54 protein-coding genes and 3 pseudogenes (2 of these 57 cut by a window edge) are annotated in these 56959 nt (G+C 64.6%); 25 read left to right on the top strand and 32 right to left on the bottom strand.

Annotated elements, in window-relative coordinates; genetic code table 11:
- The 6 genes and pseudogenes from N1027_RS06035 to N1027_RS06010 all read left to right on the top strand — a co-directional run.
- A protein-coding gene (locus N1027_RS06035) for an SDR family oxidoreductase (protein WP_259506146.1) crosses the window boundary here: on the top strand, nt 1-59 show its 3' end. 703 nt of this gene lie to the left of the window's left edge; the window shows 59 of its 762 coding nt (coding positions 704-762); its start codon lies beyond the left edge, outside the window; its stop codon occupies nt 57-59.
- Nucleotides 56-664 carry a bifunctional 4-hydroxy-2-oxoglutarate aldolase/2-dehydro-3-deoxy-phosphogluconate aldolase gene (locus N1027_RS06030; protein WP_259506143.1) on the top strand — a complete coding sequence of 203 codons (609 nt, stop codon included), beginning with the start codon at nt 56-58 and terminating at the stop codon, nt 662-664. The genes N1027_RS06035 and N1027_RS06030 overlap by 4 nt, the downstream gene beginning before the upstream one ends.
- On the top strand, nt 661-1611 hold the full coding sequence (locus N1027_RS06025; protein ID WP_259506141.1) for a sugar kinase: 951 nt from the start codon (nt 661-663) through the stop codon (nt 1609-1611). The genes N1027_RS06030 and N1027_RS06025 overlap by 4 nt, the downstream gene beginning before the upstream one ends.
- A 7-nt stretch (nt 1612-1618) precedes the next feature.
- Nucleotides 1619-1861, top strand: a pseudogene (locus N1027_RS06020) (FadR/GntR family transcriptional regulator); the annotation flags it as partial.
- 176 nt (nt 1862-2037) lie between these two features.
- Nucleotides 2038-2247: an FCD domain-containing protein gene (locus N1027_RS06015; protein WP_259506139.1), complete on the top strand. Its 210-nt coding sequence runs from the start codon at nt 2038-2040 to the stop codon at nt 2245-2247.
- Nucleotides 2248-2295: 48 nt separating this feature from the next.
- Complete coding sequence (locus N1027_RS06010) at nt 2296-3270, top strand: Gfo/Idh/MocA family protein (RefSeq protein WP_259506136.1); 975 nt, start codon at nt 2296-2298, stop codon at nt 3268-3270.
- A gap of 496 nt (nt 3271-3766) precedes the next feature.
- Here N1027_RS06010 and N1027_RS06000 read toward each other — a convergent pair whose 3' ends face one another.
- Nucleotides 3767-4945: a mandelate racemase/muconate lactonizing enzyme family protein gene (locus tag N1027_RS06000; RefSeq protein ID WP_259506134.1), complete on the bottom strand. Its 1179-nt coding sequence runs from the start codon at nt 4943-4945 to the stop codon at nt 3767-3769.
- A gap of 202 nt (nt 4946-5147) precedes the next feature.
- Between N1027_RS06000 and N1027_RS05995 the strand changes: the two genes are divergently transcribed.
- From N1027_RS05995 to N1027_RS05985, 3 genes are read left to right on the top strand one after another with little or no spacing between them, the layout of a single operon-like run.
- A complete protein-coding gene (locus N1027_RS05995) occupies nt 5148-6443 on the top strand; it encodes an ABC transporter substrate-binding protein (RefSeq protein ID WP_259506133.1) in 1296 nt (431 codons plus the stop codon).
- A 27-nt stretch (nt 6444-6470) separates the two neighbouring features.
- The gene (locus N1027_RS05990) at nt 6471-7484 is read left to right on the top strand and encodes a carbohydrate ABC transporter permease (protein ID WP_259506132.1); all 1014 of its coding nucleotides are present in this window, start codon (nt 6471-6473) and stop codon (nt 7482-7484) included.
- Nucleotides 7481-8392 carry a carbohydrate ABC transporter permease gene (locus tag N1027_RS05985; protein ID WP_259506131.1) on the top strand — a complete coding sequence of 304 codons (912 nt, stop codon included), beginning with the start codon at nt 7481-7483 and terminating at the stop codon, nt 8390-8392. The genes N1027_RS05990 and N1027_RS05985 overlap by 4 nt, the downstream gene beginning before the upstream one ends.
- 241 nt (nt 8393-8633) lie before the next feature.
- Here N1027_RS05985 and N1027_RS05980 read toward each other — a convergent pair whose 3' ends face one another.
- The 3 genes from N1027_RS05980 to N1027_RS05970 form a co-directional block, all read right to left on the bottom strand.
- Nucleotides 8634-10946, bottom strand: a complete 2313-nt coding sequence (locus N1027_RS05980; protein ID WP_259506129.1) for a glycosyl hydrolase family 95 catalytic domain-containing protein — start codon at nt 10944-10946, stop codon at nt 8634-8636.
- A gap of 524 nt (nt 10947-11470) precedes the next feature.
- Entirely contained in the window at nt 11471-11902 is a 432-nt protein-coding gene (locus N1027_RS05975; protein WP_259506127.1) for a recombinase family protein, read from the bottom strand.
- Nucleotides 11903-12130: 228 nt separating this feature from the next.
- A complete protein-coding gene (locus tag N1027_RS05970) occupies nt 12131-12697 on the bottom strand; it encodes a TetR/AcrR family transcriptional regulator (RefSeq protein WP_259506125.1) in 567 nt (188 codons plus the stop codon).
- A 52-nt stretch (nt 12698-12749) separates the two neighbouring features.
- Here N1027_RS05970 and N1027_RS05965 point away from each other — a divergent pair, with 52 nt between their 5' ends.
- The 3 genes and pseudogenes from N1027_RS05965 (at nt 12750) to N1027_RS05955 (ending at nt 15339) form a co-directional block, all read left to right on the top strand.
- Nucleotides 12750-13595, top strand: a complete 846-nt coding sequence (locus N1027_RS05965; RefSeq protein ID WP_259506123.1) for a patatin-like phospholipase family protein — start codon at nt 12750-12752, stop codon at nt 13593-13595.
- Nucleotides 13592-14566, top strand: a pseudogene (locus tag N1027_RS05960) (amidohydrolase family protein). The gene N1027_RS05965 and the pseudogene N1027_RS05960 overlap by 4 nt, the downstream one beginning before the upstream one ends.
- Nucleotides 14563-15339 carry an amidase family protein gene (locus N1027_RS05955; RefSeq protein WP_259506121.1) on the top strand — a complete coding sequence of 259 codons (777 nt, stop codon included), beginning with the start codon at nt 14563-14565 and terminating at the stop codon, nt 15337-15339. Before N1027_RS05960 ends, N1027_RS05955 begins: the two are co-directional and overlap by 4 nt.
- Nucleotides 15340-16157: 818 nt before the next feature.
- Here N1027_RS05955 and N1027_RS05950 read toward each other — a convergent pair.
- Both N1027_RS05950 and N1027_RS05945 read right to left on the bottom strand, forming a co-directional pair.
- A complete protein-coding gene (locus N1027_RS05950) occupies nt 16158-16661 on the bottom strand; it encodes a hypothetical protein (protein WP_259506120.1) in 504 nt (167 codons plus the stop codon).
- Between the two features lie 191 nt (nt 16662-16852).
- Nucleotides 16853-17704 carry an SAM-dependent methyltransferase gene (locus N1027_RS05945; RefSeq protein ID WP_259506119.1) on the bottom strand — a complete coding sequence of 284 codons (852 nt, stop codon included), beginning with the start codon at nt 17702-17704 and terminating at the stop codon, nt 16853-16855.
- 453 nt (nt 17705-18157) lie between these two features.
- Here N1027_RS05945 and N1027_RS05940 point away from each other — a divergent pair, with 453 nt between their 5' ends.
- Nucleotides 18158-19006, top strand: a complete 849-nt coding sequence (locus N1027_RS05940; RefSeq protein ID WP_259506118.1) for an MBL fold metallo-hydrolase — start codon at nt 18158-18160, stop codon at nt 19004-19006.
- Between the two features lie 48 nt (nt 19007-19054).
- Here N1027_RS05940 and N1027_RS05935 read toward each other — a convergent pair whose 3' ends face one another.
- Together N1027_RS05935 and N1027_RS05930 are read right to left on the bottom strand one after the other, a co-directional pair.
- Nucleotides 19055-19399: an MDR/zinc-dependent alcohol dehydrogenase-like family protein gene (locus N1027_RS05935; RefSeq protein WP_372499715.1), complete on the bottom strand. Its 345-nt coding sequence runs from the start codon at nt 19397-19399 to the stop codon at nt 19055-19057.
- Nucleotides 19400-19667: 268 nt separating this feature from the next.
- The gene (locus tag N1027_RS05930; RefSeq protein ID WP_259506117.1) at nt 19668-20483 is read right to left on the bottom strand and encodes a helix-turn-helix domain-containing protein; all 816 of its coding nucleotides are present in this window, start codon (nt 20481-20483) and stop codon (nt 19668-19670) included.
- A 104-nt stretch (nt 20484-20587) separates the two neighbouring features.
- Between N1027_RS05930 and N1027_RS05925 the strand changes: the two genes are divergently transcribed.
- Entirely contained in the window at nt 20588-20992 is a 405-nt protein-coding gene (locus N1027_RS05925; protein ID WP_259506116.1) for a DUF6157 family protein, read from the top strand.
- 92 nt (nt 20993-21084) lie between these two features.
- Here N1027_RS05925 and N1027_RS05920 read toward each other — a convergent pair whose 3' ends face one another.
- The 3 genes from N1027_RS05920 to N1027_RS05910 form a co-directional block, all read right to left on the bottom strand.
- A complete protein-coding gene (locus tag N1027_RS05920) occupies nt 21085-21474 on the bottom strand; it encodes an ankyrin repeat domain-containing protein (RefSeq protein WP_259506115.1) in 390 nt (129 codons plus the stop codon).
- Between the two features lie 1674 nt (nt 21475-23148).
- On the bottom strand, nt 23149-23517 hold the full coding sequence (locus tag N1027_RS05915) for a VOC family protein (protein WP_259506114.1): 369 nt from the start codon (nt 23515-23517) through the stop codon (nt 23149-23151).
- 421 nt (nt 23518-23938) lie between these two features.
- Nucleotides 23939-24577, bottom strand: a complete 639-nt coding sequence (locus N1027_RS05910) for a TetR/AcrR family transcriptional regulator (RefSeq protein WP_259506113.1) — start codon at nt 24575-24577, stop codon at nt 23939-23941.
- Between the two features lie 49 nt (nt 24578-24626).
- Here N1027_RS05910 and N1027_RS05905 point away from each other — a divergent pair, with 49 nt between their 5' ends.
- On the top strand, nt 24627-25781 hold the full coding sequence (locus tag N1027_RS05905; protein WP_259506111.1) for an epoxide hydrolase family protein: 1155 nt from the start codon (nt 24627-24629) through the stop codon (nt 25779-25781).
- 31 nt (nt 25782-25812) lie between these two features.
- Nucleotides 25813-26019, top strand: a pseudogene (locus N1027_RS20220) (NmrA family NAD(P)-binding protein); the annotation flags it as partial.
- 20 nt (nt 26020-26039) lie between these two features.
- Here N1027_RS20220 and N1027_RS05900 read toward each other — a convergent pair.
- Nucleotides 26040-26273 (bottom strand): histidine ammonia-lyase, encoded by a 234-nt coding sequence (locus N1027_RS05900; RefSeq protein WP_259506108.1) that lies wholly within the window; start codon nt 26271-26273, stop codon nt 26040-26042.
- Nucleotides 26274-26552: 279 nt separating this feature from the next.
- On the opposite strand from N1027_RS05900, the gene N1027_RS05895 reads away from it, so the two are divergent.
- Nucleotides 26553-26951: a VOC family protein gene (locus tag N1027_RS05895; protein WP_259506107.1), complete on the top strand. Its 399-nt coding sequence runs from the start codon at nt 26553-26555 to the stop codon at nt 26949-26951.
- Between the two features lie 535 nt (nt 26952-27486).
- On the opposite strand, the gene N1027_RS05890 is transcribed toward N1027_RS05895, so the two are convergent.
- A complete protein-coding gene (locus N1027_RS05890; protein WP_259506106.1) occupies nt 27487-27831 on the bottom strand; it encodes a hypothetical protein in 345 nt (114 codons plus the stop codon).
- A 382-nt stretch (nt 27832-28213) separates the two neighbouring features.
- Nucleotides 28214-28633 (bottom strand): rhodanese-like domain-containing protein, encoded by a 420-nt coding sequence (locus N1027_RS05885; RefSeq protein WP_259506105.1) that lies wholly within the window; start codon nt 28631-28633, stop codon nt 28214-28216.
- Between the two features lie 93 nt (nt 28634-28726).
- Here N1027_RS05885 and N1027_RS05880 point away from each other — a divergent pair, with 93 nt between their 5' ends.
- Together N1027_RS05880 and N1027_RS05870 are read left to right on the top strand one after the other, a co-directional pair.
- A complete protein-coding gene (locus N1027_RS05880) occupies nt 28727-29185 on the top strand; it encodes an Lrp/AsnC family transcriptional regulator (RefSeq protein ID WP_259506104.1) in 459 nt (152 codons plus the stop codon).
- 581 nt (nt 29186-29766) lie between these two features.
- On the top strand, nt 29767-30255 hold the full coding sequence (locus N1027_RS05870; RefSeq protein WP_259506097.1) for a hypothetical protein: 489 nt from the start codon (nt 29767-29769) through the stop codon (nt 30253-30255).
- 425 nt (nt 30256-30680) lie between these two features.
- On the opposite strand, the gene N1027_RS05865 is transcribed toward N1027_RS05870, so the two are convergent.
- Nucleotides 30681-31145 (bottom strand): MarR family winged helix-turn-helix transcriptional regulator, encoded by a 465-nt coding sequence (locus N1027_RS05865; RefSeq protein ID WP_259506096.1) that lies wholly within the window; start codon nt 31143-31145, stop codon nt 30681-30683.
- 150 nt (nt 31146-31295) lie between these two features.
- On the opposite strand from N1027_RS05865, the gene N1027_RS05860 reads away from it, so the two are divergent.
- Complete coding sequence (locus N1027_RS05860) at nt 31296-32039, top strand: alpha/beta fold hydrolase (RefSeq protein ID WP_259506094.1); 744 nt, start codon at nt 31296-31298, stop codon at nt 32037-32039.
- A 333-nt stretch (nt 32040-32372) separates the two neighbouring features.
- On the opposite strand, the gene N1027_RS05855 is transcribed toward N1027_RS05860, so the two are convergent.
- A complete protein-coding gene (locus N1027_RS05855; RefSeq protein WP_259506090.1) occupies nt 32373-33236 on the bottom strand; it encodes an NmrA/HSCARG family protein in 864 nt (287 codons plus the stop codon).
- 50 nt (nt 33237-33286) lie between these two features.
- On the bottom strand, nt 33287-33895 hold the full coding sequence (locus tag N1027_RS05850) for an NADPH-dependent F420 reductase (protein WP_259506089.1): 609 nt from the start codon (nt 33893-33895) through the stop codon (nt 33287-33289).
- Between the two features lie 101 nt (nt 33896-33996).
- Between N1027_RS05850 and N1027_RS05845 the strand changes: the two genes are divergently transcribed.
- On the top strand, nt 33997-34443 hold the full coding sequence (locus N1027_RS05845; protein ID WP_259506088.1) for a MarR family winged helix-turn-helix transcriptional regulator: 447 nt from the start codon (nt 33997-33999) through the stop codon (nt 34441-34443).
- A 239-nt stretch (nt 34444-34682) separates the two neighbouring features.
- Here the strand turns inward: N1027_RS05845 and N1027_RS05840 are convergent, their stop codons facing one another.
- Nucleotides 34683-35138 carry a MarR family winged helix-turn-helix transcriptional regulator gene (locus N1027_RS05840; RefSeq protein ID WP_259506087.1) on the bottom strand — a complete coding sequence of 152 codons (456 nt, stop codon included), beginning with the start codon at nt 35136-35138 and terminating at the stop codon, nt 34683-34685.
- An 88-nt stretch (nt 35139-35226) separates the two neighbouring features.
- Here N1027_RS05840 and N1027_RS05835 point away from each other — a divergent pair, with 88 nt between their 5' ends.
- From N1027_RS05835 to N1027_RS05825, 3 genes are all read left to right on the top strand, one after another.
- The gene (locus N1027_RS05835; RefSeq protein ID WP_259506086.1) at nt 35227-36642 is read left to right on the top strand and encodes an MFS transporter; all 1416 of its coding nucleotides are present in this window, start codon (nt 35227-35229) and stop codon (nt 36640-36642) included.
- Between the two features lie 18 nt (nt 36643-36660).
- Complete coding sequence (locus N1027_RS05830; protein ID WP_259506085.1) at nt 36661-37227, top strand: YbhB/YbcL family Raf kinase inhibitor-like protein; 567 nt, start codon at nt 36661-36663, stop codon at nt 37225-37227.
- A 440-nt stretch (nt 37228-37667) separates the two neighbouring features.
- Nucleotides 37668-37976 carry a GNAT family protein gene (locus tag N1027_RS05825; protein WP_259506084.1) on the top strand — a complete coding sequence of 103 codons (309 nt, stop codon included), beginning with the start codon at nt 37668-37670 and terminating at the stop codon, nt 37974-37976.
- A 149-nt stretch (nt 37977-38125) separates the two neighbouring features.
- Here the strand turns inward: N1027_RS05825 and N1027_RS05820 are convergent, their stop codons facing one another.
- The 14 genes from N1027_RS05820 to N1027_RS05755 form a co-directional block, all read right to left on the bottom strand.
- The gene (locus N1027_RS05820) at nt 38126-39754 is read right to left on the bottom strand and encodes a GH39 family glycosyl hydrolase (RefSeq protein ID WP_259506083.1); all 1629 of its coding nucleotides are present in this window, start codon (nt 39752-39754) and stop codon (nt 38126-38128) included.
- A 66-nt stretch (nt 39755-39820) separates the two neighbouring features.
- On the bottom strand, nt 39821-41206 hold the full coding sequence (locus N1027_RS05815) for a glycoside hydrolase family 5 protein (RefSeq protein ID WP_259506081.1): 1386 nt from the start codon (nt 41204-41206) through the stop codon (nt 39821-39823).
- Nucleotides 41200-42708 (bottom strand): arabinosylfuranosidase ArfA, encoded by a 1509-nt coding sequence (gene arfA, locus N1027_RS05810; RefSeq protein WP_259506079.1) that lies wholly within the window; start codon nt 42706-42708, stop codon nt 41200-41202. The genes N1027_RS05815 and arfA overlap by 7 nt, the downstream gene beginning before the upstream one ends.
- Entirely contained in the window at nt 42705-46001 is a 3297-nt protein-coding gene (locus tag N1027_RS05805; RefSeq protein WP_259506077.1) for a glycoside hydrolase family 2 TIM barrel-domain containing protein, read from the bottom strand. Before N1027_RS05805 ends, arfA begins: the two co-directional genes overlap by 4 nt.
- Before the next feature lie 51 nt (nt 46002-46052).
- Nucleotides 46053-46466, bottom strand: coding sequence for an RbsD/FucU family protein (locus tag N1027_RS05800; RefSeq protein WP_259506075.1), 414 nt, complete (start codon nt 46464-46466; stop codon nt 46053-46055).
- On the bottom strand, nt 46463-47521 hold the full coding sequence (locus N1027_RS05795; protein ID WP_259506071.1) for an aldo/keto reductase: 1059 nt from the start codon (nt 47519-47521) through the stop codon (nt 46463-46465). Before N1027_RS05795 ends, N1027_RS05800 begins: the two co-directional genes overlap by 4 nt.
- A 48-nt stretch (nt 47522-47569) precedes the next feature.
- Nucleotides 47570-48565, bottom strand: coding sequence for a zinc-binding dehydrogenase (locus N1027_RS05790; RefSeq protein ID WP_259506069.1), 996 nt, complete (start codon nt 48563-48565; stop codon nt 47570-47572).
- Nucleotides 48566-48570: 5 nt separating this feature from the next.
- Complete coding sequence (locus N1027_RS05785; RefSeq protein ID WP_259506068.1) at nt 48571-50121, bottom strand: alpha-L-fucosidase; 1551 nt, start codon at nt 50119-50121, stop codon at nt 48571-48573.
- Between the two features lie 86 nt (nt 50122-50207).
- The gene (locus tag N1027_RS05780) at nt 50208-51758 is read right to left on the bottom strand and encodes an alpha-L-fucosidase (protein WP_259506067.1); all 1551 of its coding nucleotides are present in this window, start codon (nt 51756-51758) and stop codon (nt 50208-50210) included.
- 20 nt (nt 51759-51778) lie between these two features.
- Nucleotides 51779-52648 carry a carbohydrate ABC transporter permease gene (locus N1027_RS05775; protein ID WP_259506066.1) on the bottom strand — a complete coding sequence of 290 codons (870 nt, stop codon included), beginning with the start codon at nt 52646-52648 and terminating at the stop codon, nt 51779-51781.
- Nucleotides 52641-53600: a carbohydrate ABC transporter permease gene (locus N1027_RS05770; RefSeq protein ID WP_259506065.1), complete on the bottom strand. Its 960-nt coding sequence runs from the start codon at nt 53598-53600 to the stop codon at nt 52641-52643. The genes N1027_RS05775 and N1027_RS05770 overlap by 8 nt, the downstream gene beginning before the upstream one ends.
- Nucleotides 53597-54868, bottom strand: a complete 1272-nt coding sequence (locus N1027_RS05765; protein ID WP_259506064.1) for an ABC transporter substrate-binding protein — start codon at nt 54866-54868, stop codon at nt 53597-53599. The genes N1027_RS05770 and N1027_RS05765 overlap by 4 nt, the downstream gene beginning before the upstream one ends.
- Nucleotides 54869-54958: 90 nt before the next feature.
- Nucleotides 54959-55942, bottom strand: a complete 984-nt coding sequence (locus N1027_RS05760) for a Gfo/Idh/MocA family protein (protein ID WP_259506063.1) — start codon at nt 55940-55942, stop codon at nt 54959-54961.
- Nucleotides 55939-56772 carry a sugar phosphate isomerase/epimerase family protein gene (locus N1027_RS05755; protein WP_259506061.1) on the bottom strand — a complete coding sequence of 278 codons (834 nt, stop codon included), beginning with the start codon at nt 56770-56772 and terminating at the stop codon, nt 55939-55941. The genes N1027_RS05760 and N1027_RS05755 overlap by 4 nt, the downstream gene beginning before the upstream one ends.
- A 99-nt stretch (nt 56773-56871) precedes the next feature.
- Between N1027_RS05755 and N1027_RS05750 the strand changes: the two genes are divergently transcribed.
- On the top strand, nt 56872-56959 hold the 5' portion of the coding sequence (locus tag N1027_RS05750) for a LacI family DNA-binding transcriptional regulator (protein ID WP_259506060.1). The gene runs 947 nt beyond the window's last position; the window shows 88 of its 1035 coding nt (coding positions 1-88); it begins with the start codon at nt 56872-56874; its stop codon lies beyond the right edge, outside the window.

Here is a 56959-nt window from a genome sequence, read left to right as displayed (position 1 = left end):
CCGCGGCGTACATCAGCGGGGCAATTCTCCCCGTCGACGGCGGGTGGTTGGGCCGATGAGCATCTCACTCGGCCGCATCCTGCCGATCGTCGTCATCGACTCCGCAGACGACGCCGAGCCGCTGGCAGAGGCCCTGCTCGCCGGCGGTATCCGGCAGGTCGAGGTCACGCTGCGAACTCCCGCTGCGATCGAGGCCGCGCGCCGCATGGCTCGGCATGACGACCTTGTTGTGGGTGTCGGCACTGCCCTGACCACCGATGATGTCTCACGGGCTGCTGACGCAGGTGCGCGGTTCATCGTCAGTCCCGGTCTCATCGAACCGGTGGTCGAAAGGACTTTGGCGCTCGGTCTCGCGTCGATCCCGGGGATCGCGACTGCCACCGAACTGGCGCGTGCTTCCGCATTCGGGCTGGACCTCCTCAAGGTCTTCCCGGCGGAACAACTCGGCGGGGTCGCGATGATCGCAGCACTTGCCGCGGTCTTCCCGGAGGTTCGGTTCATGCCCTCGGGCGGCATCGGACCTACCAATGCTGGTGCGTACCTGAGCCACCCGGCGGTCACAGCGATCGGCGGCAGTTGGATGGCCCCTCGGGAAGCGATCAAGGCCCGTGACTTCCTCTCGATCGCCGACCTCTGTACGGCAGCTGGTGAATTGCTCCGATGACCGGCTACCTCTATACCTTCGGTGAGACGATGGCGCTTTACCGAACCACTGAGTCCGGGGGGCTCGAGACGGTCACCGACGCGAAGCTCGGCATCGGTGGTGCGGACAGCAACGTCGCGATCGGTGCCCGTCGCCTCGGAGTCGATGCCAAGTGGACTGGCCGTGTCGGCGACGACAGCCTAGGCCTTCGCATCGTCCGCGAGCTCCGCGCCGAAGGGGTCGACGTCCACGCAATCGTGGACCGCGAAGCACCAACAGGGCTCATGCTCAAGGAAAAGCGGACCGCCGACAGCACTCGTGTCTACTTCTATCGTCGGGACAGCGCCGGTAGCCGCCTTACCGAGGATGATCTGGATGAAGACCTCATCCGCGGCGCCGCCGTCTTGCACGTCACAGGTATAACGGCCTCATTGTCCCCGACAGCTGAGCGCGCCGTCTTCGCCGCGATCGAGACCGCACGGGCCGCTGGTGTCACAGTGTCCTGCGACGTCAACCATCGCGCTTCGCTGTGGCGCACCGGCGACCCGGGCGGACTCTACCGCCGGATCGCGACCATGACTGATGTCCTCTTCGCCGGCGACGATGAAGCCAGGCTGATCGCGCCCGGGGCCGACTCACCCGTCTCCGACCTCGCAGAGCGCCTATCGGAGCTGGGGCCGAGCGAGGTTATCGTCAAGCTGGGCGCGGAAGGATCTACTGGCGTGATTGGGGGCGAGCCGTTCTCACGTCCCGCTCACCGGATCCGCGTTGTCGACTCCGTCGGAGCCGGCGACGCCTTTGTCGCTGGCTATCTCGCCGCACGCATTGCGGGCGAAGGGATCGCGCAACGACTCGGACTCGCTACGGATGCGGGCGCCTTCGCGTGCCTCGGGCCTGGGGATTGGGAGAGCCTGCCCCGACGGGAAGACCTTCGTCTGCTGAGCGCCTCCGAGCCCGTCGTGCGCTGACCTGTCCATGTCCGACTCAATTCCGCCCGCCCCGGCCCGTCGGATTGTGCAACGGCTTCCGGCCGAGCGGCTCAGCGTGCCGGTGATTGCCGAGCTGGTGCACCTCATCGTGACCGGGAATCTGAAACAGGGAGATTTGCTGCCGCCAGAGGCACCCCTGTGCGAGCACTTCGGCGTCAGCCGCACAGTGCTGCGCGAGTCGGTCAAGCAAATCGAGGAGAAGGGGCTCGTGAGCGTTTCGCAGGGCAGAGGCACGCAGGTGCGCTCCTCCGCTGACTGGAACATGCTCGATCCTGTGGTGCTGTCGGTACTGATCGATAACGATGCGAGCCTCGGCATCTTCGAGGAGATGGTCTTCGTGCGCGCCAGTTTGGAGTCCGTCATGGCAGCTGATGTGGCGGAGACGCTGGATTCCACTACGCACTCATGGAGATCTCGGGAAATCGGCTGGCCGAGAACATCGCGAAGCACCTGTACACAAGAGCTCTCGAGTCGAGCCGACATCACGGCATCACCACCACCCTGGATATGGCGGCCCTCACCCTGAACGAGCACGCTTTGGTCGTCGACATGATTGTCAAAGGGGATGCTCGATTCGCTGAGAAGGCGATGTACGACCACATCCACGAGTCCTGAAAAGCGTCGGCGACTCGCTGATCACGCCCCGACGACGAAAGCGACCACATGACGATTTCCTCGCCCCGATGGGGCATTCTCGGCACAGGCGGGATCGCCGCCGCCATGACACGAGACTTGCAGCTCGACGGCCACGTCGTCGCGGCGGTCGGCTCGCGCACCGCGGACGCCGCCGCCCGTTTCGCGGCAGCGCATGGGCTCGAACGACCACATGGCAGCTACGAGGAACTGGTGACGGACCCGGAGGTCGATGTCGTGTACGTTGCGACGCCGCATCCTCAGCACGCCCCGAACGCGCTGCTGGCGCTCGGGGCCGGCAAGCACGTTCTCGTCGAGAAGCCGTTCACCATGAATCAGCGCGAGGCGCAGCAGATCGCCGACGCTTCTCGGGCAGCCGGTCTGGTCGCTCTCGAAGCGATGTGGTCGCGCTGGCTCCCCCACATGGAGCGCCTCCAAGACATCATCCGGGACGGCGCCCTGGGCGAATTGCGCTCGGTCGTCGCGCACCACGTGCAGCTCGCCGATCCCGACCCTGCCGGCCGGATGCTCAACCCGGCACTCGGGGGCGGCGCGCTGCTCGACCTGGGCATCTACCCGGTGTCGTTCGCATGGGATGTGCTCGGTGCTCCGAGCGAAGTGCTCGCCCTGTCCACGCCGTCCGCGACGGGCGTCGACCGGCAGACGTCAATCCTGCTCGGCTACAGCAGCGGTGCCCAAGCGGCGCTGACCAGTGAGCTCGATGCTGCCGGTGACAACAGTGCCATGATTGTCGGCACGGACGCACGGGTGGAACTCGATGCGACCTTCTACGCGCCGACCTCGTTCCGCGTCGTGGGTCCGAAGGGCAACGTCATCGAGTCGTACGAGTCCCGGATCGACGGCCGCGGAATGCAATACCAGGCGCGGGCCATTGAACGACTGATCGCCGCGGGCGGTGGCGAGGACACGCGGTTGCCGCTGGCCCAGTCCGTCGCGATCATGGGCACGATGGACACCATCCGGGAGCGCATCGGGCTGGTCTAGTGATGACCCCACCGCCCGTACCCAGAACCCGCATCTGCCATTAGCGTGCGGTGCGGCCGTCCCCGAGGAAAGATTGTTCCCGATGGAGCGCGCGCCAATCACCGGGCGCGAGCGGCGTCGAGCCAGCGTGCGCGGTGAGACTCGACGCCGCAGGGGCGCGCGACCATCGCCTACCCGACGACGAAGGCCGAAGTCGCGGACTCTGGCAGCCATCGAATCCAGATCGTTCCAGTCCGGGGGCGTCCGGTTTCAAGCGTGGATGAGCGCACCGATCCTGTCGCTCACCCCATGTGCCAAACTTCGTCGATCTGCTGCCATTACAGCTCCGGGATTCCTTCCCCGCCGATCCTTACCTGGCACGGGTCGGTGTGCGTCAGCCACTGCTGAGACACCGGGTCCGCGTCGACCACCCGCATGTCGGCCTCATAGTCGTCGCCGATATTTTCGAAGTAGGCGAACAGCGTGTCCCCGAACGCGAACCTCTGCGGTTCCCTGTTCACGAGATAGGCCGGACCGTAACGGTGGGATTGTCGATGACGTCCGGCTCAGCGACGAGTCGCAGCGCTGCACGCTCCGGGCGGACGTGCGGGCCCGTAGCGGGCGGTAGTAGGGATGAGCCGGCCCCCGCGAGCCTGGCTTCGTCGACGACTATTCCCAAGCCGGGTCGGTCGCCCAGCACGATGCCGCCGTCCTCGAATTCCTGGTCGACATCCAGACCCACCGGGAAGGCCAGGTCCTGAACCTCGAAGGTGAGGAGGTTCGGCACCGCGGCGGCTGCGTGGGCGATGGGATTGGCGTTGAACGCGACGGGGCTGACCGGCAGATCATGACCGTGTGCGAGGGTCGCGACCCGCAGGAAGTGGGTGATGCCCCAGACATTGCCGACCTGCACGATGTCGAGCGCGTTGGCGTCGAGTAGCGGTCGGTACTGCTCGAGGCCCGTGAGATTCTCGCCGCTGGCGATTGCCGCTCGGACCTTGCCGCGCAATGCGGCCATACCGGCGGCATCCCAGCGCCGCAACGGCTCCTCGACCCAGGTGAGGTCCAGGCGTTCCTCGATCGCGCTGATGTAGCGTGACGCCTGTGCGTGATTCCAGGACTCGTTCGCGTCGAACATGAGCGCGGGATGCCGAGAGTTGCGGGTCAGCACCTCGCGTAGGATCTCGAGACGCGGGAGATCGCGGTCGAGGTCACGGCCGCCTTTCAGCTTCCCTGCTTTGAAGCCGCGGTCAGCGAACCGACCGTAGAGGTCGGCGAGTTCATCGTCGGTCAATCCGTACTCGAGGCCGGAGGCGTAGCCGGGAACGAATCGCTCACGTGCGCCCAGCGTGCGCCACAACGGTTCGTCCGCCGCTTTGGCCTTCAGGTCCCACAGGGCCATATCGATGGCACCGATTGTGCCGAATGTGCTGCCGGCATGGCCCGCTTTGAACACCCAGTCCAGCATGCGGTCATAGAGGGCGACCACGGCACGAGGGTCCTCTCCTTCGACCGCTGGAAACACCCGGGCAACGTCGGGGTGCGCTCCCAGGCCGATCCCTTCGAGCCCGCTGTCGGTTTCCAGGATGAGGATCGGCACCGGAGTGGTGTTGCCGCTTTGCACTCCATTGACATCGCCGGTGACTCTGCCCCAGTCGTGGACAGTCATGACGCTGCGGTAGCCGGTGATCTTCATCGATGGTTCTCCTTGCTGGCCGACGAGCTGATTGGAGGATGATATCGTCTAATCATCTGATCTATATGTCATTTGCGGCAGCGATACGGCGAATTGTCCAGGTAAAACCACTCGCTTGCTTCGGATTCATCAGATATAGTACCAACTGCCCGGGCCGTTCGGCACGCGCATTACCAAGGGTCTTCTGACAGAGAGGTCACTAATGAAGGTTCGAAGCTCCAGGCGCAAATCCGGGGTCGTCGCGGCAATAGCCACGATGGCTGTCTCGGCTGCCATACTTTCGGGCTGTGCCGCATCCACCCCCGCCGCGGACAGTGGTGGCAAACTTGTCGTGTGGGTGGACTCCGCTCGTCAGGCCCAGGCCGAAGCGTACGCCGAGGCACAAGGCGCATCCAATTTCGACATCGTGGTCGTTGACGCGGCTCAGCTTCAGTCGAAGCTCAGCCAGGTCAAGGACGACGCGTCGTCCCGTCCCGACGTCGTCTTCACGCCGAATTCCGATGCGCCGGCAATCGCGGGGAAGTTCGACCTCGTGCAAGACCTCTCCGGCCTTGTCGACGACAAGGTCAAGGACGGGTTCGGTAGCACTCTCTCGGCGTGCACGTCGAACGGCGTGATCGACTGTCTCCCTCAGGACGTCGCGACCGTCGTGCTCTGGTACAACAAGCCCCTGATGGACCAGTTCGGCTACACGGTGCCCACGACGTGGACTGAGTACGCGCAGCTTGGGGAAAAGGTCGCGACTGAGCACCCAGGTTATGTGATGGGAAGCTGCGCAGACTGGGCGTGCCCGAACGTGTTCTACAGGTCCAATCAGTGCACGGGCGTCTCCTCGAATGACGGCGTCGACGCGGTCGTCAACCTCGCCTCTGACCCCAACTGCACCGAAGTCACGGACATGCTCGATCCGCTCATCAAGAACAAGAGCATCGCGACTCTCGGTCCGTTCGACACCGACTTCGCAACGGTGATGACCGACGACAAGCTGTTGATGATGCCGGGGTTCATCTGGTTCCCCGGAGCCTTGTTCAAGGACAAGGTACCGAACGGGTCGATGGCTGCAGCACCTCTGCCGCTCTGGGACAACGGCGTCAAGGGAACCGCTGCTTCAGTTGGGGGACAGTGGTTCGTGGTCAAGCAGTCCAGCCGCCAGCAGGCCGGACTGGACTTCATTGAGCACCAGACCACCGACCTCGACCTGCTGGCCAGCCTCGACGGTGGGCCTGCGTACGGTCCTGCACGCGATGCCTGGGCACAGGCGCAGGGCAAGTCGCCTGTCTACGCCGAAGACCCGAGCCCGACTCTGGTGAGCGCGTTCGATGACATCAAGGATGTCGACTTCTACGTGGAGCCCGGATTCGACCTCCTGACCTCCTTCTCTAACACGGTGGGACCCGCGATCAAGGGTGGCGATACGATCGCCGCCAACATGGATGCCTGGCAGAAGGCATTCGCCCAAACGGGCACCGACTACGGGCTCAATGTCAAGATCGAGTAATCGCCCTTGAGCTGATCGAGCGGGCGGGTGGCTGCCGATAACCTGCAGCCCCCCGCCCGCCCTATTTGTGACACTGAAAGACGGTCAATCCAGATGGCAACTACGACGATGCCCCGTGTGTCGCGCCAATCGAGCGCACCCCGCGAAAAACCCCGGCGGAGCCTGCGGGGGCGCGTTTCGCCGATCACAACGCTTCTGCTCACCCTGCCCTACACGGTCTTCCTCGCCGTGTTCGGCGTGATTCCCGTGATCATGGCGATCCTCTACAGTTTCGGCTTCTTCGGAAGCCGCACGGGAGTCGGCCTCGACTCGTGGAACCGGGCGATACAGAACGTTTCCTTCTTACCGGCCGTGATCAATGTGGCGTCGTTCCTCGTCATTTTCCTCCCCCTTCTGCTTGTCGGAGCGACTGTTCTAGCTCTGCTCATCGATTCGCGGCGAGACAGATCCGGATCGGTCGCGAGGTTCACCTACTACCTCCCCGGTGTCGTCGTGGGCGCGCCCCTCGTCGTCTTGTGGATCTTCATGCTCGCACCGCAGCTCAGTCCGTTCGGACCCCTGTTGAACGCCGCTGGCGCCCACGATCTCGGCGACGTCCTGACCACAGATCGATTCCCTTTGATCTTTGCGATCATGGCGCTCTACTCGAGCGTCGGCGGCTGGATCGTCGTACTGGGAGGCTCCCTCGCCGCGATCGACAAAGAGATCTTGGAAGCGGCACGGATCGACGGGGCAAATGCTTGGCACACCGCGATCCGGATCAAGCTGCCTCAGATTCAGAAATACATCGCGTTCATCGGCGTCATCAGCTTCGCCGGCGCGGCACAACTCGTGGTCGAACCGACTCTCCTCGCAAAAGCGTCCCCCGGCTCCCTGTCTTCGACGTGGTCCCTGAACCAGCTCGCCTTCTACTTCGCCTTCAAACAGAACGACCCCTGGGTGGCCAGTGTCTACGCGCTCATGCTCATCCTGCTCGGCGTCGCCGCAGCCCTGTTCCTAATATTCGGTTTGCGCAGCTATTCGGAAGAGACCGCACGATGACCGCCATCACCATCAAGACCACATCGCCCACTTCCGCGAAAGTCGCGCGCGGCACCGCCCGTGCGGCCCGACTGATCTTTCTCGCCGCAACTGCGGTCTTCTTCGCCGTCCCGCTCCTCTGGATGCTCTTGGCCCCGACCAAGACCGACCAAGAGCTCACGACGCTGCCACCGCTCGCGTTCGGCTCATTCGAAAACATCGGGACAGCGTGGAACAACCTCATGTCGTTCAACGATGCAGAAGTTCTGCTCTGGACGAGCAACACGATCTTCTACGCCCTTGGAACAGTGATCATCGCGGTCGCCATTTCAATCCCGGCCGGGTACGCGCTCGCGATGTACCGGTTCCCTGGCAGGCGACTGCTCCTCCTCCTCACGCTCATCGGCATGATCCTCCCGACCGCTGCGACGCTCCTTCCCATCTATCGCGAACTGGCACTCGTGGGCCTGGTCAACACGCCCTGGGCGGTCATCCTTCCGTCTGCGTTCTTCCCATTCGGCGTCTACCTGACCTACCTGCACTTCCAATCGGCGCTGCCGGTGGAACTCGTGGAGGCCGCCAAGATGGACGGGGCCACGGACCTCAGGGTGTTCTGGTCGCTCGGACTCCCGCTAGCCAGACCGGCCGTCGCGCTCGTCACCTTCTTCGCATTCGTGGCGAACTGGAACAACTACTTCCTGCCCTACGTGATGCTGTTCAACGACAAGCTCTTCAACATCCAACTCGGTGTGGGAACCTTGCTGAGCGCTGCACCTGTGCTCAGCAACGAGACCAATAGCCAGCTCCCGATTCACCGCCCCGAAGCGGCCCTCGCCGGGCTAATTGCCATCGTACCAATCGCACTTATCTTCGTCGTTTTCCAGCGATTCATCGGCACGAGCATGCTATCCGGAGCCGTAAAGGGCTGATCTCTGCGCGCCGAAATGAGTCCGACCAGGATTTGAACTATCTCTCCTGACTGAGGCCCCGGGATAGGACCGACCCGCTTCGACACCTCGATACCGTCTCGTGTCTTACGAAGAGTCTCAGGACGCCCCAGGATGCAACCGATCGGTCACTTAGCCCGACGAGCTCGGCGCACCATAGGTAAAGGTTCGCTCCCGTCAGGGCCGGGTGAGGCGTATCCGGACGGGACGCGAGCAACCGCGGCTAACGTCCAAATGTGACGCTGGCCGGTAATTGATTCACGAGCAGTCGCTGCTCATTCCCGTCCGGAGCGACAACGGTCAGTTCGCTTCCGGTTCGCGTGAGCTCTGTATCCGGGACACGGGACAGATTAACTGTCACAGACGTCTCGTCCCAGTTCAGCGCATCGACCACGATTCCACCTCTGCAGCGAACACCGCGAACACTTCCCGAAGCCCACGCCTCCGGCAGCGCCGGAAGCAACCGAAGGCTGTTCGGCTGCGATTGAATCAACATCTCGACGACGATCGCCGGCAAACCACCACTGGCATCCACGTTGAAGATCGCATCTGCGTCATGCGTCGATACTGCGTTGGAACGCCAGTGATCACGCGCAAGCCACTCGACGCAGGTCAGTGCGGCCTCCGCATCCCCGAGACGAGCGGCCGCTATCCCGAGCTGGACGAGTCCGAACGCCATCTCCATTCGGCCTTCAGGTGGCGCGGACGGCTTCTCACCGCGCCACTCCAGCTTGCGGCGAATGGTCTCCAGCGCTGCCTTACGGAACTCCGGCGCGGAGGCCGCCGGATCGTTTTCGTACCAGAAGGGGTAGAGCTGCGAGACATGGCGATGAGCTATGTTCTCGGAGATTCCCGGCCACAGCCACTCCGCAAAAGTGCCGTCCTCCGCCACGCGATACTGGGGCAGCTCTTCGACAAGCGTTACCCATTTCTCTGCGTACTCATCCATGCCCAGAGTCGCGGCTATACGCATCGTGAGGCGGGCAGCGTCTCGAATGACCGCCACATCCATCGTCGCGTCGAGCGTTATGGGGTTTGCCCAGTCGCTCGGCGTGTTCTCCGGGGAGTACGAAGGATTGAGATGACGTTCTCCGCTCTCGCTCGCCGTAAATGCGTCGTAGAAAGCCATCACCTGGCGGGCGAGGGGCCACGCGCTGTCACGCAGAAAGCCGAAGTCGCCGGTCGCCGAGTAGTAGTCCCAAGCCAACCGCACGGCCCAGCCCCCGGCGCCGATCCAGAAAGTATGCGGGAACAGTGTTGCGAAATGATTGATTCCGCCGTGCGTGTCGAATCGCGCCGGGAGCAGCCAACCCGGCGCGCCAAAGAGCCTTTCGGCATTTTCGGCATAGTCGTCGACATATCGCTCGAGGACCCGGAAGTAGGGCAGCATGAGTTCTGGGGTCCCGGTGGCGATGACCGAGGCCACGCCTCCGTTCTGAAGGTTCCCGTTCTGTGTGTAGTCTCCCGACCACGCCGGACGGCGCGTTCCCTGCCAGAGTCCGACAAGCGTGGGCGGCAGAGCTCCCGACGATGAGATGATCGTGTGCCGACCGGAAGCGAATGCGAGTTCGACGGCGGATTTCGTTGCGGACCGATCTCCCGACCTTGAGAGCGCGAGGATCTCGTCGTACGGGAGGTCATCCAGGTCGCCGCCCAGATCGAGGGAGCAACGGTCAAAGAGATCGGCGTGTGAATCGTGCGCCGCCGGTCGCGGCGAACTTGCCCCACCGAAGAGCTCGACGACGATAGCGAGACGGAGTGGCTGGTTGGCTCGAACGTGAATCCGCAGTCCGCCAGAGCGCTCTTCCAGTTCGACGCCTGGGGGAACTGTGACCGTGAGTCGCGCTGCCCTTGGCGACCAGGAACTGGGTGGGAAGCTTTGGGCGAGCGGGGATAGGGCCGCCTCGTCGACTGTCGTCTCCAACGACAGCGCACGGTCCTGTGTGACGGCTTCGGTCGGGTTGAGGTAGCGGGCGTAGTCGACAGCTCCTACGGAGGTCACCGCTTCATCATCCGTTTCGTTGCCGAGCTGGAGCAGCCCCCAGACGTCGAACTCGGACGCGACTTCCAGTTGCACGGTATTTGCTTCGCGATCGGGGATGATCGACACACGCATTTCACCTGCGTCGGTCAACCACATGGTCTCTATCCGGCCGCTACGAAAGTCCCCCGCTCGTCGGTAGTCTGTCCAGTCGACGATTTCGGGGGCCCAGGACACCTCTCCCACCGGGAGAAACGGGTCCGTCCAGACAAGCTCGTCGTAGCCGTCAAGACCGGCCACGTGCTCGAGGATCGCTCCCGCCTCGACGGCATTGCCGGCTTGGAGCACCGCGCGCAGTTGCGGCAGCCAGTCCGCTAGACGCGGCGCCGGGATGGAAGAGTTCACCGGCAGGAAGTAATCCTCGTGACAGATCGAGATCCTGTGTCGCTCTGGTGTTCCGAACAGCACTGCACCCAGACTTCCGGTGCCCGCCACGAGTCCGTGCTGCCAATCCGTTCCGGCAGAGTTACTCCAGAAACCCGTGCGTGCGCTCATTCCTAAATCCTTTCGTCACACCAACCTAGGATACATCATATGAATTCTCGCGCGTGTGCACATAAGTGCGACCCGTCAGGCCGAAACAGGCGGATTAGATGCTCCGTGAGATCCACCGGCGAGCCGGTCGTCCGATGAATCGAGATGGGCACATTATCAGTTCCCGGCTCTTCCTCCCCGAATGGCCCTACTCGTCCCAACTCCCCCCAACGTGAGCAAGATGCTGAGGGCCGCAAGCAACACCACCTCCCCGCAGCCGATCATGAACCACTCCCCCGAGCCCGCTCCGGGCCGCCGCAGCTGCAGGACGCCTGCCCATCGTGCCGAGCCCGGCGAGAAAAAGGATCGCCTGCGTAACGATCAGCACCCCGTGCCGCCCTTCATCAGCTTCCCAGATCCGCCATACATCCCCTCCCACGACCCAGTGTCCGCCCGACCGACCGTAGCGGCGGACGCACGGTCTTACCGTTCAGGGCCGTTGAAACGTTCGGCTTCTGCTGCGGCGCGCGGGTGGGCTGCGCTTTCTAGTCTTTCAAGGCATCCGCCCGCCGGGCCGTCTTCACCTGGCCGGCCGTCAACCGTGACGGCCGGCCCCCGGTGCGGCCGCGGGTTCTTGCGGCGGTGAGGCCGGCGTTCGTGCGTTCGCGGATGAGGTCGCGTTCGAATTCGGCAAGCGCGGCGAAGACGTGGAAGATCAGCCGGCCGCCCGACGAGGTGGTGTCGATCGTCTCCTGCAGCGAACGGAATCCGATGTCCCGCTCGGCGAGGGTGTGCAACTGGTCAATGAGATGCCGGATGGATCGCCCCAAGCGATCGAGTCGCCAGACGACAAGGGTGTCGCCGGGGCGGATCTGGTCGAAGAGCTTTTCTAGTTCCGGGCGGTGCTCAAGCGACCCAGACATGGTGTCGACGACCACCCGGTAGCAGCCCGCCGCGTTCAAAGCGTCGACCTGCAAGGCGGCGTCTTGAATGTACCGAAACTCAACCTAGAGGAAAGGACTGCGCCATAGAAATTGGTCCTGAGTTTCGCTACAAAGCGTTCTGAACCGGCCTGCACAGATCCGGCACCCCTTACCGACTCGGGCAAGCTCGCCCGCTTGTAGCGGATACGAACGATTTGGCAACACACCCTGGATTGCGACGTTTGCCGCGCGATACCGCCTGGCGCCTCAGCCGCCGATGTCCTAATTTGCCTTGTCGTGGCTGGTCACGCCTAGCAGGGGCAGTAGGTTGGCGCGGACTTCTTCCTCGTCGAGTGCAAATCCCGTGAGGGCTGCCCGCCAAAGGATGAATGCCGGCGCGAGCTCGGCGCGCCCGGTGAGGTCGGGAACTTGTCCAATGCACCTTTCGAGGTGCTCGCTCACCGCAGCGACCATAGGGGCGAGTTTCGCGTCTCGGGCGACCGCGGCGACTTCTGACCCGGGATCGCGAAGACACGCGGCCACCAAGGCGCCGAGGCCTTTGGGGACGGCTGTGCTGATCCGCAGGAGGGCCGCGACAAGCTCGTCCACAGGATCGGCACCAGGGGCAGCGTCGTGCACGTGGGTGCCGAGCTGTAGAGCAGCTACGACGAGTTCCTGCTTTCCAGACCATCGGCGGTAAAGCGCCCCCAAGCCGATCCCGGCCCGAGCCGCGACGTCCTTCATGCGCAGCGCGTCGTAGCCCACCTCTTCAAGGAGGTCGACGGTAGCCGTCAGGGCATCGTGGTCAATCTGTGCGTCGCGCGGCCTGCCGCGCTGGACTTGCTCCATCCCATTATGGTAACGTCTATTTCCGGTAACGGTAATTATCGAAAGGTTGATCATGTCTGAGTCGACAACGACGCGCGCTCTCGTCCTCGGCGGTGGCGGAATCACCGGCATTGGATGGGAGGTCGGCGTGCTCGCCGGCCTGTTGGATGAGGGGGTCGATCTTCGAAACGCGGACACCGTCATCGGAACCTCTGCTGGTTCGTTTGTCGGAACCAACTTCAGCTCCGGCGCGGACTGGGACGAGATTTTCGCCGCCCAGGCGCGTGCAGTCGATCACGAACCCACGATGAAAACCGATCCGGCCGTGTTCCAGGCCTGGCAGGAAGCTTTCCGCAGCGGACAAGGAGATGCCGCGAAAATCGGCGCGGCGTTCGGGGAGATCGCTCGACGGTTCCCGTCCCCGGTCCCGACAGAGGTGCGAAAGGATGCCGTCCGATCGCGTTTGCGCGCGGACCGTTGGCCCGAGACGATGCGAGTCACGATCACGGACGCAGTGACCGGCGAAATCAAGCTCCTCGGCCCGGGAGACGGCGTGAACATCGAAACGGCGACCGCGGCCAGTGGCGCTGTTCCCGGGATCTGGCCCAGTGTCGTCATCGCGAAACGTGAATACGTCGACGCCGGGATGGTGTCAGCCGCGAACGCTTCCCTAGCCGCGGGGCACGATGTCGTTGTGGTCCTTGCGCCTATGCCGGCAGGTTACGCCGGCATCCCCAGTGCTCAGGATGACGTGGACCGGCTCAACGAGACCGCGACCGCTCTTCTCGCATCGCCCGATGAGCAGAGCCGCGACGCGATCGGCTCCAACCCGTATGACCCGACCCGCGCGTCGGCTGCCGCAGCCGCGGGGCGCCAGCAGGGTCGCGCCCTTGCCGCTCAGATCCGGGACATCTGGTGACAGCCGTCGACGCTGACGTTCTGTTCGACGTCCATGCCCACTACAGCGTGCCGACAACGTCCGCGACGCGCCAGGCATTGTGGCAGGCAGGACGCCGGGAGCAGTTCCTCGCCGACGCGCCGTTCGAGTGGAGTGTGGACAACACCCTTGATTTCCTCGAGGAATCGAACACCGTCATGCAGATGCTCAGCAACGTCCCGATCGGCCATGACCGCCTCGACGCCTCGAACGATTTCGGACGCACTCTCGTCGCGGAGTATCCCGACCGGTTCGGCCTTCTCGCTGCTTTGCCGACGGACGATGCCGAGGCATCACTTGACGAGATCGGTCGGATGAGCGTCGCTGACGGGTGGGCTGTGACCACCACCTACAACGGGCGTTCCCTGGCCGACCCGGCGTTGGATCCTGTTTGGGAGGAACTCAACAGCCGAGAGGCGGTCGTTTTCGTCCATCCGAACGCCTATGGGCTGGCTGTAGCAGGAATGCCGACACCTTTGGTCGAGGTGGCCGCCGACACCGGACGAATTGCCGTGGCGATGCTTTAGGCCGGCGTCTTCGACCGCTTCCATCACATCAAATTCGTGCTGGCGCACTGCGGTGGCGGACTACCTCTCCTGGCCGGCCGCCTGAGCATCCTCGGTGATGAACCATGGGTCCCGAATCCTCACCACTACACCCGAACCGACCTTGCTGAAGCGTTGCGGAATCTTTGGGTGGACACGGCCGCGTCCGCAAGTGTCCAGCAGCTTGAAGCGGCTGCGACCACGGTCGGGCACGACCACCTCGTCTACGGCTCCGACTGGGGTGTTCCCTGCACGACGTCGGCATCCGCGCACCGCAACATCCACGCTCTGAAATCCGCCACGGCCGCAGCACCTGAGCGCTTTGGCGGTATCGCCGGCCGGGCCGGAGACCTGTTCCCCGCCGCCCGCGCCCGACTCGCAGCGGAACAAGAACGGAACAACCGATGACGACCGATCATGAAGGTTTCGCGGAGCTGTGGCGGTGGGGCGCCACCGAGATGGCGGCCGCCATCCGTAATGGTGTCGTCACGAGCACGGACATCGTCACGTCGTGCCTGGACCGGATGAACGCAGTCAACCCGTACCTGAACGCCGTCGTCTCCGACATGCGCGAAGAAGCCCTCGATTCCGCCACCGCAGCCGACGTTGCTCAAGCTCAAGGCGGCTCGCTCGGCCCTTTGCACGGCGTTCCCATCACCACCAAGATCACCGACGATCAGGCCGGTCACCGCACCAGCCACGGTGCGATCAGCCGGAAGGACAATGTTGCACGCGACGACAGTTCCGTGATTAGAAACCACCGAGCCGGCGGCGCGATCCCGATCGGCCGCACGAACGCTCCCGCGCTGGCCTACAGCTTCTGGACCGACAATGCCCTCCACGGACGCACCAACAACCCGTGGTCTCCAAAGCACACGCCCGGCGGTTCCAGCGGTGGCGCCGCCGCCGCGACCGCGGCGGGCATCGCTCCCATCGGGCAGGGCAGCGACACGATGGGATCAATCCGGTACCCCGCGTACTGCACCGGGATCTTCGGCCTCCGTCCCAGCTTCGGACGCGTCCCCGCGCACAACCCCACCGACCTGCGCGAACTGCCGCTATCGAAACCCTTCATTCTCAGTTGCAATACGATCGCCGTATGCAGAGGTCTTCTCCCGACAATTCGGCGCGGGACACCTCGAGTTCACTTTCGCGGAGCCGTGTCTTTGTTGGCACACTGATCATTTCGGTCGTGTTCGCGGTCATCGCACACGTTGCTGTGTCCTTCTCGTTCGGTTCTGCAGCTGCTGCGTTCTACGTACTATCCACGCCCCTCGCGGCTGTGTTCGCCGTTCCAGTTGGATTCCTCACAGCTCTGGCGGTCAACAGCACTTGGCTGCTTATGAGTCGATGGGCGCCGACGGCGAGGCTACGTATTCGTATCGCCACCTCCGTCGCGGGCGCAGCATGTTTTGCGCTTGGGTTCTTTGCGATCTGGTCAGCCATGTGGAGCTCCGGAGCTCTTTGGTGGGCCATCGTTAGCGCCGCGGTCATCGGTGCCTCGTTGGGAGCACTCCTCGTTGGCCCACCTATCGCGCGAAGTCATCTAGGCGAACTTCAAAGTGCGGACGACTCCGAATAGGTTGCTGCCGATGCTGGGCCGCTCAGCGTGCTTGGTGGTTGTCAATCGGAACACCCGCAGAGCGATCGCTATTCGTGCACGGTGAGCGACCGGTTTACTGGCACCGCGTCAACCGCGCTCCGTATGGTCCGCGACGCCACCATGCTTTATGGCCGCACGCGAAACGTATGTACTAAATGTCCGCCGAATCGACCGGCTCTGGAGAATCACGGTTCAAGGAACCGATTGGATGGCGGAGTCAAATGCGTTACAGGACGTGGAGGAGATAGGGCGCGACCTCATCGCACACCACCGTAGCGCCGACCCTAGCTCCATCGAAGTAGTGGTGCAGCGGCACGCAGAGCCGAACGGCCCCTAGGCGTCCGACGAAGGATCGTTCGGCGGGCACTTCGGTGGCAACGGAGTATTCAACGCGGCCTAAACAGCCAGATCCCGAAGCTGCATGTTCGAGAGCTCAGGCGGGATATTACCCTCGCCCCAGGCGGCCATCACGTGGCTCCCGAGGTCCGCGTGCGCGATAAACCCGAGGGGATGCGAGCGGTGCCAGAGAGCGTAGGTCGTCCCAGCGACGTCCATTGGCACGAATGCCCATCCGCCGCGGTCCCGAGCCAAGGACTGTGAGGTGTCGTCGGCGGCATCCATGCGTTTCATCATGTCCTCTCGCGGAAGACCGGGCGGAATGGCCCGCAACATCAACGAGCTTGCTGCTAGGGCCGCGATAGAAACGGAGTCGGTCACGGTGCCGTGCGGAAGTCCGGCGCTGCCAACGCGCTCACCAAGCCGCACCAGCGTTCGGACGGTGAAAAGCAACCTGTCAGCAGAGCGGACTTCGATTGAAGCATCCGACGGAACACCATCGTCTGTTCCCGTGCCGATCACATTTGTCTCCGCTATCCAGGGATCGGGAACGATTGCAAGCATGAAGCCCATTAGATCGTCGGGCGACCCAGCCGTCCAGCGATCCGGCCGGAGATCATGCCCGTAAGGCGGTCCCTCAGCGGGCGAATTTCGGTCGTCGTGACCGAATGTGCCCTTTGACCGGGCGATCAATGGAGATTCGCCGCGCCCGTGCTTTCGACAGAGTTTTCCAGCGGGATCAGCGGATCGGACCACTAGCCAGGCTTGTCGAATACGCCCTGGATGAACACCGTGCGCCCGGCGTCGGTGTTGCGCCCGGAGTTACTCATCTTGACGGCTGCCTGTTCTCCCAGCACGAGATGCATTCCAAGCGGAGGAGGGGCGCTGGAGCCGCTCGCACCCGACGCTTGCGCCTTCGCCTGCTGTGCCTTGCGCGCCGCCACGATGTCGGCGGTAATGTCGCGCCAGGTGCGCTCCAGGAGACCTGCACCGCGGATCAACCCGCGGAGGGATTCCGCATCGGCCAGATGGCTCTGGTTGGGGCGGCTCGCCCATGGGACCGGAAGCTCGATCGGCTCGCCGTTCCCCGCGCAGATTTCCTGGCAGACGAACAGCCCGCCCGGCCTGAGTACCCGGGCGATTCCGGAATACAGGCGGCGCTTGTCCCGGATGTTCATCTGCATTTGTATCGTCCACACCACGTCGAAGCTGGACGCGGCGAACGGAAGCTCCAGGGCATCACCCGCCTGAAAGCGGGTGCGATCGGACAACCGCGTCATCCGAGAAAGGGCGTTGGCCACACCGCAGAATTCAGGCGAGAGATCGATGCCTGTCACGTCGCAACCCAAAGTTGCGGCGAGGTAACGCGCCGGGCCGCCCAACCCGCTGCCCACGTCGAGCACTCGCGATCCTGGCGGAATCTTTGCAAGCTCCACCAATGCGCGCGTAGCCGAACGTCCCGCGGAGTGAAACTCGTCGGCCGGCGCGAGATCTTCGTGCGTGACCGAGTCCAGATCCTTGCCGAGAGCTTGCAACCCCGCCACGATTCGCGGCAGAAGTCCGCCAGGCTCGTAGTGACGAAGCATTTCCTCGTGCGACTCGCCCATGGACGCGAATTCTGCGCGGATTTCGGGGAGCCGTCAAGTAGGCGCTTGCTCCCACCACCCCGTCACCTGCCCTCCTCCGGCAGGAGGGAGGGTCTGGCCTGTGCCCTCACGAGGTCTCCACTCGACCGCAGAACGGCATCGCAGACCCCCCTGACCAGCAAACGATCTCTGTCCTCCTAAACGACATCGGAAGGGTCGCGGTCGTGCAATTCTCCCTTCGTCCCAAGGGTCCGTGGGTGGCTGACAACCTGGATCAGCGGATAGCTCGCCTCCCCGCACTCGCTCCGCGCTGCGCCGCTGTCGGGGAGTGTGAGGCCGCGATCCTCGAAATGCGCGCGGGCTTTGGCGTTGGGGCTGATCGCGTCCCAGGCTTCGGGAGACACGACGTGGGCGGGATTACGGCAAGCACGACACCCTTCCCGTCCTCGCCCTCACCTGAAGGAGAATGACCTCATGACACTCGACTACGACGTTCTCGTCACGCTTCCACCGAGAGCTGTGCTGCCGGACGGAACTGCAGTACGCCCCATCCCCGCATGGTCGCCGATCGCCTCGACCCTGATTTACGGCGAGCGCGACGCAATCCTCATCGATGCCCCGCACACGGCAGAGAAAGCCCGCGAAGTCGCCGATTGGGTGGTGGCGTCGGGCAAGAACCTCGTTGCCATGTACGCCACGCATGGCCACGGCGACCACTGGTTCGGCTTCACCGAAGTTGCCAAACGCTTTCCCGGCGTGCCAATCCTCGGCACTGCTGGGACGGTGGCACTCGCGCAGGAACAGGCAACCAACCGCATGGACTTCTGGACGAGCCAGTTCCCCGGCCAGATCGTCGAGAACCCCATCCTCCCGAGCGTGATCAAGGATCAGACCTTCATTCTCGAAAGCCACGAAATCCATTTCGTCGAGGCAGGGGACAGCGACACCCAAGACACCACGTTCGTGCACGTGCCCTCCCTCGGCCTTGTAGTCGCCGGCGACATCGTCTATAACGGTGTCCACCTCTTTCTCGCTGGTGGAGACGCGCAACGGCGGGCCGATTGGATCGCCGCGATCGATAAGATCGCGGCGCTGAAGCCAACCAAGGTCGTCGCCGGGCACAAAGCTCCGGGTAGCGACGATGACCCCCACAACCTTGACCAGACTCGTCAATACCTTCAGGACGCCGACGAGATCCAGAAAACCGCACGACATGCCAAGGAATTCGCCGACCTGATGACACTGCGACACCTGAGCCGGATCAACCCCACCATCCTGGGCCAATCCGCGGAACACCTCTTCCCGGGCACCACCGTCATGTGATGTTCAGCTGGTTCTCATGTTCCAGAACTGACAGCGGGCACTCGCCACTCACGGAACGACTACGCCTCTGCTCCGAATCGTTCCGGCATGCAGTCGCGCGTATGCCTTTGGAGACTGATCGAGAGTGAACTCCTCCACGTGCACTGTCACCAGCCCGTTTCGGGCGAGTTCGAGCACTTCCATGAGTTCAGACCGTGAGCCCCAGTACGGTGCTTGCACCGCCATTCCGAACGGCGTCGAGAAGAATCCGGTCGGCAACACCCCGCCTCCGATTCCAACGATCTGGATGATGCCGTCGATCGCAGCTGCCTCCCGAGCGATGTCGAGCGTCGGCTGGGCCCCAACGAAGTCGAAGATGGCCTGAGCCCCGACTCCGCCGGTTGCCTCACGGATGTTGGCCCCGGCATCCGAACCCGAGACGACCGTGAAGTCGGCGCGCCAACCTCCTTGGCCAGCGCAAGCTTGTTGTCATTGACGTCGACGGCGATCACGCTGGCGGAGCTCACCGCCTTGAGGATCTGGACCGCAACGTGCCCCAGGCCGCCCGCCCCGATCACGACAGCAGTCGAACCAGGATGTAAGTGTTCGAGGCTGGATTTTATGGCGTGGTACGGGGTCAGCCCCGCATCCATCAGCGGGCACATTCCGTCAGTCCGCCGATTCAGGAGGTTGCGCCTGGCGTTAGGTGCAATTCCTCGAGGGAACGTTGGACATCGCGAAGATACTGCCCTGGCGTCATTCCTGCCACACTCCGGAACTCGTTGATCAGGTGGGCCTGATCGAAGTAACCCATTTCACCCGCAATTTCGGCGGCGTCGGCTCCGGGAGAGGAAAGCCTGCGAATGACTTCTTGGAGCCGCATCCGTCGCGCCACCTCGTTCGGCCCAATCCCGATGGTGGCGCGAAGAGCACGCTGCAGCGACCGTTCACTCGTCCCGATTCCGGCGGCGATCGACCTCCCCGATCGCACTCGAGCGCTGGCGGTGAGTGCATCGACGGCAGAGTTCGCGAGAATCTGAGCCGAGGTGATCGGCCGGTCCTGAAGCATCTGGCGGATGATCTCGTCGGCCGTAGCAGCTCGGTCGAGCACCGAGGAACCCGCAGCAATCGCGTGCAGAGCTCGGTGACTGCGCTCGTCGAGTTCGTGGGTGAGCTCCTGCTCGTGCAAAAGGGCGGCGGCATCCAGGTTGGACAGCACTCTCAACCCGGCCGGTCTCAGCCGTATCGCGAAGACGGAACCGCTGCCGCGGATGACGCGGGACCAGGCCCCCGGACGGACGCTCGTCACCACGAACGGCGCGGGCACATCTCCACTCTCGATACTCAACGTGATCGCGGGAAAGTCGACGATGCGTTGCGTTACCGCCTCGTGCAGCGGCAGCTGCCAGTGAACAGCCCAGTAGGTATCGACGACGTCGCGGACGGCATCGGAAGGCTCCACCCATTCGGCCTCGAATCGGGTGAGGTTCGAAGGCACGAGCACTCCGGATCGTTCCCCGCCGCCGATCTTCCGTGTACGTGGATTCATGGTGTGGCGCAATTCTGCAATACAGCCGGGGCGAATGTCGAGAAGATCACGCTGTGACTACCAACTACATTGATACCTTCATTGCGGTCGCCCCCGACTGTCGAGTCGTGATCGCTGAGACACCGCCCACTACCGCCAAGCCGACCGTCGCTGCACTGCAGTTCGAGCTCATCGCCGAGCATCCCTATGAGATGACATCGGACGAGGTCCTCTTCGCGGTCCACGCGACGCGGAACAACGTCAACGACGACGACCTCGACTCCGAACGCGAACGGTTCTTCGCCAAAGACCAGGCCTGTCTGCGTGCTTCTCCTCTCGGAAAGCGTTATGGGTGGGGAACTCACCATGACGAGAACGGCCGTGTAGCGCTGGTAGGGATCGGGACTGCGGACTATGACCGCCTCCTCGGTGACGACCACCTCACCCACAAGGCTGCAATGCGGTCCTCGCGCGCCTAAGTCGTATCAATCAAACGAATGCGCCCGTAAGCCGGTCGACCAGCGGACACGAATAACGATAGGCATTCGGGCAGGGCCCAGCGATTCCGGCTTCAGCCGAGGTGGTCGAAATACTGGCGCACATCCGTGTCGGCGATGGTTCGAGCAAGCCTGATCGGGCTCACGCCGTAGTTGTTCTCGAGGTAGGGATCGGCGCCGGAATCGAGCAATAGCGTCACCATCTGGTCTGCTTCGCCAGCAGCGTAGACGGCCACAGACAGCGGTGGCTTTTCAAACTTGTCCCTAGCGTTCACGTCGGAACCAAGGCGGATTAGTTCGCGTGCAGTGGCGACGGCATGTTCCTGTGCCGCAAAATGCAACGGAGTCCAGCCGTTTGAGTCTTTGGCGTTGGGATCGGCCCCGCCGTTGACGAGTTCGCGCACGCCTTCGGCGTTGTTACGCTTCGACTCATAGTGCAGTGAAGTGCGGTTTGCTCGATCCACCTCGCGCCTCCGATGCTGCCGTCCTCTGGCCAGTATTGCCGATCGCAATTTGTGCATGGCGCTCCGCTTGCACATAGTGCCCACCGAGGGATCGCTTGCCGCACACGTTAGCCGACCGTCTGACGGTCGTGTCTCTCGTGAATTGATTGGCAATCAACTTGGCGTCTGGCCAGCGAGTGGGTATGTTCAGCTCCGGCACTGGGGCAAGAGAAGGGGCGCAACGCGTAACCCCTGTAAACAACAGCCATACGACAACGGAAAATCCATGGGGAACTCAGCCGAGGGAGAAATGAGCGCAGATTCATTGCCGCCAGCACTCAGGATTCGCTGGATCCCCTACCTGAGCCTCCAGCTCGGAGTAGCAGCAATAACGGCGCCAGCTCTCGCCAGTCTGGTTCGTGACGCCTTCGCGGACTTCTGGGGAACCCTTGTGGGGGCGTTCCTTTTCACTCTCCTCGTCTCCATCCCGATTTGGGCTCTCCTATCGATCCGGCGCATAGGTCCAGGCAAATACCTGATCCAGAAGTTGAAAGAGAGCGGCTTTCGTGAGCCCCGATCTGTTCGCATCTCGGACGAGATGCGGGATGCGCTCGAGATCTTGCTGGGACCGGAGATCCGTCTCTCCAGCTCCGAACTGTTAGCAACTACCTACACGCGACGACACGTGATCTTCTGGCGGTTGTCGGCCGGGTCGCCTGAGCGACTCCTGAACTGCGAATGGACAGCAGCATCGTCCGTCGAACCAATGATCACCTCCACCCGCTACACAAGGCAACGAGCAGTTGGTCTCCAACTCGGCGATAACGAGAACAGCGTCACTCTGCCCCTCACCTTTCAAGAAATAGGCCGGGTGTGGGCACGCCCCATCTCCACACCGGAATTCACAAGAGAGATGTCGCGAATCAGGTCACGAATCGCAGATGCCTCTTCAGCACCCGTCTAAAACCAGAACCTGGCCCACACACGGCACGCCTGCCCTCGCCGGTTACCGCCGTCCGATCATCGTGGACGAATAAGGATCAGTCGCTCAGCGTGCACGAATAGCGATCGGCTACGGGCGCCCCGGATCTCGATTACGACACCATCGCCGGCCACACGAATTCGCCAGCTATTGAGAGACCCGGCAACAACGAGGATGAGAGGCTTGGCCGTGTGACAAGGGGCTGGGTGCGAGTCGGGTGGATCTTGTGTGGAGCCGCTCTCACAGCGGCGCTTTCCGGGTGTAGTCCCACGGAATATCACGGCAGCAACAGCGGAATCGATGGTGTGCTGTGGAGGCAGATCAAGAGCCTCGAGAGTGCGTCCGATCCTTCAGCGGGCACGCCAACGGGATACCTCGATAGCTTGGACGGGCACCGCTGGGACGGAACCGATGCAACGCTTCCGGACCTCAGCCAAGGCGGCGCGGTGATCTATGAAGTCTCAACGACGGACTCGACTGCGACGTACTCCGTGTCCCAGGCGTTGCGACGACCACAAGAACCCAAGGACCGCCTTACGAGCACCGCGCGGATCGACTCGCACCAACTCGCGTTCATGTGGGCGAAAGCGAACTGTCACCCTCGGGAGTCGTGAGATCGACAAGAATCTCCCGCTCCGGGAAGGCGTGCGCGATGTCCTCGGGTGGGCGCTTCGGGGATTTGCGGACCGAACGCCCGGCGAAATCCCCGCTCATCAGGGCTGCGGCGAACTCAGCACGCAGAACTCGTTGCCCTCGGGATCGGCGAGAACCACCCAGCTCACGTCGCCCTGCCCCACGTCGACGCGCGAGGCGCCGAGCGCCTCGAGGCGGGCGACCTCGGCGGCCTGGTCATCGGGACGAAAGTCGAGGTGCAGCCGGTTCTTCACCGTCTTGGACTCGGGAACGGGAAGGAAGAGCAGGATGGGCTGCCGGCGGTCGGTCGCGGCGACCTCGTACTCCTCGGACGGGTCGTCGGGATCCTCGTCGTTGTCAGTCACTTGCCAGCCGAGAGCCTCGGCCCACCAGGCGGCGAGCGAGCGGGGGTCGTGGGCGTCGATGGAGAGCTGTTCGATCTGCAACATGGCATTCACCGTACCCTTCGGTGGGTCTGCGCGGTGGGGTCGGGCCGATTGACCGCGGGGGCCCTGCCGCACGCACGGTGGAGGGGCTCGAAAGGAATCCCGATGACCCTCCCGGCCCTGGTCTCCCCCGGCCACGAGCAGCGACAGCGCCGAAATCACCAGTGCGAAGACATCCATGCAGTGCAGTGGGGGTGACAGTCAGCGCTGCGGAAACGAGGCGAGTGGAGGCATTGCGGCACGCTTCGCTGAAACCAAGTCGACAGACGCGCGGACTGCCACGTTGGGTGCTGCGTACGCGATGGTGACGATCGAGGAGTCCAGGACCAGCATCAGCTGGCAGACGGCGATCACGGCCAGAATGGCCCACCGTCTCGGGTCCGCGCCACGGGCTGCCCGTCAGAAGGGAAAGCTGATTGGGCGGTCACGGCGCGCTCGTATGGGTCGGGCTCAGCAACGGGAGAAGGATCGCGTCAACGAGCGAGCGCTGATCCACGAGGCTCGGTTTTGTGCCGTCAAACAGCGTTGCGGTGAAGAGATGCCCGAAAGCAAGGTCGAGCACGGCCTCCGCTCGATTCGCGTGGACCGGTTCAGCCCGCGACACCGCCCGAGCGCAAATCTCTCGCCCCACCTGATGGCTTCGCTCCCGAACCTGGGAGCTGACTTGCTCCCGCAATGCAGCATCATCACGGATGGCCTCGGCCAGACCAATCAGAGACGGGCCTCGCTCACCGGTCAATGTCTCTGCAATCTCAGCCACGGTCGCCAGGAGGTCCCCCCGCAACGTTCCCGTGTCGGGAACCGACGGAACATCACCCTGCGCGTGACGGCGAAGCGCCTCCGCGACCAGCTCGGACTTGGTGGGCCAGCGCCGATACATGGTCATCTTCGACGCATGGGCGCGGGCGGCGATGTTGTCCATCGTGACCCGTTCATAGCCGACCTCGCTGATGAGTTCGAGAGCGGCGTCGAGGATCGCCACGGTGCGCGCTTCGCCGCGCGACTCTGACGTTCCGAACTCGGCCATCCGGGTGTCTTCGGTGGGTGCAAACGATTTGACCATATGTGTACGATACCGTATCGTACTGGCGAAAGCAATGGAGGTTCTACCCATGTCTGAGATCGAACACATCACGATCGCTGTTCCCCAGGAGCAGCTCGACGACCTGCACACTCGGCTTCACGCGGTGCGCTGGCCCGACGGTCCCACCGTGTCGGACACCTCGCAGGGACCGACTCCTGAGAAGCTCGCCGCGCTGGTCGATTACTGGCGCGACTCGTATGACTGGCGCAGAGTCGAAGCAGAACTCAACGCCTGGGGGACGTATCGCACCACCATCGACGGCCTCGACATCGACTTCCTGCACATCCGCTCGAATGAGCCGAACGCGACACCTCTGATCATGACCCACGGCTGGCCCGGCTCCGTCTTGGAGTTCCGGAAGATCATCGGCCCGCTCACGGACCCGGCCGCGCATGGACTCGACCCCGCGCAGGCGTTCCACCTGATCATTCCCGTATTGCCCGGGTTCGGGTTCTCCCAGAAGCCCACCGAGACCGGATGGACACCACCCCGAATCGCGAAGGCCTGGATCACTCTGATGGACCGGCTCGGGTACGAGCGGTGGGGCGCACAGGGCGGCGACCTCGGCTGCGCCGTCACCGATGAAATCGCAAAACTGCAGCCTGCCGGCCTGATCGGTACTCACCTGAACTTCGCGATGTTCCCGCCCACCCCGGACGAAATCCAAAACGCCACACCAGCGGAGAAGGCGGCGCTCGGCGACGCGAAGTGCTTCTGGGACAACCTCTCCGGCTACGCCAAAGAACAATCCACCCGCCCACAGACAATCGGGTACTCCCTGGCCGACTCTCCCGTGGGGCAGGCGGCCTGGATCTATGCAATGTTCCAAGACACCTGCGGGACACCCGGCGACGCCGAAGCATCCTTCACACTCGACGAGCTGCTCGACGACATCATGATGTACTGGCTCCCGAACTCTGGGGCCTCAGCCGCCCGGATGTACTGGGAGATGGATCAGTCCGGCTGGTCATCCCCGGCCACCATCGACGACCCGATTGGCGTCCCCGTCGGTTTCACCATGCCTCCCAAGGAGCACGTGCGGAAATCACGCCAGCAGCTCGACCGCCGCTACGCGGACATCATCTACTTCAATGAACCCGCCGCAGGCGGCCACTTCCTCGCCCTCGAACAACCCGACACCCTCGTCGCCGACATCCGCGCAACCTTCACGCGCCTGACCTAATAGCTCGCCGACTCATCAAAGGAACAACACCATGACTTCAGTCCTCCTGGTTGGTGCCACCGGCACCCTCGGCGGTCGCATCGCCGACAACCTCCTCAGCAACGGCAACGCCGAGCTGCGCCTCCTCGTCCGCCACGCCGCCCCGAGCGATTCTGACAAGGCCGCAGAGCTCACCGGGCTCGCCGGCCGTGGAGCAACCCTCGTCGAGGGCGACATCACCGACCCGACATCCCTCGACGCTGACCTGGACCGCGACCTTCAGTCGAACGACCCGCCTGGAAGGAGCGGGTTCCCGGGACCGTGGAGACGGCCGGTCGTGGGGTCGACCCAGTTGCCGGAGCCGGTGATCCGGTGCCAGCGCTTGTGGAACGCGAGATCGGTGCCGTCCGCTTCGACGACGGCCGCACCGCACAGATCGCAGATGCGCAGGATGACTATGTCGCCGTCCGTGGTCGTGACCGAGACCGCCCCCTCGGGGAATACGACGCCCATCGTGCTCCTCCTCGCGCCCGCGACCGACCGTCGCGGTCAGATTCCGAAACTGCCATCAGAGTACGCGATGTGTGTCGTGGGATGTGACCATGCGCGATCGCCCAGCGGACGAACCCGCGTGCCTGCTAGTCGGGGAGAGGCCGCACGACAGAAGACGAATTGGGTCCAGCGCTAATTCCAAACCAGTGGGCCACAGGTCCCGTCCGAAAGCGATCCTCTTGGGAGACGGTCGGGGTAACCGGGTTGGCTTGGTGCGGCGCGAGAGCTAGGGTGCGGTGCATGGCATTGAGCGACTACCCCGTCCGAGCTTCAATCGGGGTTACCGACATCGGACGCGCAGTCCTGTTCTACGAGGGAGTCCTGGGTCTCGCCTCCGATCATGCCGGTCCGAGCGCAGGGATAGAAGGGGGCGCTCGGTTCTACAAAGCTGGGCTCGGCACCATGCTCAACGTGTTCGAAACGCCGACCGCGGGTACAACGCGGTCGACGGTCGCGACGTGGTACGTCGATGACATCGACGCAACTGTCGACGAGCTTTCCTCGGCTGGTGCCGAATTCGCTCGCTACGAGGGCGCCGATCAGGACAGCCGAGGCATCGGGCCCCGAGCCGGCGGGGGACGCATCGCATGGGTCGCGGATCCGGACGGAAACACCATCGCGATCGAGGCAGACGACTGACCGACCTGGCAATTCTCCTGCCGGCTCATCAGCTGGGTGAAGCGGCGGCAATTTGGACAGCTGTCATCGCGACAGAGGGAAGGCTGCCTAGGGCGGCTGCCCCAGCATCCCGGAACAGCGTCTCCGCGCTAGCCATCCAACCCTTCTTCCGGTTCACTGATTGGCCCGCCGCAACCTGTGGGGCGACCTCTAGGCGTTCCACCGCATCTGCGAAATCGGAATATCCAGCTATCGCCTCGTCATCGAGAGCCGAGCGCGCTTCTGAGATCAGCCGAAAATGCAACCCCGAAGAGTCGGGCTGATTGTTTCATCGTGTTCTAGGAGGTCTAGGACGGTGGCAATGACGCTGCACGGTTTGCTGGGGCTGTGCATTGAGTCGAGGGCGGTGCTTCAAGAACCGCAATTCCCGCCTGAGCTTCGTCGTCATCTGTCACGGCACCATCCTGCACCCTTCGTCTCGGATCGATGACCTGGGCAATGTGCCGGTTAGGGATAGACAATCGTGCGCGTCTTCGCGCCAACCCGCCGCCCCGAGCTAAATGGAATGGGACGGTTTCATTCGTCGTGCAATCGCTGCCGCGAAGACGCCGAGAGTCAGTAGAAACAAGGATGCGAGCGTGATGCCCGTGAGGAGAAGCGAAGGTGGAACGACAATCTTGCCGCCGTCGACGGCGGGGAAAGAGCACCAGACTCCAAGTGGGATTGGACCAATGCCTGCATCAATATTGGCGAGGGCCGACATATTCGTATCAGCGCCTTGCGGTAGAGCTTGTTCGGCGCAAACCACCTGGAGGTTGGTTCTCAGATCCGAATAGAGCTCTAGGGCCACCCGACCGCCAAGCACAACGCTGCCGACTAAGCACACGACTGCGAGCGCCATCGTGATTCCTCTGACACCGCGCGAGTTCATCGACGTCAGCAGCTCAAGCCGAGCCCCGCGTTGAGGCCCTTGCTGTTAAGGACGTGGCGGATTGTGCTCCGAGCGACCACAAGGTATTCGGAGGAGTATATGTGCCCGCCACGAGGTAGAGGGCGCTGCCCTTTACGGCTAAGAAAACGACACCTGCGAGCCGCGGCGCTTGCACCTGCATGAATTGCTTGGTCGGCGTGCATGCTGCATTACTCACAGGGGGATTGTATGAGCGGTTTGGGGATTCGCACGAGAGAGACCGCTATACGTCGGCCAGCGTGCACGACAACAAGCGGACGAATGCTGGCGTAATCGTGGTCGTTGACCGCGACGTCTATCGCGACGGGCCCGGTCATGCTGTGGGGGCCGTCAGCGGGTCAGGGGCGCGACGAGCTCGGCCGGCGTCGCTCACAGTCGCCAGACCTTCTCGGGACCAGTATTCGAAGCCACCGATCAGTTCCTGAACGTTCGAGTAGCCGAGTGTCGTCAGGATGAGCGCGCCGTGAGTGCTGCCGTTGCAGCCTGGCCCCCAGCAGTAGACGACAATCGCGGTGCTCTTGTCGGGCGCAACCTCCGCAATGCGCGTTTCAAGCTCAGCGTTCGGGATGTGTACCGCACCCGGAATTCGGCCTTGGCTCCAGGATGCCGCGGAGCGGGTGTCGATGACAACCGGAGCGGACCCGCCTGCTCGGGCCGCCGCGAGGTCTGAAGGGTCGGTTTCATAGGCGAGCTTGGCGGCGAAGAAATCTGCTGCTGAGAGGGAAGTAGTCATACGACAATCAAAACGGTTGGACGCGCTTTCGTGAACAGAAGACCGCTGGCGTTATGCCCACCTGATCATGCTTTCGACGGTACATTCGTCTTCATGCCATCGAATCCCCGGTTAGAGCTCGACACCACCGATCACGCGATTATCGAGAATCTGCAGCAGGACGGCCGCACGAGCGTCGCGCAACTCGCGCGTGCGATTAGCTTGTCCCCCAGCGCCACCGCTGACCGCCTGCGACGCCTCACCGATGGCGGGGTCATCACTGGCTACTCGATAACGGTTGATCCTGAAGCGCTTGGCTACAACGTCACCGCGTTTGTGCGTCTTGCTTACCCCACCGGCAACTACAAACCGTTTCACGATCTCGTCGACTCGCTGCCCGAAATCGTCGAGGCCCATCACGTCACCGGCGCGGACTGCTTCATCATCAAGGTGCTCGCCCGCTCGATGCGAGATCTCGAACGCATTGCCGGTCGACTCGCTACCCTCGGCGGAATTACCACTAGCGTCGTGTACTCGAGCCCCATCCCTTCACGGCACATCACGCCTGCGTAGCATCGAAGGCCTACGCCCGCTACGCGATCGCTGATCGGGCGCTTCTCGGGCGTGTGGAGCTGAGCTCGCATCGTGAGGACCCAGAGTCGCGGTTCGTGCCGCCGGGCTTGAGCCGCGAGGGCGCGTCGGTGGAGGGCGGAAACTCGCATGAGAACCAGCCTTCGTAACCGCACAGGAAACCGAGCGGGCCCCCGTAGAAGCGCTGTTCCGTGGATCGCAGCACGAGCCCGCCGCTTTCAAAATACAGCTCGATCCATTTCGCTGAGACCCTGCAGCTGTAAGGGATTGCGGCGTCCATCGGATCGATCGGAGACGCCTACGACGACGCCCTCGCGGTATCCACGATCGGACTGTTCAAGACCGAAGCGATCCGCGACGACAGCCAGCCGCCTCCACACCGCTCTCGGAGAGGTCCGGCGACGAGTGCAAGCCCGGCTACTACGCTGGCCTCAACACCCCATCCCGACCGGTGATGGCACCCGCATTGAAGCGGCAGAAAACCGGAGACGGTTCAACCTCACGACCGAAACTTTCAAGTCCAGCGGCGCGGCTCAGAGCCCGAACAGACCACGAAGGAAAGTATGCCCCTCGACAACTCGCCCCTGGCGCCCACAGATTTCGATTTCATCATCGGAGATTGGGCCGTGAAACACCAGCGGCTGAAAGAGCGACTCAATGATTCCGATGAGTGGGAAGAATTCAACGGACTCACGTGTACCACAAAAACACTCGGCGGATTCGGCAATCTGGAAGACAACCTCATTGAGTACCCTTCCGGCGATAGCCGCGCAATCGCAATTCGTTCCTACAACAGCAATACCAAGCAGTGGAGCATCTGGTGGCTCGACGGCCGCGACCCCTCAACCTTGGGCATTCCCGTCGTAGGAGCATTTCAGGACGGCATTGGAACCTTCCTGGCATCCGACACACTCGAAGGAACACCAATCGTCGTCCGTTTTATTTGGGATGCAACTCCACTCGATCCCACATGGGAACAAGCCTTCTCGCTCGACCAAGGATCAACCTGGGAAACGAACTGGCGAATGACTTTCACCCGCAGCAGAGATTGAATAGGCGTTCATCGTGACAGTTGGCGAAACACGCACCTATCAACTTCACGCAGGACAACGCGCCGGCTTCCGCGATGGCAGAGCCGAAGCGAAGACGACCCGATTCCTGAGGGCTGGGTCGAAGAGGGCCGAGCTCTGCACGCCCGGCTCGAGGTGGAGCTTGAATCAGTGGCGGAAGTTCGGCACGATTTCGACCGATAGCCAACCAAGGGGCCGGTGCACGATCCCGCAGCCCTGAGCCCGGCTGAGTCGTCGACGCTAAGCGCCCTTCCGTGAGATCCGCGGCTTCGGCCTCGATCCGGGCATGCACCCCCACGAGGTTGCCCCTGATCTTCGTCACGACTGGAGAGACGCGCCGGTCGGGTCGCAGCGGGGGCGGTGAAGCGCGACGCATGTCCGCTCTCTGTGACTCAGTCTGCCCAGCTTCAGTCTGCTGACGCAGCGCCTGGCTTTTCGAGTCGGATGCCGTCATCGCCGACGAACTCGGTGAGCTGAGCCTCTAGGCGATCGAGCGCCTCAGCGCCGATTCGATCGGCCCACTGCGCGCGAAGTTCGTCGAAGATGGCCTCGCCTTCCGTCGTCGCTCGATGTCCCAATTCTGTGACCCGCAGCGATCGCCGCCGGCGGTCGGTGGGGTCCTGATCCACCACAACGTACCCGCGTTCGACCAGGATCGTGATCGTCTTAGCCGCGGCCTGCTTGGTGACCGACAGAGCGCGGCCAAGCTCCGACGCGGACGTCGCGCCCCGGTCGATGGCGCTGATCGCGTAGTGCAGCGACGACCGCATGCTGCCATAGCCCCTGTCCGCGAGCTCACGCTGGGCCGCATCCACAAGCTTCCTGTAGCTGCCGAGCAGCAAAAGTGCGAGGTGAGGTCCGGCCCGGGTCATCAGTCCAGCGTACGGGCTAGACATCGACAACCCAACTGTCTAAACTCGACAACCATGTTGTCTACCTCGTCTACCCACCATTCCGCATCGATCAACGACGCGACCCTGCACTATGTATCTGCCGGGACGCAGGGCTCCCCCATACTGCTCGTGCATGGATTCCCCGAGACATCACGAGCGTTCGACAGGCTCATCCCGCACCTCGCAGAAGCCCACCGCGTCTTCGCCGTCGATCTTCGCGGCTTCGGCGAGTCATCCCACGGCGAAGGCGAATACAGCAGCGCTGCAAGCGCCGACGACCTCCACCGATTCATCGAACACCTCGATGTCGGCCCGGTCCACATCTCTGCCCAGGACATCAGCGGCGGAGCGGTCTTCCGTCTCGCAGCAACCCATCCGGAGGATCTGCTCAGCCTCACCGGTATCGAGACCGGCCTCGCGGGGTTCGGGTTTGAGCGGGTCGCCGGCGTCTGGTACATCCAGATCTTGGTGACGCCCGGCATCCCTGAGTTGCTCCTGGTCGACAAGGAGCGCGAGCTTCTCGACTGGATCTTCGGGGCGGTGACGGCTGACGTGACGTCAATCCCCGACGACGAGCTCGCGGAGTTCGCTCGCGCCTACGCGGTGCCGGGGGGCTGGCGAGGCTCTGCCGGGCTCTACGCTTCTGCTCTCTCCGAGGGCGACGAACTGAAGGCATTGGCGAAGGCCAACACCATAACCATCCCCGTACTCGCTGTGGGCGCCGCAGGCGGTTCATTCACCGCCGACACGCTCGACCAGGTCTCCGCGACTCCAGTCACCAGAGTGCAGATCGAAGGGGTCGGTCACTACGTAGCACTGGAAGCCCCTGAGGCGCTGGCCTCGGCGATGCTCACCTTCATCGAGGGCCTCTAGGGCATGCGTCTGAGCCTGCTCGTGGACCGATCCTTGGGTTCTTGTGGCCGGAATTGTCGCAGATGAGTACCTCAGGCTCCTGAGGGACAAGGCGTGCGTACGCAAGGTATTCCGGCGAGCAATCCTTGCGACCAGGCGCGGTTCAAGGGATAGCGCGTGGTCACGCGATCCCTAGATCGGTTGCCCGCAAACCGGTCGCTATCCGTGCACGCTGAGCGACCGGCTACCGGGCGCCGGCGCCCTCCGCCCCTGACCGCGTCCCCGCCTGGGGCTTCGCATCGCGCAGCCCCAGGCCCCCGCAAACTTCCTTTCAGAGGCTGTGTATCGTTCGACTCAGACGGCCCAGCCGCTCGCTGCGATCCACGCGTCGAGGTCCTGCACGCCGGGATCGAGGGCGCGGGTCGCCGCGAAGTCGGCCGCGTAGGTGTAGGGCTCGGTGAACCACGAGAACATGGCCAGCATGTCCTCGTTGCCGTCGAGGACAGAGATCGGGAGCGCCTGGTACTCCGCGGGGAGGCCGGCAGCCTGCCCGAAGGCCGCGGCCATCTCCGATCCGGTGCGGGTGTCGCCGGCGATCTCGATCGACCGCCCGAGCCAGGCGGGGTCGAGCATGACGGCGGAGGCGACCCGGCCGATGTCGGCCGCCGCGACCGTCTGCATCGGGATGCCATCGGGCAGGGGCAGCGCGAGCACCACCAGCCCATCCTGGGCCTCGGCACGGAGGTTCTCTATGAAGAACACCGGGCGGACGATCGTGGCCGGCTGCCCGATCGATGCGATGTACTGCTCGACGCGGTATTTGCTCTCGAAGTGCGGGATGCCCGTGCCTCGCTCGGCGGCGCCGACCGAACTGTAAACGAGGTGCTGAACACCGGTGGCCTTCGCGGCGTCCGCGATGACCGTGCCGTGGCGGGTCTCGGCATCGGTCGGGCTCTCCGCGCCGCCGGTCTCCGACATGGTCGTCATGGCGAAGACGCCGTCGGCGCCGTCGAATGCGGCGCGCACGGAGGCGGGGTCATCGAGGTCGGCCGCGACGACCTCGGCGCCGGCGTCGACGAGCTCGCGCGCGGCATCCGAATCAACTCTGCGCGTGATGGCGCGGACGGTGAAGCCGTCGGCCAGGAGCGCGCGGGTCGCGGCCCCGCCCTGCTGGCCGGTCGCGCCGACGACGGCGATGGTGTGGTGTGCGTTGTCCATGGTCGTGAGAAGTGCCTTTCGAAAGAAGCGGTCGGAAGAGAGAATGTGGGTCAGTGGACGACGCGGATGTTGAACGCTTGGCCGCGGAAGGCCTGCATCATCGCGACGAACAGCAAGAAGTAGTGCTCGGCGCCGCGAGCCGACTCGATGCCGCCCAGGTCGATCTGCTGCGTGGCCGGCCAGCCGAGGTCGGCGAGGAGCCCGCTCACGAGCGCCTTGGCATCCGCGTCGTCGCCGGAGAGGAAGACGGAGGTCGGCTCGGCGACGGTCTTCGGGGCGATGGCCAGCGTGCCCGGCAGCGTGTTGAGCGACTTCACCACGCGGGTCTCCGGCAGCGCGGCCTGCAGGCGGGCACCGAGGCTGTCGTTCGGATACATCAGGGCGAACTCCGGGGTGACCGCGTTGCCGATGTCGAGGAGCACGGCGCCGGCGAGTTCGGAAGCGAGTGGGGTGAGCGTCTCGAGCGAGAACGCGGCCTGCAGGGCATTGACGACGAGGTCGGCGCCGCGGATGGCTTCCTTCGTAGCGGTGACCGGGGCAGCGAGGTCGCCGTGCGCCACCGGATCGCGGGAGCCGAAGGTGACAGTGTGGCCGGCGGCGAGGAATCCGTCGGCGAGCGTGGTGGCCATGTGGCCGGTTCCGAGGACTGCGATGTGCACGATAATGCTCCGATCGAGGTTATGCTGATGTCGTTCCAACTTGAACTACTCAGACGATACACCTAGTTCGAATTCGAATCAACTGACGGAGGAGATTCTCTGTGACCGATGCCCTCGACGAGAACGAGCTGGGCGCGTACTTCGCCCTCGTGGCCGCCGGCGACCTCATCCAGCGCGCCGTCACCACCCAGCTCGGCGAGCACGGGCTGTCGCCGCTGCAGTTCTCTGTGCTCGCGCGCCTGCTCGACGCGCCCGCCGGCCTGCGGATGAGCGAGCTCGCCGACGTGCTGGTGGTGTCGCGCAGCGGCCTGACCTACCAGATCACCCAGCTGGAGAAGTCCGGGCTCGTGGAGCGGGCGTCCTCGCCTGGCGACGACCGCGGCGTCGTGGCCACGCTCACCGCGACCGGACGCGACCGGGTGCTCGGCGCGTTCCCGGGGCACGTAGCGCTCGTGCGGGAGAACTTCCTCGACTTCTTGCAGCCCGGAGAGGCGGATGCGATCCGCGTCGCACTCGAGCGCGTCGTCGAGAGCCTACGCGGCGCCTGAGCGCAGGCTGGCGTCAAGAGTCTCTCAGCCGCAACCGACTTCAAGCGTCATCGGGGCTCGACCCGTGATGGAAGACTCGAGGATCGATCGTCGTCAGGCTTGATGTCCTCCAGCTTCTCCGAACGAAGGTGAAGCATGAGATCCATGCCTCCGGCGGATCTGTCGAATCAGCGTCGACCATGAATTCCGCACTTCCACGCTGCCACGGCTCACCGAAGGTCGACGTCGCGGGTGACGGTTCAGTCGTCAGCAATCCGGCTGAGTATCGAGCACGCGTGCGCAATGGCGCGCTGTTCATCAGGACTGAGTGCGCGGAGCTGGGTGTCCAACCAGGCGTCGCGCTGCGTCCGCGCCGCCCGGGCAAGCTCGGCACCCTCGGGAGTGGTGCTGAACAGCACCTTCCGGCGGTCGCTTGGGTCAGGGCTGCGGATGGCGTAGCCCGCCGACGTGAGCCGGTTCACGCTCTGACTCATCGATGCGGGAGCCACCTGGCCGTATTCGCTGAGCTCGGTCAAGGTCTGTGGACCGTTCTTGTGGAGCCAATTCAGTACATCCAACGGGGCGTCTCCGAGGGCGCCCTCTGGGCGCTCGGCCCGGAATCGCCGGTACAGCCGTCCGACCGTCGAGCGCACCTGAGCGCCGAGGGGGAGATCTGCCGTCGATGGTCGTCGATCCTGACTTGCATTCGCACTCATGGTTCATTAGTGTACCTAAACGAAAGTCTTTAGTAGACCTAAACATCGACCCAGCCGATCGATGGAGCATCTTTCCTCGGAGCAGCCCATGCCATCAGCCACCACCGCCGACGAGCCGGGCGTGACCAGCAAACCGTTCTCGTGGCGGTTCACCGCCCCGCTCTACATCGGATCGGCGTTGAACCCGATCAACAGCTCCATGATCGCCACCGCGCTCGTGCCGATCGCCACCGACCTCGGGGTGCCGATCGGCCAGACCGCATCCCTGGTGACAGCGCTCTATCTCGCCAGCGCGATTGCACAGCCCACGGCAGGCAAGGTGGCCGCCGTCTTCGGCGCCCGGCGGGTGTTCCTCGTCGGAATCATTCTGGTGCTCCTCGGCGGCGTGCTCGGCGGGGTGTCGCAGAACCTCGCGATGGTGTTGATCGCGCGAGTACTGATCGGTCTGGGCACGTCTTGCGCCTACCCGTCCGCGATGATGCTGATCCAACGCCGCGCCGCAGCGGCCGGCCTGGCGAAACCGCCCGGCAGCGTGCTCGGCGGCCTTCAGATCGCCGGCCTCGCCACAGCGGCGCTGGGCCTCCCGATCGGCGGTGTGCTCGTGGAGACCGCTGGATGGCGGTGGGTGTTCCTCGTCAATGTCCCGGTCGCGCTGATCGCCTTAGCCGCGGCGCTGATCTGGATTCCTCGCGATTCCTCCATCCAAACCCGCAGAAGCGTTCGTGGCGTTCTCTCCAGCATCGACCTGACCGGCATCGTCGGCTTCGGCCTTGCGATGTCTGCTCTTCTTGCCTTCGTGTTCTCGCTGCAGAATCCGAATTGGCTCCTGCTAGTGGCGGCGGTTCTTCTCTTCGCGGCATTGACGTTCTGGGAGCTGCGTGCAGCGTCACCGTTCCTCGACGTGCGTCTGCTCGTGCGCAACAGCGCCCTCACCCGCACCTACCTCCGGTACGCTCTCGTTGCTCTGTGCGTGTATGTCGTCATGTACGGCATCACCCAGTGGATGGAAGCCGCCCGCGGGATGTCCGCCCTCAGCGCGGGACTCCTCCTCTTGCCGATGAGCGTGATCTCGGGGATCGTCGTCTTCCCGATCTCCCGCCGCAACCTCGTCCGTGGCCCGGTGATCGTCGCCGCCATCGCCAGCCTTGCCGGCTCCGTGGGAGTACTGTTCCTCACTTCCAGCACCAGCATCCTGTGGATCGTGTTCATCACAGTGATCTTCGGCATCGTGCTCGGCACCGCTTCCAGCGGCAATCAACTCGCCCTCTACACCCAAGCGCCACCCGAACAGCTCGGGGTCGCATCGGGCCTGTTCCGCACCTTCGGATACATCGGCTCGATCGCGTCGTCAGCCATCACCGGGATCGTCTTCCACACCGACGCCACCGACAGTGGTGTGCACACCATCGGCCTGATCATGATCGGCGTCAGTCTCGTCGCGATTGCCTTCACGGTCTTCGATCGCACACTCCGCACCCTCAACCGCACCGAATCCCCGGCCTAGAAAGAAGCGAACACGACCATGCCCGCCAATCCCCTCGGCGTCCTCCTCCGCGCTCGACGCGCCGGACACCACACCCTCGCCTGGGCGAATCCCGATCTTCAGGCACCGGAGACCTTCACCCTCAGCAGCCCGGCATTCGCCCCCGGCGCACCGATCCCCGAACGACACCGCGGCCGCCTGCGCGGGCCCAACATCTCACCTGCCCTGGAATGGACGACACCGCCCGCGGACACGCGAGAGCTCGTGCTCATCGTGCAAGACCCCGATGTGCCCTTCGCCCGACCCGCCACCCATGCCCTCACCCTCGGCATCGACCCGACCCTGCAGAGCATCCCCGAGAACGGGCTCACCGACCCCAGCCCAATCCGGGGAATCAAACACGGCAAAGGCGGACTCGGCCGCCGCGGCTACTCAGGACCCCTCCCGATCCGCTCGCACGGGCCGCACAGCTATGCCTTCCAACTCTTCGCCCTCGACCAACCGATAGAGCTCCCCGACCGTTTCAGCCTCGCGGACACCCTCCACGCTATGACCGGACACGTCATCGCCCGAACCCGCCTCGACGGAACCTATGAAATCCGCTAGCTCGCGGCCAGCCCACCGAAAGGAGGCTCGATTCTTCTGAGCACGATCCACAGAGCAGTCAGCCGGTCAGCACCACACGGGGATGGCCATCGCTGTCTCGTGCACGGTGAGCGACTGATTTACGGGCACCCGATGCTGGCGGTATCTTGCAGTGCATGGACTCTCCTCGACCCCTTCCCAACATCGGTGCACCTGCCACCACTGCGCTGAATCAGGCAGGAATTCACGACTTGAACGACGTGGAGCAGGCCGGGCTCGATCATTTGGCGACCCTTCACGGAGTGGGACCGAAGGCGATTCGGCTCTTGCGCGCAGCACTGGACGAATGACGAATCACCGAGCACGGCGGGCGAGGGGTCTATTTCAAGGACCCCGCTGGCCACGCCATCGAGCTCATCACCAAGCCCTACCTCTAGGAAGATTCGGTCAGAAACGTCAGAGTGCACACATCGCCGATCCCAGATGACCTATCCGTCGAGGTGCGGCCGTACGAACACGGCGATGCAACCGGCACCCTCGCGGTGTTCCTAGCCGCCGTCACCGAAACTGCGTCAGCGGATTACACGAGCGAGCAGATTCAGGCGTGGGCCGATCCGGATGGGCGCGATCTTCATCGCTGGGACAAGGCAATGGCCGCGCGAAAGAGCTTCGTCGCGATTGTCAGCGGCCAGATAGCTGGGTTTTCCCAGTCTCCCGAAAAGCGAGGCGTTACATTGACAAACTTCAGGATGCGTAAGCCGCTGGTCTAGCCATCCGAACTACTGCTGCCCGCTGGGGGTCGGCTTGAGCGCACCGCCCGCCACCAAGCGATCACAGAATGCCGCCACGTAGCGATCAACTCCACAGACACCGGAGCCGAGACATGATTTCGCGACCGCCGTGGCACTCATCGCGGCGGCTAGAGAGCGAAGACCGAGGCCACGGCCCAGGGGGCGAGCAGGAGATCGATCTCGAGGGTGCCGTTCTCTGAGGCGACCAGGGTGTGGCGCTGGAGGGCGTCGCCCTGTTCGCGCAGGTAGCCGGTCTGGGCGCGCGTGAGGTTGAGGGGCTGACCGATGGCGCTCCACGCCTCGGCCGCGTCGCCGTGCCCCGGCGCGAGGATCTCGACCGCGAAGACAGCACCGGGCTCCAACCCGCCGATCGTGTGCCGGATGCGCTGCTCCGGACCCAGGCCGACCAGATCGCGCGTCGCCTCGTAAGACGTGCGCGACCCGACCGACCGGTTGCCCATCTGATCGGGGTAGTTGAAGAACACCGCCGAGACCTCTCCGGTCACGGAGTGCTGCGACACGACACCCCGCTCGGTGGAGGCGAGCAGCCGGTCACCGAGCCGGTTCAGCATGACGAAAGCGTGGAAGGTCGGCTTGTGAATGCCCTGCTCGTTCACCAGACCGAAGCCGCCGTGGAACGGGCCGAGCCCAGCCCCACCCTCCTCGAAGATGTCGGTGAAGGTCCAATAAGAGATCGAATCGGCCAGCTCCGCGGAGCGCAGATACGCCCGCGTGATGTACGTCGCCGCGAACACGGTGTCATGGATGTGGTCACGGCTCGACGGCGAACTCGACCACTCCGTGATGTGCACCTCCGCCCCCGGATAGGCGCTCCCGCCGATCAGCCGCCGCAACACCGTCAAGTCATCCGGGGTCGCATCCGCGTACCGGGTGAGACTGACCGCCTCACCATTCGCCCCGAACGCGAAATCCGTGGGATACAGGTGCGTCGAGACGAAATCGACCGGCAGCTCCCGCTCGGCGCACCACACCAAGAAGTCCTCGATCCAGACCGGGCGCCAATCGAGCGCATCCGGGTCGGTGGCCGCGGCGGTGGCGTGCTCGGCCGAGCGGTCCTCGGTCTCCCCCGCGTACCGCTCGTCGGGCACGAACACACTCGTCGACGGACCACCGACCTTGAGTCCGGGGTCGATGGCCTTGATGGCCCGCACCGTGCGGGCGTAGAGCTCGAAATACTCGGTCTTCGTGCCGGTCCAGAAATGCGGCACCAGGTTGGGTTCGTTCCAGACCTCGAACCGCCACTCCCGCACCTCGACCAGACCGTAACGCTCGATCCAGTGCTCCACCGAACGCACCACCAGCTCCACCCAACGATCCATGTCGTTCGGCGGGCTGCAATGCGCACCCCACCAGAACACGGTCTCGGTCTGAGTCGCGAGCTCCCGCGGCATGAAACCGAGCTCCACGAACGGCCGCACCCCCAGGTCGATCAAGAAGTCGAACACCTTGTCGACATAGGAGAAGGTGTGCACCGGGGTCTCGAGCGGCACATCCGGCCCGAACCCGCCACCGTACGCGCCGCGATACACGAACATGTCGTCATGGAACACGCCATGGAAACGCAGATACCGGAAACCGAGACGATCGACCGCCTCACGGAACTGCTCCTGCCAATCAGCGCGCAACGCCTCATTGGCCCGACCCGCCCCCGCGCACAGACTCCAGACATGCGGAAGAACGGTCGATTCGGTGACACGGTCATCGATCGTGATGACAGGGAACGAGGCGGATGCCATGCGGATGAACTCCTCAGAAGGTGGTGTGGGGTGGTGATCGCGAAAACTGCGGGTGGGAACGACGGTTCACACGTCGACGACGCCTGCCGAGCCGTCTGCTCGGAGAATGTCGGCGAGCCTGGTGCGGATGTCGCAGCGTTCCAACGCGAAATCGCCGGCCAACTCCGCAGCCTCCGCCGGCTCCACGCCCTCGAAGGCGCGGCCGAATTCCCCGACCATCGCTTCGGCGAGCATCACGTGACGCACGTGCCCGTGGATCCATCGTTCCGCGCCCCAGGGGTAGGGCTGGAAATCGGGGAACTCGGTGGCGAACAATTCCTCGATCGGATCGAGGATCGAGCGCACGCCCGCATCCGTCGATCCCCATGAATCGACACCGAGCCGGGCCTTCTTCGCCACGACGGGTTCGATGCGGCGGCGATACGGCGAGTCGCTGCGCGCCGTCACGAGTCCCTGCAGGCCGATGTCTTTGTAGGTCCACAGCGCCCAGCTGGCGTCGTAGCGGTCATAGATCTCCAGCTGGTCTTGCAGGAGGCGGTACCGCTCCTCGTCGCGCTGCGGATCGCCGGTGTACACCGGTCCGAATTCGCCGACCCAGATGGGGGTTCCGGTCTCGCGCATGTAGTGCGTGCGGTCGAGGAACGTCTGCTCGACCCGGTCGCGGTCGACGTACTGCCCCCGGCTGGTTCCCGGATACGGGCCACCGTCGACGAAGCCCGGGAGTGCGTAGTCGTGCGCCGTGTAGACGCAGTTCGGCATCGGGTCGCCCAGCTGGTCGAACTGCGTGGAGAAGCGGTTGCCGTCGAGGAAGAGGATGTGATCGGGATCGACCGCACGGATCGCTGCCTCCAACCGCGCGTAGAACGGCCCGATGGTCGAGCCGTCGGCATCGGCGGGTTCGTTCACGGGGTTGTAGCCGGCCACCCAGGGGTTGCCCTTGTAGTGCTCTGCCAGATGCTCCCAGAGGTTCACGACGCGGTCTTGGAAGTGCCGGTGGGTCCAGAAACTCGCCCACTGCGTGGGGTTGTCGCTGTGCCAGTGCTGGTTCTGCGCACCCGGGAGGGCGTGCAGATCGAGGATCGTGTAGATGCCGTGCCGGGCGCAGGCGTCCACCACGCGATCGAGCAGGCGGAAGCCCTCCGGCTTGATCACGAACGGCGCGTCGTCGTCTTCGAAATGACGGTAGTTGAAGGGGATGCGCAGCGAGTTCAGGCCGAGACTCTGCAGTAGCGCTGCGTCGTCGTCGGTGAAGAAGGAGTCGAGGAAGCGATCGAAGAACCTCTCGTACCCGTCCTCGCCGAGCGCTCGGCGCAGCGCTTTCCGCTGCTGGAACTCGGCACCCGGATAGCCGGTGATGAAGTTCTCCATGTTCATCCAGCCGCCCAGGCCGAAGCCCCGCAGACGCACCGTCTCCGACCCCTCGACGATGCGGGTTCCGTCGACCCTCAGCACAGCGCGATCGCCGTCCAGGACACGGCGGGCAGCGTGACGGTGATGACGCCGTCCTGCAACCGCGCGCTGGTGTTCGGGGCGGGCACGACCCGATCGGGATCGTCGAGGGTGTTGCGCGCATGGATGTCGGCGTCGTGGAGTGTCTGCGCGGTGAGTTCCGACATGCCCAGCCGGCTCGCGTCGATCTCGATGGTGATCTCCTCGGTGAGACTGCGGTTCACCAGGAACACGGATGCCGCGCCGGCGGTCTCGTCGTAGGTGGCGACCGCATCCACCACCGGCACGTCCCCATACAGCGCGGTGGGTGTGGTGGGCGAGTCCAGCTTCAGTTCGAGGGTCACACCCTGCGCCAGCCGGGAGGTGATCGCGAAGGGATGGAAGGTGGTCTGCCGCCACGCCGGCCCGCCGGGCTCGGTCATGATCGGAGCGATCACGTTCACCAGCTGCGCAAGGCTCGCGGCCGTCACCCGGTCGGCGTGGCGCAGGAGCGAGATCAACAGACCCCCGAAGACCACGGCGTCAAGGACGGAGTAGGAGTCTTCGAGCAGGCGTGGAGCCTTGGGCCAGCTGGTCACGTCGGTGATCCTGTCGACGTCGACATAGCGCGACACGTACCAGACGTTCCACTCGTCGAAGGAAAGATTGATGGTCTTCTCGCTGCGGCGGAGTGCCTTGACATGATCGGCGGTGGCGACGACCGAGTCGATGAACCGGTCCATGTTCACGGCCGAGGCCAGGAAGCTCGACAGGTCTCCGTCCACCGGTTCGTAGTAGACGTGGCAGGAGATGAAGTCGACGTCGTCGTAGGTCTCCTCAAGCACGATCCGCTCCCACTCGCCGAAGGTGGGCATGTTCGCGCCGGAACTTCCGCACACCACGAGCTCGAGATCGGGGTCGAGCTGGCGCATCGCCCGCGCGGTCTTCCCGGCCAACTGGGCGTAGTCCTGCGCGGTGCCGTGACCGAGCTGCCACGGGCCGTCCATCTCGTTGCCCAGACACCAGATGCGGATGTCGTGCGGCTCGATCGTGCCATTGGTGATCCGCTGATCGGACAGCGCGGTTCCGGAGTGGATGTTCGCGTACTCGAGCACGTCGAGTGCCTCCTGCACCCCCCGGGTGCCGAGGTTCACGGCGTACATGATCTCGCTGCCCACCGCCTTCGACCAGCGCGCGAACTCATCCAGACCGATCTCGTTGGTCTCCACGGAGTGCCAGGCCAGGTCGAGGCGACGTGGTCGCTCTTCGCGCGGACCGACCCCGTCTTCCCAGCGGTAGCCGGAGACGAAGTTGCCCCCCGGATAGCGGATGGCCGAGACCCCGAGTTCCCGCACCAAATCCATCACATCGGTGCGGAATCCATCCTCGCCCGCCGTCGGATGGCCCGGTTCGTAGATGCCGTCATACACACACCGCCCGAGGTGCTCCACGAAACTGCCGAACACGCGGCGATCGATGCGACCCACCACGAAATGAGGGTCGAGGGTCAGATGGGCTTGAGTCATGATGCCTCCATGGTGAGTGTGGGTTCGGACGACGGAATTTCGTGTAGGGGCGCCGGTGGCGAATACGGGAGGTCGGTCTCCACGTAGTGCGTTGCCAAAGCGGCCGGATCCTGCCCGACGCGCAGGGGAAGCATGCGGTACAGGAGGCTGTACGGCCCTTTGGCCGGCGTGTTGCTGTACTTGTCCGGGCGCGTCAGCAGGTCCCAGTTGCCGCCCAGGAGGCCTTCCTGCGCAGCGTCGACGCGCACGACGGTCCGCCACGATTCCGGCACCTCGTGCCAGTGACGGTGTCCGGACAGTTCAGCTGGACTGTTCGGTTGGGCGTTGAGGTGCATGCTTCCTCCAGCCACCAGCAGCACCCCCCTACCGGCATCGTCGGTGAGAGCGGCCCAGCGGGTGTCGGCCTTGTTCCCACTCTCCTGCGGCCGGCTGTATCGGGTGACCTGATCCGCGACCGTTCCCGAGTAGCGTCCGAAGAATGCCGAACTCCGCCGGTCAGCGGTCGACTCCCATGGGCCTCGGCCGTACCATTCGATGGTCGCGAACTCGGGCCGGAGCCCGAATGTCGTCCCGACGACCTGCGGGTTGGGGGTGCCGGGCACCGGCTCGAAGGTCGACAGCACATCCACCTGCCCGTTGCCGTAGATCGTGTAGACGATCGACTGAGGCGACGTCGTGATGCGGTCGCTGGGACGGAACGGGATCGTGGTGGTGACGCTTCCGCGCACAGTCACCCTGACCCCACCCGGGACGGACGACGATTCGATCTCGCTGACAGCCCAGTCTTCACCGACGCCGCGCCACGGCCCCGAGGGCTCCGGCAGGGTCGCTCTGAATTCGGGTATCGACAGCTCCGGATCATTCGGGGCACGCCAGTAGTTCGGCATCAGGTCGCTTGCCAGCATTTCGCGGTCGTCATATCGCAACGACGTCAGCCGGCCGGTGGAGCGGTCGATCCTCACCGCGTAGCCGACGCCCGCGACCTCGATCATCTCGTCGGTCTGGCGGACGTTCGGCGAGGCCAGCTCCGCCGACGGAATGGGGGAGAGGGTGGGAGCAACGACGGGAAGTGCGACTTGTGCCCTGGCTACGATGTGGCCTGCTTCCGCCCACGACGTAGGAGTGTCGAGAACGATCGAGAGCTCCAGCCGGTATTCGGAACCGGCCCGCAGCTGCTCCGGCAGCGAGCACGGAAGTGTGATCTCAGCACTCTGCAAAGGTGCTACCGAGAGCTGATCGCCAGGGATCGTTCCGCTGGTGATCGCGTGTCCGTCTTCCGTGATCGCCCAGTGCAGTCTGTGCCCGTCCAAACTCGTGAACAGGTACTCATTCGTGAGCCTGATGGTCCAGGTGTCCAGGTCTACCGGGGTGATGGTCACGGGTTGGTAGGCCAGCTTGGCCTCCTCCAGCTTCGGTGTCGGCGTACGGTCGGAAAGCAGCAGGCCACTCATGTGTGCGCCTTCTTCGTTGGGATCGTCGCCCCAATCACCGCCGTAGGCGAGGAATTCCGCGCCTTGCCGCCCTGGGATCTCCCACCACAGCCCCTTGTCGGCCCAGTCCCAGAGAAAGCCACCCAGTACCTGACCCGGATTGTCACGGATGGCCGCCCAGTGTTCATCCAAGTAGCCAGACGTGTTCCCCTGGCTGAACGCGTACTCGACGAGCAGGTAGGGCCGCGGATCGCGACCCGCCCGGTCGATCAGCTCGGCGACCGGCGGGTAGAAGTCACCGTCGAAATCAGAGATGTCGGAGGGCACGACCGGCGAGCCGGAGCCGTTCGGATCCTGATAGCTCACCGGGCGGGTCGGATCGTACCCCTTGGCCCAGTCGTACATGGCCTTCAGGTTCGAGCCGACTCCCGACTCGTTGCCGATCGACCAGGCGATCACGCACGCGTGGTTCTTGTCCCGGTCGACCAGGTTCCGCATCCGCCACAGCAGCGGCGCCCGGAGTTCGGGGCGATCGCCCGGGATGTTGGGTCGCCCGTCAGCGTCGACGCGGTTGATGTGGGTCTCGTTGTTCGCCTCGTCGAACACGTACAGCCCGTACTCGTCGGCGAGTTCGTACCACCGCGGGTCGTTCGGATAGTGGGACGTGCGCACGGCGTTGATGTTGCTCTGCTTCATCAGAGTGATATCAGCGATCATGTCGGCCGAGCTGAGGGTGCGACCGGTTCGCGGATTCCACTCGTGTCGGTTGACCCCTCGAAGAGAGAGTGGCTGCCCGTTGATCAGGTACACGCCGTCGACGATCTCGACTCGGCGGAAGCCGACGCGGGTGGATACGCGGTCCACGACCGACGCATTCGCGTCGCAGAGCTCGACGACCAGTGTGTACAACTCCGGGCGCTCGGCAGACCAGAGACGAGGCGACGCCACCGGCTCCGTCAGCGTCGCGGATGCGTCTCGGCCGGGAGCCACCAGTTCGACCGGCGCGGATCGTGACCAGACGTCGACCGCCCCGGCATCCGTTCCATCGAAGAGCGTCGCCCGCACCTGGAAGTGCTCCCCGGTGCGCGTGCCGGCGGAGTCGCGCACGTCGACGCTCAGCTCGAGAGCCGCTTCGGTGAAATCGTCGGCGAGCGACGTTCTGACGGTGAAGTCCCGGATGAGCACCGGCGGGCGAGAGAGCAGAAGCACACTGCGGAAGATGCCCGAGAGCCGCACATTGTCCTGGTTCTCCAGGTAGGAACCTGTTGACCACCGGTACACCTCGACGGCCAGCAGGTTGCGCCCGCTGTGCAGGTACGGGGTCAGGTCGAATTCGCCACGGGTATAGCTGTCTTCGCGGTATCCGATGCGCTGGCCGTTGATCCAGACGTAATACGCCGACTCCACGCCTTCGAATTGGATGAACGTCTGTCGGCCGGCCCAGCCGTCAGGGAGCTCGAATGTCATCCGATACTGTCCGACCGGGTTGTAGCGCGTCGGGGCGTGCGGGTAGTCGCCGGTGGGAGCGGGTTGTTCGTTCTTGCCGTTCTCGCCGGTCCACGGCAGCACGGTGTTGACTCCGATCGGGTAGTCGTACCCGTGCAGTTGCCAGCTCGAGGGAACCGGGAGCACGTCCCAGCCCGAATCGTCCGTGTTCACCTCTGCGAAATCGGGGAGCCGCGACTCGGGGTTCGGTGACCACCGGAACTTCCAGTCTCCGTCGAGACTGACCCGGAAGACCGATGCCGAGCGATCGGCCCGCACCGCTTGCGCCCGTGTGTCGTACGTCACGAGAGTGGCATGAGCGGGTTCACTCCCCCACTCGTGGACGGCGGGGTCGTTCCAGTCGGGCGTCGCTGTCATTGTCTCCTCTAATCCGGTCAGGTGTTCAGGTGTGGCTGCTCAGGGCGCTTCTCAGCGCAGACCGATCGTGAGCAGCAGGTTGCCGTACAGGCGTTCGTCTCCGGTGGCGATGACGACGCCGACATCCGAAGAGCGCACCCGGTCGTAGAACGCGAACCGGTCGACCTTCTCCATCGGCACGTCGCCGCCGAGCCTCCGTGCATACTCGTCCTGCGCCGGGGCAGAGACCTCGGGCGGAGTCTGCATGACGGTTGCCGATTCGATATTGACGACGGTGAGCACGGCGTCGAGCACCGACGTGACGTCGAGGAGCCCGGGACGCAGATTGAGATGGATCAGGCGCACGCCTGGTCCGGTGGCGGTCAGGTACGGGTAGTTCCCGTCGGCGATGAGCACCCCGGAGCCGTGGCCCGACGAAGCGAGCGCCTCCAGGAGCGGAGGATGGACGAGCGGGCCGGTGATCATGCGGACACATCCGCTGCTACGCGGCCGGCCGCGCGATCTGCGGCGTAGCCGTCCCAGCTGGGGATCGTGCCGTCGACGTCCCACAGGTCGAGCCAGCTGCCGGCACCCGGCCACAGGAACACCTGGCCCTTGATGAGGCGGTTGTTCTGGTCCGCCGATCGCAGCTCCTCGAGTTCGGCGGGCGTCAACGGGTCCTCCGTCACCGCCCGCAGGTTGGCGACGTACTGCGACTGCTTGACCGAGAACGGGATCGGGACTTGTCCGCGCTGGACCGCCCACTTCAGGCAGATCATCGCCGGATGCACCCCGTGCGCGCGTGCGATCGACACCACGACAGGATGCTCCATGTCCGAGACGTCCGAGACGATGCGGTCGCGTTCGGGTCGCGACGGCGAGCCCAGGGGAGAGTAGCCCACCGGCTGGATTCCATGATCGAGGCAGAACCGGAAGAGCTCGGGCTGTTGGAAGCACGGGTGCAGTTCCATCTCGCTCAGCGCCGGGCGGATCCGCGCATCGGCAAGGATCGCCGTCAGCTTGGGGATCGTGACGTTCGAGGTGCCGAGGTGCCGCACGACTCCCTCGTCGACGAGGCCCTCCAGCGCGTGCCAGAGCGCCATGAACTCCTCGTGGATGTACGGGCGTGCATCAGCGTCGCGGTCGGCCGCGTCGGCGAACGGTGCATGGTGGTTGGGGAACGGCCAGTGCACGAACACCGCGTCGATCACGTCGAGTCCGAGGTCGCGCAGCGACCGACGCACCGAGGCGATCGCTGCATCCGGCTCGTGCGCGTCGTTCCACACCTTCGTCATGACGAAGAGTTGGTCGCGGGGGACACCGCCGGCGATCGCCTCCCGAAGCACGGCACCGACCTCCGCCTCGTTGCCGTACACCGACGCGCAGTCGATCAGACGGTAGCCGGCCCGGATCGCGCCGCCGACCGCCGCGGCCACCTCTTCCGCCCCATAGCGGTCGGACCCGAAGGTCCCCATCCCGATCGCGGGCATCACTGCCCCGCTCGCGAGGCGCCGGGTCGGCACGCTGTCGATCTTGATCATGTCTGTTCTCCGTTTCGTTAAGTTCAGGGGTGCCGGCGGACGGGCGCTTCAGTGGAGCCGCACCATCGCCTTGACGACGTCGCCACGATCGATGGCGTCGAAGGCAGCGCCGATATCGGGAAGGTCGACGCGCAGCGTGACGAACGAATCGACGTCGAGGTAGCCCGACTGCACGAGTCGCAGGATGCCGGGCAGTACGGCGGTCTCCTGGGTCGACGCGACACGGAGCGTCACATCTCTCGGTGCCGCCATCAGGTCGAGCTCTGCGGTGCCCGCGGGGGCGCTGTACACGACGAGCCGGCCGCCGGAACGAAGCCAGCCGTACTCGATGTCCACCATCGAGGATTGGCCGGACGCCTCGAACACGATGTCGGCGTCATGGCGCCGCGCGAGCTCACCGGCGGCATCGTCGGCGAGCAAGGTCTCCGTTGCTCCGGCACGTGCCGCCTGTTCGAGGCGCTCGGCCCGGCGCCCCACGCCGATGACCTGCGAAGCGCCGAGGAGCGATGCGTAGCGCATGAGAGAGAGCCCCGCGACGCCCGTGCCCACCACGACGACCGTCGCACCCAACAGATCCTCCCGGCAGGCGACGCTGAATGTCTCGCTCAGACTGATCGCGAGGGCGGCGCTCAGCGGATCGGAGCCGGCGTCGAGCCGCACCCAGGGCACCGGGGCTGGCACCAGCCCCTGGTCTTCGGCCTCCGACCGGGCGTCGTGCACCACGCCCCGCTCGGCGAACCCGCCCCAGTGCATCGCGAGGGGCGCCGACCCGGCGCTGTAGGCAGCGGGCCGCGTGACCAGGTCGCCGACCGCCAGCCCCCGCACCCCTGAACCGACCGCCGACACACGGCCGACCGACTCGTGGCCGAGGATGCTGGGGTAGGAGACACCGCCACGGAAGGTGCCGTCGCGCAGCATCCTGTCCGTGCTCGAACACACGCCGCACCAGAGCATCTCGACCTCGGCGTCGTAGTCGCCGATCCGCGGATCGGGCACCTCGACCACCGATCCGCGACCGGGTCCGTCCATCACGAAGGCACGCATCGCCGCTACAGGTTCAGGCCGTGGAAGAAGTCGATGCGCGTTTCGGCAGCCTCCGGGGCCAACTCGATCCGCACCACGGCGCCGCCGGGGCCCGCCAGCTCGGAGGCGGGCAGCACGACCTCCAGGTGCTCGCCCGTACGGGTCCACTCCGACTGCTCCCGCGAACCCAGGACCCGCACATCGATGATCGGTCGGTCGACGAGCCGGCTGTCCGAGCCGAAGCTGCGGATCCGCATGCGGCCGTCCTGCGGACGGACGAGCCCGATCCCGTAGACGTAATCGTGGCCGACCTCGGTCATCCTGGTGAAGCGGATGTCCTCCGCGGTGTAAACGGCCGCTGCAGCGTCGGTGAACGAGCCGGCGGTGGCAGCCGTGGGCCCCTCGCCGAACACGACCCACGGGCTGGAGCCGTAGATCGCTTCGCCGTGTACGGCCAACCAGTCGCCGACCGCCTCCAGCAATGCGGCCTCCTCCTCGGGGATGGTTCCGTCGGCGCGGGGACCGATGTTGAGCAGCAGGTTCCCGTTCTTGGAGACCACGTCGACGAGTTCCTGGATGAGCTCGGAGGCGTCCTTGTAGTCCTGCCCCTCCACCCAGCCCCACGACGTCCGCGACACCGACGTGCCGTTCCGCCAGGCATCGGACTGGATACCGGCCATCGTGCCCCGCTCGATGTCGAACATCGCGGAACCGGGCGCGAACGAGTCCCACTTGTAGTTGATGACGACGTCGCGCCCCCACTCGACCGCCCGGTTGTAGTAGTACGCGGCGACCCTGCGGATGTAGGGCTCGAACGACGGCTCCTCGATTCCGGTGTCGAAGGAGAGGATCTGGGGCCGGTAGGAGTCGATGATCTCGACTGTGCGCAGCAGCCAGTCCTCCAGGAACCTCTCGGTGGGGGTCATCTCCTTGCGGAGCGCTGGGCCGTACAAATCGGCGTAGGCGGGATCGCGGACATCGGAGTCGAACTCCGCTCCCCCGTTCATGAAGAACCAATGCTCCGCCCGGTGAGTCGACGCGCCGGCAATCAACCAGGCCTGGTCGACCGCCGCCAGGAGGTCTCCCATCACGTCGCGCTCTGGGCCCACCTGGGTCACCTTCCAGCGTGAGCGTGCGGTGTCGTACATGGCGTAGCCGTCGTGGTGCTCGGCGACCGGGACGACGAACTGCGCGCCCGCGCGCTTGAACAACGCCACCCACGCCTGCGGGTCGTACTTCTCCATGCGGAAATGGGGAAGGAAGTCCTTATAGCCGAAGCGGTCGTGCGGTCCGTACGTGGCCACGTGGTGGTCGAACGTGGGAGTTCCGCGCCGGTACATCGTGCGCGGGTACCACTCGTTGCCGAATGCCGGAACCGAGAAGGCTCCCCAGTGCAAGGAAATTCCGAACTTGGCATCGCGGTACCACTGCGGAGCGCGATAGCGAGACAGCGACTCCCAGGTGGCGTCGTACGGCCCGGCTTCGATGACAGCATCGACCAGCGCGAGCGCTGGACGGTTGTCCGACACGTCAACCGGTGCCAGAAGGGTCGTGGGGTCAAGGGGTTCGAGGTTCACGTGTATTCCGTCCTTTGCGGCTCAACGGCCGCCGAAGGCGCCCGCGCCGATCGCGGTCACCAATTGTCTCTGGGCTCTCATCGCCGCTACAGGTTCAGGCCGTGGAAGAAGTCGATGCGCGCCTCGGCGCCCTGTGGCGCCAGTTCGATCCGCACCACGGCACCGCCGGGACCTGCCAGCTCGGAGTCGGGCAGCACGACCTCCAGCTGCTCGCCCGTGCGAGTCCACTCCGGCTGTTGCCGCGAACCCAGCACCCGCACATCGATGATCGGACGGTCGATGAACCGGCTGTCCGAGCCGAAGCCGCGGATCCGCATGCGGCCGTCCTCCGGACGGACGAGCCCGATCCCGTAGACGTAATCGTGGCCGACCTCGGTCATCGTCGTGAAGCGGATGTCCTCCGCGGTATAAACGGCCGCTGCAGCGTCGGTGAACGAGCCGGCGGCGGGAGCAGTGGGCCCTTCGCCGAACACGACCCACGGGCTGGAACCGTAGATCGCTTCGCCGTGCACCGCCAACCAGTCGCCGACCGCCTCCAGCAAGGCGGCCTCCTCCTCAGGGATGGTGCCGTCGGGCCGTGGACCGACGTTCAGCAACAGGTTCCCGTTCTTCGAGACGACGTCGACGAGCTCCTGGATGAGCTCGGAGGCGTCTTTGTAGTCGTGCCCCTCGACCCAGCTCCACGACGTGCGCGACACCGAGGTGTCGTTCTGCCAGACGTCGGGCCGGATGCCGCCCATCGTGCCGCGCTCGATGTCCAGCACCGCGGAACCGGGGCAGAACGAGTCCCACTTGTAGTTGATGACGACGTCGCGCCCCCACTCCGCCGCCCGGTTGTAGTAGTACGCGGCGAGTCTCCGCACGTAGGGCTCGAACGACGGCTCCTCGATTCCAGTGTCGAAGTAGAGGATCTGCGGCCGGTAGGAGTCGATGATCTCGACCGTGCGCAGCAGCCAGTCCTCCAGGAACCGCTCGGTGGGGTTCATCTCCTTGCGGAGCGCCGGGCCGTACAGGTCGGAGTAGGCGGGATCGCGGACGTCGGAGTCGAACTCCGCTCCCCCGTTCATGAAGAACCAGTGCTCCGCCCGGTGGGTCGACGCGCCGGTGATCAGCCAGGCCTGATCCACCGCCGACAGGAGGTCTCCCATCACGTCGCGCTCCGGCCCCACCTGGGTCACCTTCCAGCGCGAGCGCTCGGTGTCGTACATCGCGTAGCCGTCGTGATGCTCGGCAACCGGCACCACGAACTGCGCGCCCGCGCGCTTGAACAGCGCGACCCATTCCTCCGGGTCGAAGCGCTCCATCCGGAAATGCGGAAGGAAATCCTTGTAGCCGAACTGATCATGCGGTCCGTAGGTCGCCACGTGGTGCTCGAACGCGGGCGTGCCGCGCTGGTACATCGTGCGGGGGTACCACTCGTTGCCGAAGGCCGGCACCGAGAAGGCTCCCCAGTGCAGGAAGATGCCGAACTTGGCGTCGCGGTACCACTGCGGAGCGCGATAGCAGCACAGCGACTCCCAGGTGGCGTCGTACGGCCCGGCTTCGATGACGGCATCCACCATCGCGAGCGCCGGACGGTTGTCCGACACGTCGACCGGCGCCGGCAGGGTCGTGGTGTCAAGCGGTTCGAGGTTCACACGTCTCCGTTCGTCGGGGCTCAACGGCCGCCGAAGGCGCCCGCGCCGATCGCGGCCACCAGTTGTCTCTGGGCAAAGACGACCACGACCACCACGGGGGCGATCGTCATCACGCAAGCCGCCATCAGCAGCTCCCATTGCGTGCCCGTCTGTGTCGTGAATCCGGCGATCCCGATGGGGATCGTCCACTTGTCGGAGCTGTTGAGGATGATCAGCGGCCACAGGAAGCTGTTCCAGCTGCCGAGGAAGGCGAAGATCGCCAGCACCGACAGGGCCGGTCGCACCAGCGGAACGATGACGCTGATCAGGAGGCGCCACGTGGAGGCTCCGTCGAGCCGGGCAGCCTCCTCCAGTTCCCCCGGGATCTGGAGCATGAACTGCCGGAGCAGGAACGCTCCGAAGGCTCCGAACAGGCCAGGGATGATGAGCGCGAACCAGGTGTCGGCGAGCCCTGCCTGGTCGAATCCGAGGAACAGCGGCACGACGGCGACCTCGCTCGGCAGCGTCAACGTGATGACGAACAGCAAGAAGATCGCACTCCGGCCAGGGAATCGCAGCCGCGCGAACGCGAACGCCGTCAGGGTCGCGACGATCAGGGTGAGCACGGTCGAGATGGCGGCTACGACCAGGCTGTTCACGAGCAGGCGCCCGAAGTCGACCTCGGTCCATGCATCCACGAAGTTGGACCAGAGCACCTTCGAGCCGATGAAACTGATCTGGGCGCCGAACACCTCGTTCCCCGGCTTCAGCGCCGTGAAGAAGGTCCAGATCAGCGGGAACGAGAAGACGAGCGCGAACAGCCACGCCACCGTGGTGTTGGCGGCGAACCCGACGGTCCGTCCCCGGCGACGCCAGCGAGAGCCCGAGGCCGGTAGCTGGTGATCAGTCATAGTGGACCCACTTCTTTTGCCCCCAGAGTTGGAACAGCGTGAAGATCGCGATGATCAGGAACAACACGGTGGCGATGGCCGACGCATAGCCGAGCTCGTTGTTCGTGAAAGCGGTCTGATAGAGGTACAGCATGATCGTCATCGTGCTGTTGCCCGGGCCACCGCCCGTGATCACGTAGGCCTGGGCGAAGGTCTGCCAGGCGCCGATCACGGTCAGCACAGTGGTGAAGAACAGGGCAGGGCTGACCAGGGGCAGCGTGATCGAGACCAGGCGGCGGACGCGGCCGGCGCCGTCGATCTTCGATGCCGCGATGACGTCGGGACTGATCGAGTCGAGGCCCGCGCCGAGCACGATCATGTTGTAGCCGAACGACTGCCAGACCGACACGCCGATCACGACGGCCAGCGCCCAATTGCCGTCGCTGAGCCAGGGGATCGGCCCGAGCCCGATCGCCGCCAGAGCTTGATTGATGACGCCATCCTGCTGGAAGAGCAATCGGAAGACCGCGGCGTTGGCCACCATCGGCGACAGGGCCGGGATCAGGAAGATCACACGGATCCAGTTGCGCCCCGCGATGCGGGTCTTCAGCCACATCGCCATCGCCATCGAGATCGCGATGTTCGCCGGGACGTAGACGAGCACGAAGATCGCCGTCACCAGGACGCTGTTGAGGAACTGCGGGTCACGCAGCAGGCGGGCGTAGTTCTCCGCGCCCGTGAACTGGGTGCCTCCCAGCAGGGTCGAGTCGGAGAATCCGAGGATCAGCGACGCGATCTGCGGTATGACGATGAACACCGCGAGCCCGATGAGGCCGGGGAGCACGAAGGCCCACCCCACCCAGCGGGGGCCCCCGAGGGGCCGGCGGCGAAGCCGGTCCTTCGGGGGGTCCGGTGGGGCGACGGACCCGTCGGCGACCTCTTCCTCCGCACGGTCCAGACGCACGAACGTCATTGCGCTAGGCCAGCCTTCACCTGCTGCAGCACTTCGTCGACCGTGCTCTTACCCGAGAAGGCATCCACCTCGTACTGCGTGAGGAGTGTGTCGAGCTCAGCCTGGTTCGACGGAACGGGCGAGGGCGTCGCGTCACCGGTCATCTGCTCGATGACCGACGCGAACTCCGGCGATCCGGCATTGGCCGACCAGGCGTCCAGCGCGTCGAGCCGTGCCGGCACGGAGGCCTGGGACTTGGTGACGAACTCGAGTCCGGTCTTGCTCGTCATCGCCTCGATGGCCTCGAAAGCCTTCTGCTTGTCGCCGCATGTCTTCGTGATGCCGAAGCCCGATCCGCCGATGAACCCCTTGGAGGCGCCGCTCTTGCTCGGAATGACGGCGATGCCGACATTGTCCTTGCCGAGGGACTCCTGCGCGTGCTGCAGATCCCACAGCCCCTGCATCTCCATGGCCGCCTGGCCCGTGTTGAAGGCGTCGATGTCGGGGAAAGTCCCGCCCGCGGCCGCTTCGAGCGGCTTCGCGACCTTGTACTTGTTGGCCAGGTCGACGAGCAGCTGCAGCGCGTCGTGGAAGTTCGGGTCATCGAGCAACGGACCGTTCTCGTCTGCCCAGGCGTGGCCATCGGCCGCCATGAGGGTGGCGATGGGGTTCGACGCCTGCGGGATCGCGAAGCCGTACACGCCGTCCTTGGTGGTCGCCTTCGCTGCCGCGATGAAGTCGTCGGTCGTCCAGTCGTTGGTGGGTTCGGCCACGCCGGCGTCCTTGAACATCTGCTTGTTGTAGAGCACCACGGTGGGCCCGGCGTTGAACGGGATGGAGTAGAGCTTGCCGTCGACGCTGAGCTGCTCGAGCATCGCCGAGCTGTAGGCCGACAGGTCGAGGTTGTTCTCCTTCGCCAGGTCGTCCAGCGGCTCCAGCCCCTGCACGTACTGGTTCACCCGGCCGTTCTGGAACGTGACCAGGCAGGGCGAGCTGCTGCTCCTCATCACGGTGGGGAGCTTGGTGTAGTAGTCACCGATGGGCGGCCCCGAGAAGCTCACCTTCATCTCCGGGTCGGCCTGCACTCCTCCGGCGATGTAGTCGCTCCACTGCTGCTTGTCGGCCTTGCCGCCGATCCACGTGTACATCTTGAGCGTGTCGCCGTCGAGGCCCGAGCTTTCACTACTGCCTCCTGCACAGGCAGCGAGCCCGAGGGCGAGCACGCCCGCGACCACGACGGAGACGCCTACGCGTTTCCGGCTCCTCGTGTTTGAGAACTGTGACTTCATGAACTCCTCCTTGAGTACTTGAGCGAAACGTTACGACTCCAATGAATGCTAGGAGCGCGGATATTTGAAGTCAAGAGTTCCCATCGAGCACTAAACGTTTCGTTCCGCCCTCAGCAGGTCGTGCGCGAGGATGGTCTCGGCGACCGTCATCGTTTTCAGCGCATCGCCGAAATGCGACGACGGGAGACGACGCGTACGCACCGCCTCGATGAACTCGGCGCTCTTCGCGCGGAAGCCTCCGCGCACGTGGAGGTCGGGGGAACCCGCCACTTCGGCGGCATCCAGCTCCTCCGATCCATCGGCGTCCCAGACGGTGCCGCCGATCTCGAGGTCGCCTTCCGCCATGATCCCCGGCCCGTGGAGTTCCACGCCGAACGTCCTCCGGCCGCTCGTCCAGTTCGTGATCATGACCCCGACGGCGCCCGTGTCGAACTCGAGCGTCGCCGTGATGAAGTTGATGTCGTCGACGAGCACGCGGCGGGTCACATCCGACACGGCGATGACCTCGCCGCCGCAGAGGTGCCGGAGGGTGTCGATCACGTGCACGCCGTCGTCCATCATCCGGTCACGCGCCGACACCATCGGGGTCGGATCGTTCTTGTAGAACCGGCATACCGCATGCACCACCTGGCCGCGATCGTGTACCCGGCCCACCATGTGCTCCAGCAGCGGAGACGAACGTCGCTGGAAGCCGACCTGCGTGATGCAGCCGTTCTCGTCGGCGAGGCGAGCGAGCGTGCGCGCCTGATGGACGGTGAGGCCGAGCGGCTTCTCGACGAAGAGGTCGAGCCCGCGCACGAGGCACGCACACCAGATGCCGAACATGAGCTCGGGCGGCCCGATGACATAGACGGCGTCCGCACGCGTTTCGTCGAGCATCGCCGACCAGTCGCTGAACAGCGCGGTGACCCCCCATCGCTCGCCGGTCGCCCGGAGGCGCTCCGGCGAGAGGTCGCAGATGCCGACGATCTCCACATCCGGCAGCGACGACAACGACGGGTAGTGCACGAGGTTCGCCATCTGCCCGGCGCCGATGACGGCGACACGCACCGGACCGCGCTCCACAGCACTCATCGGACCGCTCCCGCAACATCCTGAGCAGCGGCTCGCAAGCTTCGTGCGTCTGCGAGATCCCGCGTCACCTTCGCCACAAGATCGCTCTCGTCGGTATATTCCGCCGTGAGGCAGATCGGCCCGGCGAACTCACGCTCGACGAGGTAGCGGATCGCGCGACCCCATTCCGCCATTCCACTACGGGCATCGGTGAAGACCGGTTCCCAGACGGGATCGCCCTGCGAGGGCGCCGGATCGTCGGTCCGCGCGTAGTACGCGCTCTTGAGGTTGATCATCCCGAGCCATGGCCAGAGCAGTTCCAGGCCGTGCTCGGGCCGCTTGCGTGCGAGGGCGTCGTGCGCCGCGTCCCAGATTGCCGCGACGAATCGGGGATCTTCGTCCTGGAGCAGCGCGAAGAGCTCCGAGGAGTCGGCGATGTAATCGTCGTAGTGCGGCTGGATCGCGACTCGGACCCCGTGGCGTTCGGCGCTCTCGGAGAGGCCGGCGAGCGTCCGGCGCACCTCCACGCCGGTTGCGGCGTAGCCGCCCGACCCGATGGGTACCATGATCCGGATCAACGGCACTCCCGCGTCCGCGCAGGCCGCGAACGTGGCCTCGTCCGTACCCGAGGCGATGCTGGTGACCGCGACCCCGGCGCGCGCGAGCTCGCGCACGGCCGCCGGCAGAGCGGCCGAGACGTCATCCGGCGTCACCTGGTAGCCGGGCCGCACCGGGAGCTCGACGGCGTTGAAACCCATGGTCGCCACCAACTCGCCGAGAGCACCGATGCGTGGTTCTCGCCACGGTTTCGTGAAGACACTCCACGTCGTCGTGGGATCTGTGTGTGGCATGGCGGACTCCTCGTTCAGGACGTCGGGAAAATTTTGTGCAACGATACAGTAACTCGTGCAACGATACAGTCACTCCGAAACACGTCAACCAGAGGAGAGGTGAGGGCGATCGCGACCATCAGGGATGTTGCTCAGGCCGCTGGAGTCTCGCCCTCCACCGTTTCGAACCTGCTCAACGCACGCGAAC

Source organism: Herbiconiux aconitum (genome assembly GCF_024979235.1).
In the GTDB taxonomy this organism is placed as follows: domain Bacteria; phylum Actinomycetota; class Actinomycetes; order Actinomycetales; family Microbacteriaceae; genus Herbiconiux; species Herbiconiux aconitum.
Note: the sequence above shows the minus strand (reverse complement) of the source record. Positions and strands in the feature narration are given on the sequence as shown.

Bases quoted from the DNA above. Each gene is read 5' to 3' on its own strand.
- N1027_RS05880 (WP_259506104.1), top strand. From the start codon at position 28,727: ATGCCATCGAATCCCCGGTTAGAGCTCGACACCACCGATCACGCGATT.
- N1027_RS05760 (WP_259506063.1), bottom strand. From the start codon at position 55,942: ATGAGTGCTGTGGAGCGCGGTCCGGTGCGTGTCGCCGTCATCGGCGCC.
- N1027_RS05895 (WP_259506107.1), top strand. From the start codon at position 26,553: ATGGCATTGAGCGACTACCCCGTCCGAGCTTCAATCGGGGTTACCGAC.
- N1027_RS06025 (WP_259506141.1), top strand. From the start codon at position 661: ATGACCGGCTACCTCTATACCTTCGGTGAGACGATGGCGCTTTACCGA.
- N1027_RS06000 (WP_259506134.1), bottom strand. From the start codon at position 4,945: ATGAAGATCACCGGCTACCGCAGCGTCATGACTGTCCACGACTGGGGC.
- N1027_RS05965 (WP_259506123.1), top strand. From the start codon at position 12,750: ATGTCTGAGTCGACAACGACGCGCGCTCTCGTCCTCGGCGGTGGCGGA.
- N1027_RS05775 (WP_259506066.1), bottom strand. From the start codon at position 52,648: ATGACTGATCACCAGCTACCGGCCTCGGGCTCTCGCTGGCGTCGCCGG.
- N1027_RS05805 (WP_259506077.1), bottom strand. From the start codon at position 46,001: ATGACAGCGACGCCCGACTGGAACGACCCCGCCGTCCACGAGTGGGGG.
- N1027_RS06015 (WP_259506139.1), top strand. From the start codon at position 2,038: ATGGAGATCTCGGGAAATCGGCTGGCCGAGAACATCGCGAAGCACCTG.
- N1027_RS05800 (WP_259506075.1), bottom strand. From the start codon at position 46,466: ATGATCACCGGCCCGCTCGTCCATCCTCCGCTCCTGGAGGCGCTCGCT.
- arfA (WP_259506079.1), bottom strand. From the start codon at position 42,708: ATGACTCAAGCCCATCTGACCCTCGACCCTCATTTCGTGGTGGGTCGC.
- N1027_RS05985 (WP_259506131.1), top strand. From the start codon at position 7,481: ATGACCGCCATCACCATCAAGACCACATCGCCCACTTCCGCGAAAGTC.
- N1027_RS05770 (WP_259506065.1), bottom strand. From the start codon at position 53,600: ATGACGTTCGTGCGTCTGGACCGTGCGGAGGAAGAGGTCGCCGACGGG.
- N1027_RS05870 (WP_259506097.1), top strand. From the start codon at position 29,767: ATGCCCCTCGACAACTCGCCCCTGGCGCCCACAGATTTCGATTTCATC.
- N1027_RS05900 (WP_259506108.1), bottom strand. From the start codon at position 26,273: ATGGGCGTCGTATTCCCCGAGGGGGCGGTCTCGGTCACGACCACGGAC.
- N1027_RS05885 (WP_259506105.1), bottom strand. From the start codon at position 28,633: ATGACTACTTCCCTCTCAGCAGCAGATTTCTTCGCCGCCAAGCTCGCC.
- N1027_RS05840 (WP_259506087.1), bottom strand. From the start codon at position 35,138: ATGAGTGCGAATGCAAGTCAGGATCGACGACCATCGACGGCAGATCTC.
- N1027_RS06030 (WP_259506143.1), top strand. From the start codon at position 56: ATGAGCATCTCACTCGGCCGCATCCTGCCGATCGTCGTCATCGACTCC.
- N1027_RS05890 (WP_259506106.1), bottom strand. From the start codon at position 27,831: ATGGCGCTCGCAGTCGTGTGCTTAGTCGGCAGCGTTGTGCTTGGCGGT.
- N1027_RS06010 (WP_259506136.1), top strand. From the start codon at position 2,296: ATGACGATTTCCTCGCCCCGATGGGGCATTCTCGGCACAGGCGGGATC.
- N1027_RS05950 (WP_259506120.1), bottom strand. From the start codon at position 16,661: ATGCTTGCAATCGTTCCCGATCCCTGGATAGCGGAGACAAATGTGATC.
- N1027_RS05765 (WP_259506064.1), bottom strand. From the start codon at position 54,868: ATGAAGTCACAGTTCTCAAACACGAGGAGCCGGAAACGCGTAGGCGTC.
- N1027_RS05910 (WP_259506113.1), bottom strand. From the start codon at position 24,577: ATGGTCAAATCGTTTGCACCCACCGAAGACACCCGGATGGCCGAGTTC.
- N1027_RS05865 (WP_259506096.1), bottom strand. From the start codon at position 31,145: ATGACCCGGGCCGGACCTCACCTCGCACTTTTGCTGCTCGGCAGCTAC.
- N1027_RS05970 (WP_259506125.1), bottom strand. From the start codon at position 12,697: ATGGAGCAAGTCCAGCGCGGCAGGCCGCGCGACGCACAGATTGACCAC.
- N1027_RS05905 (WP_259506111.1), top strand. From the start codon at position 24,627: ATGTCTGAGATCGAACACATCACGATCGCTGTTCCCCAGGAGCAGCTC.
- N1027_RS05995 (WP_259506133.1), top strand. From the start codon at position 5,148: ATGAAGGTTCGAAGCTCCAGGCGCAAATCCGGGGTCGTCGCGGCAATA.
- N1027_RS05820 (WP_259506083.1), bottom strand. From the start codon at position 39,754: ATGGCATCCGCCTCGTTCCCTGTCATCACGATCGATGACCGTGTCACC.
- N1027_RS05855 (WP_259506090.1), bottom strand. From the start codon at position 33,236: ATGGACAACGCACACCACACCATCGCCGTCGTCGGCGCGACCGGCCAG.
- N1027_RS05830 (WP_259506085.1), top strand. From the start codon at position 36,661: ATGCCCGCCAATCCCCTCGGCGTCCTCCTCCGCGCTCGACGCGCCGGA.
- N1027_RS05915 (WP_259506114.1), bottom strand. From the start codon at position 23,517: ATGTTGCAGATCGAACAGCTCTCCATCGACGCCCACGACCCCCGCTCG.
- N1027_RS05940 (WP_259506118.1), top strand. From the start codon at position 18,158: ATGACACTCGACTACGACGTTCTCGTCACGCTTCCACCGAGAGCTGTG.
- N1027_RS05835 (WP_259506086.1), top strand. From the start codon at position 35,227: ATGCCATCAGCCACCACCGCCGACGAGCCGGGCGTGACCAGCAAACCG.
- N1027_RS05795 (WP_259506071.1), bottom strand. From the start codon at position 47,521: ATGATCAAGATCGACAGCGTGCCGACCCGGCGCCTCGCGAGCGGGGCA.
- N1027_RS05980 (WP_259506129.1), bottom strand. From the start codon at position 10,946: ATGAGCGCACGCACGGGTTTCTGGAGTAACTCTGCCGGAACGGATTGG.
- N1027_RS05945 (WP_259506119.1), bottom strand. From the start codon at position 17,704: ATGGGCGAGTCGCACGAGGAAATGCTTCGTCACTACGAGCCTGGCGGA.
- N1027_RS05790 (WP_259506069.1), bottom strand. From the start codon at position 48,565: ATGCGTGCCTTCGTGATGGACGGACCCGGTCGCGGATCGGTGGTCGAG.
- N1027_RS05955 (WP_259506121.1), top strand. From the start codon at position 14,563: ATGACGACCGATCATGAAGGTTTCGCGGAGCTGTGGCGGTGGGGCGCC.
- N1027_RS05755 (WP_259506061.1), bottom strand. From the start codon at position 56,772: ATGCCACACACAGATCCCACGACGACGTGGAGTGTCTTCACGAAACCG.